The following is a 55,986-nucleotide window of genomic DNA, read 5'->3' as shown; positions in this document are numbered from 1 at the left end:
CGGGTCGCGCTCATGCACAAGGGACGCGTACGGGCCCTCGGCACCCCGGAGCGGCTCATCGCCGACCTGCGCGAGCGGCGAGGTGACGACGCGGTGCCGACGCTGGAGGACGTGTTCCGCGACGTCGCCGGAAGCGGCCTCGACGAAGGAGGAGGGGAGTTCCGCGATGTCCGCCGTACCCGCAACACCGCCTCCCGTGTCGGCTGACAGCGCCGGCGCGGGCGGCCTCGACCTGCTGCTCGTTCCGCCGCGCGCCCGTACGGGGTGGCGCGTGCTGCCCGCCAGGGTCGCCGCGATGTGCGTGGTGGAGCTGCAGAAGCTGCGCCACGATCGCACCGAGCTGTACACCCGCGCGATCCAGCCCGCCCTGTGGCTGCTGATCTTCGGTGAGACGTTCACCCGCATCAAGCTGATCCCCAGCGACGGCATCCCGTACCTCGACTATCTGGCCCCCGGGATCATCGCCCAGTCCACGATGTTCATCGCCATCTTCTACGGCATCCAGATCATCTGGGAGCGCGACTCGGGGGTCCTGACCAAGCTCCTGGTCACGCCGACCCCGCGAGCGGCGCTGGTCACCGGCAAGGCGTTCGCCGCCGGTGTGAAGGCGATGATCCAGGCGGTGGTCGTCATGCTCATCGCCGCGCTCCTGGGCGTGAGCATGACCTGGGACCCCGTGCGCCTGGCCGGCGTGATCGTGGCCGTGCTGCTCGGCTCGGCGTTCTTCTCCTGCCTGTCGGTGACGATCGCCGGAATCGTCCTGACTCGCGACCGGCTGATGGGCATCGGGCAGGCGATCACGATGCCGCTGTTCTTCGCGTCCAACGCGCTCTACCCGACCACGGCCATGCCGGACTGGCTGCAGTACGTCAGCGCGGTAAACCCGCTCAGCTACCAGGTCGACGCGCTGCGCGGACTGCTGCTCGGCGTGCCCGCGCATCTGCCGCTGGACTTCGCGGTGCTGTTCGCGGCCACGGCGATCGGCATCACGGCGGCGTCCGTACTGCTGGGGCGGCTGGCGCGGTGATCCGCGGGACGCCCGCCACGGGGGCGATCAGGAAGGCCAGGGCGAACAGCAGCTGCAGGACGCCGGCGATGGTGACGGTACGGAGACGGATTCGGGACTCGGTGTTCTCCATACGTCAGACGATCGCGCCGGCCGCTGACCAGGCACTCGCACGCCGCTGGGACGACCGCCGTACACCCCCGGCGGCCATGACAGCGGCCGGGAGGTCACACATCGGGCACGGCACGGTCACCGTGTGGCCCGGGCTCGAACGCCCGCGCCGATCCTTCCGTCGGAAAGGTCATGACACGTCACCGTGTACGTCTCGCCGTCCTGCCGTTGTCCGTCATCCTCCTGACCGCCTGCGGCGCAGCGGATACGACCGCCGCCGGTGCCCCCGAACCGAGGTCCGGAGCCCAGGGGCAATCGGGGTTACGCGCGGGCAGCGTCGACGACAACGCCGCCTTCACCGCTTACTTGGACTACCGGAAGAAGTTCGCCGACGGCGACCAGGAGGTGCGCGACGCCGATGTCCGCGGGCGCAGGATCGTGACCGTGACGGACAGGGGCGGCCGGCCGCTGTCCGGCGCCACGGTACAGGCTGGAGATCAGAAGGCGCGCACCTACGCCGACGGACGCGCGCTGATCTTCGGTGACGGCCGGATCACCGTCTCGTACGGCGGAGCCACCGCCGCGGCCACCGGCCAGACGCCCAAGGTCAAGCTGCCCGTCACCGGACCGGAAGGCCGGGCCAAGCTGCAGGTGCTGTTCCTGATCGACACCACCGGCTCGATGGGCGACGAGATCGGCCGCCTGACCGCCAGCGTCGACTCGGTCGCCGCACGCATCGCCAAGCTGACGGCGGGGCCTGAACTGGAGCTCGGCATGACGCTTTATCGCGACAAAGGCGATGAATACGTCACCAGGACCACCGACTTCACCGCCGAGGTGGGAACGTTCCGCGAGCAGCTCACCGCGGTGCGGGCCGAAGGCGGCGGTGACACCCCCGAGGACCTGAACGCGGCGCTCGCCGAGGCGCTGGCCAAGCCGGCCTGGCGCGAGGACGCCGTCAAGCTGGTCTTCCTCATCGCCGACGCCCCGCCGCACCTCGACTACGACGGGCCGGACTACCTGACCGAGGCCCGCCGGGCCGCCGAACGTGGCATCAAGATCGAGCCGATCGCCTCGTCGGGCCTCGACGCCCAGGGCGAGTACATCTACCGCCAGCTCGCCCAGCTCACCATGGGGCGCTTCACCTTCCTCACGTACGGGGCCGACGGTGTCTCGCCGGGCGACAAGACCGAGCATCACGTCTCGGAGTACGCCGTGCTGGCCCTGGACGACCTGGTGGTCAAGCTGGTCGCCGACGAGCTGAAGCCCCTGTCGCGATGAGGCGACGCGCGTTCTCCACCATCAGGGTGCCGTAACCGGCGATGAAGAGGGCGGCTCGAAGGCCGGGTCACGTGACCAGGCGCAGCCACGCCGCCGCGAGCGCGGCGTGGCCGGCCGGCGTCGGGTGCACGCCGTCCTCACACCGGCCTGGACGACGCCGCGGATCGGCAGGAGGAACGGCTCGACGAGGATCGACACCACATCCGGGTACGCGTCGGCCACGTCCGCCTGCCAGCGGGCTTCGAGGTCCATCACCTGATCGAATCGCCGGTGAACACCACGGTGCTGCCCGGTCGGAGAGTGATCGTCATGTGTGCTCCTTTGATGATGGTGCGGGCGTTGCGGCGGAGGGTGTCAGGCGTCCTGGGGGACGGCGTCGTCGAGGGGAGTGGCCGCCTGGCCGCCGGCGGCGTACCGGGTGCGGGCGATCCCCCAGCCGACGAGGGCCGCCGCGACGGTCGTGAGGGTGAGGCCCGCGATGGTGACGGCCTGGTGGAACTCGCCGGTCTGCTGCGGGCTCCAGTGAGAGGTGGCGATGTCGCCGGTGAACAGGGCGGCGAGGATGGTGCCGGTGACGGCGATGCCGGTGCCGGAGGTGACCTCGGTGGCGGTGTCGACGAGCGCGGTGCCGATCGTGGTCCGGTTGTCGGGGAGGCCGCGGACCACGTTGAGCCCGGCGACGACGCCGACCACGCGCATCCCGGCCGCCACGAGGACGAGCGCGATCGCGACCCACAGGTAGCCGACCCGGCCGAGCAGGCCGTAGACGGCGAGGCCGGACACGACCGCCGCGGCGCTGATCCAGGCGGCCCGGTCCAGGCCGACGCGCTGCACGAACGGGTTGACGAACGCGCTGCCCGCAATGAGGACGACGACCTGCGGCAGCATCCCGATGGCTGCCTGTGCGGGCGTCCAACCCCAGTCGAGCTGCAACTGCAGCGTCACCAGGTAACCGAGTCCGGCGGTCGCCAGCCCGGTGGCGGCCTTGTAGGCCAGGCCGCTGGAAACCAGGGGAAGGGCGAGGAGCTTCAGGTCGAGCAGCGGATGGCGGGCCAGGCGCTCGCGCAGGACGAAGCAGATCGCCGTCGCGGCGGCCGCGGCGGTGGCCGCCCAGGGTCCCCATGAGCCGGCGCCCTCGTCCACGAACAGCGTCGGCGTGAGGAGTGCGAGCACGATCGTCGCCGTGCCCAGCAGCATCCCGGGGACGTCGAGTGGGTCGCGGTGGAGGTCTGCCGGGTCGTCGGCGGCGATGCCGGAGCGCACGCCGAGGAAGGCGAGCACGGCGATCGGCACGTTCACCAGCAGCAGGGCCTGCCAGGGCACGATCGCCAGCACCAGGCCGCCCGCCGTCGGGCCGATCGCGAGCCCGACCAGGCCGACGGTCGAGATGAGGGTCACTGCGCGCACGCGCAGGCCGTCCTCGTCGAACAGCCGGAACGCCAGCGCCATCGATCCCGGGGTCGTCATCGCCGCGGCGACCCCCATCGTCGCCCGGACGGCGATCAGCTGCTCGGCGGTGGTGACCACGGCGGTCGCCAGGCTCGCCACGCCGAGCAGGACCAGCCCGATCAGCATGATCCGCCGTCGGCCGAACCGATCGGCGATCGCGCCGAACGCCAGCATCAACCCGCCGAACACGACCGCATAGGCGCCCGTCACCCACTGCAACGCGATCGTCGAGGCGTGCAGCTCGCGTCCGATCACGGGCAGCGCGACGTTCAGGATCGAGTTGTCCAGCATCTCGAAGAGGAACACCGCCGACAGCCCCGCCAACGCGACCCACGCCTCCCGCAGCGACCGGGGAGTACGAGCAGCCATCTCATTCATGGAGGACTCCCTTCACGTCGTGATCCCGACGGGGACCCTGATCAGGGCGATCCGGCCGCTCGCGCGGGCCGTGGTCGCGGTGGAGCGCGGCCCGCTGGGGGGTTGCTCCGGCGACAATGACAGTGGTCTGTTCGAAGGACATGCCACTAGATTATGCGACTAAGTTAAGTGACACAAGAAAGTGAGGTCGGGATGCCCAGGACCGGAGCGCGAGGCGGACCGCAGACGCGCGCGAAGATCTCGGAGGTCGCGACCCGACTGTTCCTCGAACGCGGATTCGACACGGTCACGGTCACCGAGGTCGCGCGGGAGGCCGGGGTCTCGGCCGTGACGGTCTTCAAGCACTTCCCGCGCAAGGAGGACCTCCTGCTGGACCGGGAGGTCGACGCTGTCGGGCTCCTGCGCTCAGCGGTACACGACCGCGCCCCGGATGCCGGAGTGCTCCAGTCCCTGCGCGACACGGCGTTCCGCCTCCTCGAGGAGCGACACGCCCTGTCCGGCCTCAAGGACGGGTCCGTCCCCTTCTTCCGGACCGTGGCGGCCTCGCCCACGCTGGTCGCCCGCGCCAGGGAGATCGCCTCCGACCTCCAACAGACTCTCGCCGGCGAGCTCGAACACGACCCGCTCTTCGACGGCGACGCCCCTTTGCTCGCCGCCTTCTTCATCGCCGGCTACACCGTCGTGCTGGTGGAGACCGCCCGGCGCCTGATCGCCGGCGACCCGGCCGACACCGTCGCAGACGACCACCGCGCCCGCCTGGAGCGCCTGTTCGACGCCCTCAGCAACGGAGTCGTGTCCCGGCCGTGAGGATCACCGCCGCACTGCCCGCATCCGCCAGGAACTCGTGAGAGGTTCGGCGAGGAGATCGCCTACGAGATCCGGCTGACCGGTGCGACCAGACACCGGATCGGCAGCCCGACCTGGGAGCCACTCCCGGCTTCGGCAGGCAAGGCGTAAGGGCGCGTGGTGTCCGGGGGAATCGGCGATCACGATGGGGTGCTTGCCGTCGCGGATGAGCTGGGAGGCGAAGGTGCGGCGCAAGTCGTACGGGCCGAAGGACTCGCCGAGATCGGGCACGTGCGCGAACGCGGCTCCCCCAGCTCCCGGCCCCAGCGATGTCGGTGGCACCTGATGGAATGCGCGGGACCAAATCGTGCGACGTCGTAGGAGCCCGCCGTGGACCGTCACGCATGGAAGCCGTTCCTTCAGCGCTGGAGCGAGGAGTGGCGCATCGCCCATCCCGACGAGGAGCCGGACGGAGAGCCCTGGCTCGGGTGCCCGCCCGCCACCGAGGACGAGGTACGGGCCCTGGAGTCGCGTCTTGGGCGCGTGCTGCCCCCATCATTCCGGGAGTTCTTACTGGTCACCAACGGCTGGCGGCAGGCGGGTAACTTCGTCTGGAGCCTACGCGGCACCGAGGAGATCGGCTGGTTGACCGATCTGGAGCCGCGGTGGGCCGAGGTCTATGCCAACTGGGATGAGGAGGACACAGAGCCTGCGGCGGCACGATCGTTGCTGATCTCTCTCGAGGCGGACGCCGGTGTTGTCTACCTCGACCCGGGTGACGTTGATGAGCGCGGTGAATGGGCGGCTTACGACGTGTTCTCGTGGACGGGCATGGGCCCCGAGCGGCACGGCTCGTTCCACGAGAAGATGCACCACTTCTATGCCGGATTCCACGCCCTCGACCGCCCCCAATGCGAAACCCAGCGTGAGTGGGACGTCCAGGTCGAGGACGCCCGGCTGGCGAGCCTCCGCGGCGAGGTGGAGCGCCCGCTGGCCGTCCTTGCGCAGGCCGCGCGTTTCGGCCGTGACCGTGCCTCGTTCCTGAACTTCCAGATGCGGATCTTGTTGAGGGAAGAGGACGACGACCCGTTCTACCGGCTGCTCACCCACGGCGACACCCGGTCGTGGACCCTCGACGAGGACCTGTTCGCCGCGCAGGCCCTGCCGCTGCTGTTCGCCGCGCACGAACGGGCTCGCCGCTTCGGCTCCGGCTCCACCGTCCAGTTCTTGCGGGACCGCGGTCCACAGCGGGTCAAGCACTTGCTCGGCCATTATCAGGCGCGGCAGAAAGAGCCGGGATTCCGGCTCTGCTTCGGCAACCCGGAGTTCGACGCGGCCGCGCACGCCGCGCTCGACGCCGGTGACAAGGCCTGGCCACGCCTGCGTGACGCCCTCGCCCACTGGCGGCCGCTGCATGAGGACCATCTCGCACCGATCGCCCTGCTGGCCGATCCCCGGGCCGCCCGCCTGATCACGCCAGAGCGCGGACGCGAACTTTTGGCCACGAGACGGGGCTGAACGCAGGTCAGTTCGCCGTCGTGAAAGTCAGTCGCGGCGGCGCGTGGCTCTTTCCGCCGGCGGTGGCCCGGGAGTCGGCCGGCGGGATCGACGCGAACAGCTTCTCCAGCAGCACACGCCGCTCGGACAGCGGACGGCGAGTCAGGTCCTGACCGTGCAGGCGCCGAACAGACTCACTGCGTTTCAGCCGGGCTCAAAAGCGTGACCGCGTCAGCTGCCGAATTCCTCGGCGATCTTCTGAGCGATGGCCTCCGACTTGGGGGTGTAGACCCGATAGAAGTCCTTGCCGCACTCCAGATCGTCCAGAGCGGCCTTGATCTCCTTGTCCAGGTACGGCTTGGCCTCGGCGGCGGTGAGCCTGGCTCCGAAGGTCCGCCCGATCTCGCCCTTCTTGGGGGGCGACGGCACGTCGGGAACATCCTCGCGCTGCCTGCGGCCGATCTCGTCCTCCTGATCGAGGAACGCGGTCCAGCCGCGGGTCGACAGTTGCGACGGCCTGGTGCCGGAGACCTTGTATCCCTTGCCCGTCAGGCACATGGCCATGCTCGATGCCAGCTCGACCAGTTCGGCGTCGCCGTCGATCTCGCGCTCAGTCGCCCTGTCCGAGGCGGCGGCGAGCTGGTCGAACAGGTCCGTGTCGGACGTCACCTTCTTGCCGAGGGCCTGCTTGGCCGCGACGACGGCGCAGGCGTTCACGGCCTTCCAGTAGCTCTTGCTCTGAGCAGGGGAGAGCTTCGTCCAGATGTCCCCGTTGGGGTCGGCCCCTGAGAGGTCGGGCATGTTGTCGGGGGCGTCTGGGCCCTTCGGGTAGACGTATAACGAGAAGACCCCGAAGCCGTACTTCGCCCGCTGGGCCTTCAAATGCTCTGTTCAATGAAGTATGGTAAATCGCGGCAGCCTCGACGACCCCCGCTCGAGTTGTGCGACCAGCTCTGAAACTCAGGTCCGCACTCGATGAGAGTCGAGAGTCTCAGAAGTCCCATGGGTGTCCTCGACCGCCGTGGCGCATCGGCGTCGCGGTGCCTCCGATGGCCGGTAGGCGGCGGGTAAGCGGGAAGTCCCTCCGGATGCCATGATCATGGACCATGGACCTCGACGGTTCCTGGGGAAAAAGCCGTCGACCGTCCCGATCGCATTCTCGAGCTGCTGGCCATTCAGCAGCTCGATGAGCTGTCGCATAATTACCGCCACGAGCGGACGAGCATGTCAAGGGACGGCCCAGGCGTGCGTACGAAGGGGCGACAGGCCTGGACTCGAGCGCCTTGGAGGATGCCGTCGCGGCGCGCGGGGTCGAGAGCAAATTCCCCTTCCTGAGCTTCATGGCCGGCCTGATGGCGAGGAATGGGATTTCGGCGATGAGGCCGCGGCTCCCGCGGCTCGCCCACCACTACGGCGTCAATGACGACTCGGATAAAAAGGTCTCCGCATGGTGGCCGCGATTTAGGAATCGAGGCGGAGAAAGAACCCGCATTTGGTCGTTCTCCCGCGGAGCGGATGGCACGGTGCAGGCCCAGATCGAGCCCTTCCTGAGCGAAGTCGATCGTCTCTTCCTGCGCTACGGGACGCTGCCGTCAGACGCCTGCCCCCTGCATGGATGAGTGTGTCCGCCAGGGAGGGTCCTCTTCATGACCGAAGCGCCTGCCGCCAGGTCGGGATCCGATCTCCGATCTGGCGCGCCACGGGGAGCCGGATGTGACTGCTACACCGTTCTCCCAGCACCGGGGCCGGAATTGCTCCTGCACGCGAGTGCAGGAGCGTGGACCTCGGGTCACCAGCCTGCCGCGGTGCAGAATTCGTCCCCTACGCCCGGAGCCGTTGGCCAAGGGTCGTAGCAGGCTTTCCATGGCCCTCCCTGGCGACCGACTGTGGCGGTGTCGTAATTGCCGTTCCGGGGGATGTTCACCACGGCGGTCTTGGTGCCGGCGGCGCTTCTGAGGAATAGCTGGTCGCCTTCGCAGGCGCCCACCGCTTGCCCGTGATAGCCGTTCCTTGTTCCACCGGTGCCGTCGCAGTACCAGAGCCGTAACGCCCCCCGTGTGTGTCGGCGACCACGTGGCAGGGAGCCAGGGCGGCGGCTCCGGCCGTCGCCGGGGTCGCGAACAGCGCGGCTCCTCCGATGATCACAGAGGTGGCCGCGATGACGAGTTTGCCGATCCGCGTCCGCACTCTCCTGTTTCGCGGGTTTCGGTTGGGACGGTGGGGGATGAGCCAGGCGTTCGTGACCGCGAAATGCCGGGTGCGATGCTCGCCTCGCATTCTTTCGCCGGCTTCGGCTGAAAGAGAGTCTGGCTGATGGCGATCAATGGCCGACAGGTCATGGACCGGACATTCACCGGACATTTTCCCGCACCCGGAATTATTCGGTTCCCATTTTCGCGGCCACGCCTATGCTCGGCTTCATGACGGACACGGAGAAAGAGGCGGTCTTAAGCCTGCAGCGGCAGTTCGACGAGGCCGAGCTGGCCGCGGACGCCGACCGCTTGCGCGAGTTGCTGGCCGGCGACTTCCAGTCGATCGGTCCCAAGGGGTACGTGCTCGACAAGGAGCAGTGGATCGGCCGTCACACCCAGTTCGAGTATCACGCCCTGGACACCAGCCGGATCGACATCCGGATGTATGGCGACGCCGCGATCGTCCGCAACGTGCAGAGCAACAAGGCGACCTCGCACGGCCGGCCGGTGGCGCTGCGGGTGCGGGTGTCCCAGGTGTGGGTGAAGCAGGAGGGCTCGTGGCGGTTGGCGGGCATCCAGTTCAGCCCGATGGCCGACGACGCGTAGCGATGACCGGATCCCGGCGGTGGGTCGCCCTCTCTGTCGTCTCCGTGGCTCAGCTGATGGTGGCCCTGGACGCGACGATCATGAATATCGCGTTGCCCTCGGCGCAGCAGGCCCTGCATCCGTCCGACGCCGACCGGCAGTGGGTGGTGACCGCGTACACGCTGGCCTTCGCGGGCCTGTTGCTGCTGGGCGGCCGGATCGCCGACTACCTCGGACGTAAGCGGGCCTTCCTGGCCGGGCTGGCCGGGTTCATGGCCGCTTCTGCCGTCGGGGGTGCGGCGGTGAACTTCCCCATGCTGGTCGCGGGCCGGGCGTTGCAGGGCGCCTTCGCCGCGGTCCTGACCCCTACCGCGCTGTCACTGCTGGCCGTGACGTTCACCGAGCCGAAGGAGCGGGCCAAAGCGTTCGCGGTCTACGGCGCGATCGCCAGCGGCGGGGGAGCGGTCGGGCTGCTGGCGGGCGGTCTGCTGACGGAGTTCGCGTCGTGGCGCTGGTGCCTGTACGTGAACATGATCATCGGGCTGGCGGCCGGTCTGGCCGGGCTGTGGGTGCTGGCCGATGGCGAGTCCCAGGGCAGGCAGCGCTTCGACGTGCCCGGCGTGCTGCTGGTGACGAGCGGGCTCGTCGCCATGGTGTACGCGTGCACGCAGGCGGTGGCGGCCGGATGGGGAGCGGCTCAGGTGATCGTCCCGCTCGGGGCGGCCGTGCTGTTGCTGGCGTCGTTCGTCCTGTGGGAGTCGCGGGCCGCTCAGCCGCTGCTGCCCCTGCGCCTGTTGTGGGAGCGCAACCGGGGTGGCGCCTGCGTGGCCTCGGGGCTGGCGATCGTCGGGCTGTTCGGTATGTCGCTGCTGCTCACGTACCATTTTCAGGCGGTATTGGGCTACTCGCCGTTCCAGGCAGGGCTGGCCTTTCTGCCCATGACGCTGGCGGTGGCGGCCAGCGCGTTCGGCATCGCCAGTCCGTTGCTGCCGCGGGTGCCCGCACGGCTGCTCATCGTACCCGGGCTGCTCGTCACGGCCACCGGCCTGCTGCTGCTCACCGGGCTCACTCCCGAGAGCGACTACCTCACCGTGATCGTGCCGGCCGAGGTGCTGCTGGGCGGGGGGATCGGCTGTGTCATCACCCCTGGGTTCAGCGTCGTGACCCAAGGCGTCGACCGCCGGGAGGCCGGCGTGGCCTCGGCCATGGTCAACACCGCCCAGCAGGTGGGCGGCTCGCTCGGCGCCGCGCTGCTCAACACGGTCGCCACCGCGGCCACCGCCGCCTCTCTGCGCGCGGGCCTTCCGCAGGCGCGGGCGCTGGTCCACGGGTACACGACCGCGACGGCGTGGGGAGCGGGGGTTCTGCTCCTGGCCGCCGCGCTGGCGGCCCTGCTGATCAACGCACCCGTCCCGGAGGCTCACGCCAGGCAGCGGTAGAGCGGCGCGGCGAGGTGGGTGACACGCTGGAACAGCCCCTGGCAGGTGGTGGTCGTCTAGCGAAGGGTTGCGATGCCGGCCAGGAAGATGTCGACGCCGGAGAGGAACTGTTCGCGGTCGTCGTGCTCGCGCAGCTGCGTCGCCGCTCTCACCACGAACGGGTACTTGCCGGGGTCCAGCTGCGACCATTGTGCGGCGACGGTGGCCAGGAGGGCCGAGCGGTCCGCCTCACTGCCGGCAAGGACCCGGGCGTTCGCGGCATTCTGCCCGGCGACTCCGAGCACGTAGTTCACGAGCGCGCCCGCAGCATCGAAAAGTGCATGTTCGGGAACGCCGAGCGCATCGAGCAGCCTGCCGATGCACTCGTAGATCTCCAGCAGCGCGGGACGCCACGGCTCCCGGGAGAGTTGAGCGCCGACCCAGGGGTGCGCGTCGATCGCGTCAAACAGGCCTGATGCGACAGTACGCAGAGCTTCCCGCGGCTCCGTATCGATGACCACGCCGGCCATCACGTCGGCCATGACGTCGCCGGTGGCCGCCGCGAGCAGGTCGCTCTTGTTCGCGACATGGTGGTAGATCGCCCCGTAGCCGGTGCTCAGGCGAGTGGTGAGCGCACGGAAGGTCAGCGCGGTCTCGCCGTCGGCGTCGAGGATCTCGGTCGCGGCCTTGACGATCAGCTCCTTGGACAGCCCGTCCGTGCGCCGCGGGGTCCGCTGAGTCTTGTTCGCCATGGTCGCATTATCGCATGTTTGGATCGTCGATCCAAAGTCGTGCTAGCTTGATTGGATCGTCGATCCAAACCCCTCTGGAGGGAACACCATGACGACCCCGGTCACGATCATCGGTGCCGGCCTCGGCGGTCTGGTGCTGGCCCGCGTCCTGCACGTACACGGCATCCCCGTCACGGTCTACGAGGCGGAGCCCTCACCGGCCGCGCGCCGTCAGGGCGGGATGCTCGACATCCACCCCTGGAACGGCCAACCGGCGCTCGAGGCGGCCGGCCTGATCGAGGGGTTTCGCGAGCTCGTCCTGGAGGGCCGCGAGTCCTACCGGGTCCTCGACCGAAAGGGGACCGTGCTGCTCGACCGGCCCGACGACGGCACGGGCGAGCGTCCCGAGGTGCAGCGCGGCGAGCTGCGGCAGCTGCTGCTCGACTCACTTCCGAACGGCATCGTCCGGTGGGGGTGCAAGGTGACCGGCGTGCAGACACTGGACGAGGGCCGCTACAAGGTGGGCCTGGCCGACGGCACCACCGTTGTCACGAGTCTGCTCGTTGGCGCGGACGGCGCGTGGTCGCGGGTTCGTCCGCTGCTCTCGGGCGCCACCCCCGAGTACGTCGGCGTCTCGGTCATCGAGACGTTCCTGTTCGACGGTGACACCCGCCATCCCGCCGCCGCGAAGGCGGTTGGCGCCGGATCGCTGTTCGCGCTCACGCCGGGTAAGGGAATCCTGGCCCATCGGGAGAGCGGCGGAACCCTGCACAGCTACGCGCAAATGGTGAAACCACAGGACTGGCTCGCCGGCATCGATCTCACCGATGCCGCAACCGTGACCGCGCGTGTCGTCGAGGAGTTCGACGGCTGGGCTCCCGAGCTCACCGCCCTGATCACCGACAGCGACACCCCGCCGGTCCTGCGCCGCCTCTTCACCCTGCCGACCGGACACCGCTGGAATCGAACATCGGGTGTGACCCTGCTCGGCGACGCCGCCCACCTCATGCCCCCGAACGGCGAAGGCGCCAACCTGGCCATGCAGGACGGCGCCGCACTCGGCCAGGCCCTCGCCGCCCGCCCCGACGACGTCGAGGCCGCAATCGCCGAGTACGAACAAGCCATGTTCACGCGCGCCGCCGCCGAAGCCGCAGACGACGACATCTACACGATCATGTTCGGCGACGACGCACCCCACAGCATGGTCGCCATGCTGACCGGAGCCGAGCAGGGTTCATGAACTGCGGCGCCCTGCTGTGTGGCCAAACCTCTTCGCCCGCGCCAGCCGGACGTGATCGACCGCAGGGCGCAGTTCGTGAGCCGCGGGTCGCAGTCACGGTCGTCGTCCCTTGGCGGGGATGGCGGTCACCCAGCATGCGCAGCGCCTCTTCCGGTGCGAGGCGTCGCGATGCATCCCCGAATCGGTGGTCGAGCGCATCATCGGAGCGTCGGTCCTAGGAAGACCGCTCCGTTCCTGGGCCATCGAGGGCGATGGCAGTGTGAAGGCCCGTCCGAACGAGGAAGAGCGGTGATCAGGCGATGAAGGCGGTGCGGTTCCACGAGTACGGCGGGATCGATGTCCTGCGGGTGGAGGAGGTGGAGCGTCCGGTGCCCGGCCCCGGGCAGGTGCTGGTCGAGGTCCGTGCGGCCGGGATCCAGCCCGGCGAGGTGATGATCCGGCAGGGTGCGCGGCACGAGCGCTGGCCGGCGACGTTCCCCTCCGGGCAGGGCAGCGATCTGGCCGGACTCGTGGTGGAGGTCGGTCCGGAGGTGCGTGGTGTCGCGGTGGGCGACGAGGTTCTCGGCTTCACCCACAAGAGGGCGAGCCACGCGGAGTTCGTCGTGGTGGACGATGTGCAGCTGACCCCGCGTCCGAAGGGGCTGTCCTGGGAGGTGGCCGGGTCGTTGTACGTGGCCGGCACGACGGCGTACGCCACCGTGTTCGCGGTCGACCCCGGGCCGGGCGACACGGTCGTCGTGTCCGGTGCGGCGGGTGGCGTCGGGTCCCTTGCGGTACAGCTCGCGCGGCGGCGCGGCGCCACGGTGATCGGGCTGGCGAGCGAGCCGAACCACGCTTGGTTGAAGGATCGCGGTGTCGTTCCGGTCGCGTACGGGGAGGGTGTGGCCGAGCGGATCCGGGAAGCCTGCGGCGGGAAAGTCGACGCTTTCATCGACACGTTCGGCGACGGCTACGTGGAGCTGGCAGTGGAGCTGGGCGTGCGGCCCGAGCGGATCAACACAATCTGCGACTGGCAGGCCGCGGCCAAGGTCGGTGCGCGTACCGACGGAGAAGGCGCCGCGGCGTGCGCGGTCGTGGTCGGCGAGCTGGCCCGGCTCGCCGCGCGTGGGGAGCTCGAAGTGCCGATCGCCCGCACCTACCCACTGGAGCAGGTACGGGACGCGTACCGCGAGCTGGAACAGCGGCACACTCACGGCAAGATCGTGCTCCGTCCCTAGCGGGGGAAGGCGAGCCGTTCGCCCCTCAGGGTTGACCTTGACCTTAGGTCAGCGTGCACGCTGAACGGGTGACCGACCTGAACTCCACCTGGACCGGCATGGTTCCGGTCGACGACACCGCGCTGGCCGTGACCGACACCGGTGGGCCCGGCCGGCCCGTGGTCTACCTCAATGGACAGTTCGCCACGCAGTCGTACTGGCGGCGCGTCATCGCCGAACTCGGCGGCGAATACCGGCACATCACCTACGACATGCGGGCTCGCGGCCGATCGAGGCGTTCGGCGGCGGCCGCCTCGTTCGAGGCGCACGTCCGTGACGTCGACGCCGTCCTCAAGGCGAGGGGCGTTGACCGGCCGCTGCTGGTCGGCTGGTCCTACGGCGCGCCGGTCGCGCTGCACTGGGCCGGCCGGAACCCGGACCGCGTCCTGGGAGTGGTGTCCGTGGACGGCGCGTACCCGCACGGCTGGACCGACACCGTCACCCCGGAACGGATCCGGGGGCTGTTCCGCCGGTGGGGCTGGCTGTTTCCGATGCTCCGCCCCCTGCACTTGTGCGCGAAGATGTCCGTCGAGGAGCATGCCCAGAGCAACATCGAGCTCGTCGAGGTCTGCGCTGCCCTCGGCCCGGTCCTGGACGGTGTGACCTGTCCGGTCCGGTACGTGGTCGCCACGGGTGCCAACCTCGGCGGCAGCCGGGAGGAGATGGAACAGATGCGCGCCACCCTCGACCCGGTGCTCGCCCGCAACCCGAACATCAAGATGAGCGCGAAGGTCGCCGGCAACCACGGCAACATGCTGCGCAGGGACTTCCGCGCCGTCGCCGACGCGGTTCGCGAACTCGCCGGCACCCCACGATCGGTCGGCTGAGCAGATGACCGGCGGCGTCACGATCGGCCAGGCGGCGGCATTCGCCGGCGTCACGGTGAAAACCATCCGGCACTACCACAAGCACGGCCTGATCGACGAACCCCGCCGCGACAGCTCCGGCTACCGCCGCTACGGATCGGCCGACCTGCTGCGGCTGGTCCAGATCCGGACGCTGGCCGCCGCCGGCGTACCGCTCGCCGAGATCGGGGCGATACTCGACGCCGACCCTGACCAGTTCGCCGCCGCGCTCGTCGACGTCGAACGGCGCCTCACCGACCGGATCGACGATCTGATCGCGCGGCGCGACACGCTGCGCCGGCTCGCCACCGGCGACCGGGCCCTGCTGCCCGACCGCGTTCTCACGAAGCTGGACAGGGTGGCCGCCGAGCTGGGCTTCACCCCGGACGACGTGACGATGGCCCGGGAGGGCCTGGTGCTGATCAGGGCCCTGGTGCCGGAAGGCTTCGACGACTATGTCACCAAGGTCGAGCGCGCCCTCGACGACCCTCGGTACGTCTCCTTGGTCAAACGCCTGTGGTGTGCCGCCGAGTGGGAGCCGGACGACCCCCGGATCGACGAACTCGCCACAGCCATGGCCGACCACTTCCTCGCCCATCCCTCGCTGCTGCCGATCCCGGCCGGACTCCGGGCCCGCGCCGACGGCGCGATTCGCTACAGCCTGCTCAGCCACCACGGACAAGAGCAGAAGCCGGCCTGGGCTCGGCTGGATGAGTTGTTCGAGGCAAGGATGCGCTCGGCCGGCATCGACCTCCCGTAGCGGACTCCCCGGCGCCTATGAAACCGACGAGCGTGGCGAGGGCCCCATCCCGGCGAAGAGAGCGTCGAGGATCCGGTCGACATACTCATAGGTCAGTTGTTCCTGAGTGATCAGGAGCTGGAAGTACAGCGGGCCGGACAGGATCGCCATCGCCAGGTCGAGGTCGAAGCCGGGTGACAGCTGGCCCTGGTCGCGGGCCGCTTTCAGCCGGGCGACGGTCTTGTCCGCCTGCGGGGTGATGAAGCGCTCGTTGAGTGCGGCGGCGACCTCGGCATTGTGCTGGGCCTCGCCGATCAGGGCCTTGTACAAGGGGCCGAAGGGTGGCGTGGCCAGCAGGTCGACGGCCGCGCGGATCTGCGCGCGCAGGTCGGCGACGATGTCGCCGGTGTCGGGATAGCCCAGGCCGGGCTCGTTCAGCGACAACAGCGAGTCGAGCAGCAGGGCGCCCTTGGACGACCATCGGCGGTAGATGGTCTGCTTGCTCGCGCCCGCACGGGCGGCGACCGCTTCAATGCTCAGTTTGGCGTAGCCGATCTCCTGGCCGAGCTCCAGCGTGGTCCGCATGATGGCCTCGGTCCGGTCGGCGCCGCGGCGATGGGGCGTGTCGGTCATGCCGACACCTTATCGGTACGGTACGTGCCGTACTTGACATCCGAAGTCCTACTTGGACATCATCCTATCGAGACGGTGCGTTCCGTACCGATAAGAGCCGCCAGGCACCTCTTCGGAAAGAAGAAGATCTTTGATGCCCATTCCTGCCGACCCGACCGTGGTGCATCCCATGCCCGAGCAGCCGCGGGTGGTGCTGCTGAGGCCTCTTGTCACCTCGCCGCTGATCGAGGTCGGAGAGTTCTCCTACTACGACGACCCGGATGATCCGACCGCCTTCGCGACCCGCAACGTGCTGTACCACTACGGGCCGGAAAAGCTGGTCATCGGGAAGTTCTGCGCGCTGGGCGAGGGCGTGCGATTCATCATGAACGGCGCCAACCACCGCATGGACGGGTCCTCGACGTTCCCTTTCCCGATCATGGGCGGCTCCTGGGCCGAGCACTTCGACCTCATCACCGGTCTGCCCGGACGGGGTGACACCGTAGTAGGAAATGACGTCTGGTTCGGCTACCGGTCCATGGTGATGCCGGGTGTCCGCATCGGCCACGGAGCGATCATCGCCTCCGGGGCCGTGGTCGTCGACGACGTGCCCGACTACGGCATCGTCGGCGGCAACCCGGCCCGGCTCATCCGCCGCCGCCACAGCGACGCCGACATCGACCGTCTCCTCGCTGTGGCCTGGTGGGACTGGCCGCTTCAGCACATCACCGAGCACATCCGCACGATCATGTCCGGCAGCATCGACGACCTGGAGAAGGTGGCCGCAACTTGGGAGTCGAGTCATCATGAGTGACCCGCAGGTGGAGCACACCGTGCAGGCGAAGTTCGAGATCGTCGAGTTCAACGAGAGCGTGTATGACGAGCACGCCGAGGGGCCCAAGCTGACCCGGGTAACGATCCGCAAGCGCCACCAGGGCGTGATCGAGGGAACGGGTGTCGCCGAGGTGCTGACGGCCCAAGGCGGCGCCGGCGGTGGCTACGTCGCCTCGGAGCGAATCGAAGGCACGCTCGACGGCCGCCAGGGCACCTTTGTCATCCAGCACTGGGGGCTGGCCGATGGAGCCGAACAGGGCAGCGAAGGGAGCATCGTCCCGAGCTCCGGGACGGGAGAGCTCGCCGGGATCGCCGGTCGGGCGATGGAGCGCGAGTTCCAGGTGCTCACGCTGGTCTACACGTTGTGAGATCACTCGAGCCGGATCTTGGCTCGCGGTTGCGACATCTGACCTCCGTTGGAATCGAGCTATCGGCATGCCTGCTTCGTCCCGTCCAAACCCGTTCGCCGGCTGGCTTCGCCGCCAGGCCGTCCCGCTCACCCACCTCGACCCTGAGGCGCCGCTCGACGATCTGAAGCCGGTACGCGACATCATCGGCGACGCCCGCGTCGTCGCGATCGGTGAGAACTCCCACTTCATCAACGAGTTCTCACTCATGCGCCGGCGCATCCTGCGGTTCCTGGTCGAACACTGCGGTTTCACCGTCCTGGCCTTCGAGTACGGCTTCAGCGAAGGCTTCCCCCTTGACGCCTGGGCCCAGGGGGAGGGGACGGATGATGATCTGTCGGCCCATCTCGCCGAGGCGATCCCCGTGGGAGTCGATGAGCCGCTGCGCTGGATGCGCCGGCACAACGCCACAGCCGGGGTGCCGGTGCGTTTCGCCGGGATCGACATCCCGGCGGCCGGTGGATCCCTGCTTCCCGCGCTGGCCCCGGTCGCCGACTACCTCCGCGAGATCGATCCCGAAACCCTCCCGGCGGTCCAGGCGGCGATGCGGATGGCCGAGTCGTTCGCCGGTGCCTCCGCGGCCTCGGCCGCGCCGGCCTGGACGCGCCTGGCCACCGCCGAGCAGGACGCTCTCAGCGCTGTCCTGATGCGCCTGCTCATCCGGTTCCGCGCCGTCGAAGCGCTGTACGTCTCCCGTGGCGATCAGCACAGCTATGACATCGCCCTGCGTCGCATCGAGGCCGCCTGCCACGCCGACTACGGCTTCCGTGCCATGGCCGGCCTGTACGCCGGGAACGGGCTGACCGCCGACACCTCGGCCCGCGACGTCTACATGGCCGGGTCGGTCCTGTGGCACCTGGAGCGCCTCGAACCCGGGGCCCGCATCGTGCTGGCGGCTCACAACGCCCACCTCCAGAAGGTGCCGATCTCCTTCAACGGTCACCTCACGGGGCTCCCGATGGGACAGCACCTGCAGCGCGTACTCGGCGATGAGTACTTCGCCCTCGGCCTGACGAGCACCACCGGGCACACAGCCGATATGCGCCCCGACGAGAACGCGCGCTTCGGTTTCGCCATCGACAACACGGCGTTGGAGGCGCCCGAGCCGGGAAGCGTCGAAGCCGCCTTCGCGGATGCCGGCCTGGGGCTCAGCATCGCCGACCTCCGCCGGGCACGGCGAGAGGCCGTTGCCCCGGGTCCCGATCGCATCCGGATACAAAGCGCCTACTTGCACACCCCCGTCCTCGACGCGTTCGACGGCATCCTCAGCACCCCGACCTCCACCGTCGCCGACGACGTCGAAAGCTGAATCGTCCAGACTGTCCAGGAGATCGTCAGCCGAGGCCAGAACCTGCAGAACAGGGAGTTACGAGATGCGTGTGTCACTGACAACGACGGATTGTGAGGGAGTTACCCGATGATGAACACCGATGTGATCATTGTGGGCGCCGGTCCGACCGGCCTGATGCTAGCCGCCGAGCTGCGCTTGGCCGGGGTGCGGCCGCTGGTGCTGGAGCGGCATCCGCAGCGCCGGGACACTCCGAAGGCAGGTGGTCTCGGTGGGCAGATCCTGGAGCTGCTGCGCTACCGGGGCTTGCTGGAACGGTTCGAAGCGGCCTGCACCGGCCCTGTTCCGGCTCCCCGCTTCCCCTTCGGCGGTGTGCACCTGGACTTCACCCAGCTGGCAGATCCCCCGCTGCACGCCCTGCCGCTCCCGCAACAACTGCTTGAGCGGCTGCTCGACGAACGCGTCGGCGAGCTCGGCGTCGACGTCCGCCGCGGGCACGAGGTGGCCGGGGTGAGCCAGGACGAGGCCGCGGTGAGCGTGGACGTGCACGGCCCGGACGGGCCGTACCGGGTGATCGCCCGCTACCTGGTGGGGTGTGACGGCGCGCGCAGCCGGGTCCGCGACTGGGCCGGCATCGGCTTTCCCGGCACCATCTATCCGGAGGTCAACCGGCTGGCCCAGGTCACCTTGCCCGAGAAGGTGACCGTGCTCGGCAACGGCGATCTCGACGTGCCCGGCTTCGGCACTGTCCGCGCGGGTTTCACCCGGACCGACCGTGGTCTGTTCGGCGTCGGCTCCTCGCCCGGCTCCCAGGCCGTCTCGCTCTACACCATCGAGGACGAGAGCACCGAGTACGACGACGACGTCCCGATGACGGTCGCCGAACTGCAGGACAGCGTCCGTCGCGTGCTCGGCGTGGAACTGCCCGTGGGAGAGGCGCTCCGGCTGTCGCGCTTCACCTTCAAGGCCCGGCAGGCCGAGCGCTACCGTGAGGGGCGGATCCTGCTGGCCGGCGATGCGGCGCACCTGTTCCCCGCCACCGGGGTGGCGCTCAATGCCGGCATGCTGGACGCCGTCAACCTGGCCTGGAAACTGGCCGCCGACCTCCACGGCTGGGCGCCGACCGGCCTGCTGGACACCTACCACAGCGAACGCCACCTCGCCGGCGCCCGTACCATGCTGCACACCCGAGCCCAGGTGGCACTACGGCGCGGGCACGACGCGGCCGCCGAAGCACTGCGGGAGGTCTTCCAGGAACTCCTCGCCGACGAGCAGCCGTTGCGCCGCATGGGAGCGCTGGTCGCCGGCACCGACATCCGCTACCCGATGCCCGGCTCCGACCACCACCCCCTCGCCGGCGCCTTCGCCCCCGACCTCACCCTCCACACCGGCCAGGGCAAGACCAGCGTCGCCGAACTCCTGCACCCCGCCCGGCCGATCCTGCTCGACCTCGCCGACCGCCCGGACCTGCGCGAAACCGCCCAAGACTGGCGGCATCGCGTCGACATCCACACCGCCAAGACCGACGCTCGGCCGGCGGACGCCCTGCTGATCCGCCCGGACGCCCACATCGCCTGGGCCGCGACCATCGACGAACCCACCGGCACCGCCGCGCCCGCCCTGCGCGAAGCACTCTCCGGCTGGTTCGGCGCACCCTGATCATGCCCTGCGAGGTCGACGCCTCCCGGCCGTGAGGCGAGCGCCCGGTAGGCGGCGGCACGGACCTGGGGCGAGACCGGCGCCTCACCGATCAGCGAGAGCAGCGCCTCCATGGCGGGGCCGTCCTGTTCGGCGGCCGTGATCGATTTTCCGCTGGTACGGACACCGGCTGCGGAGACGGCCGACCGGAGCCGGGTCAGTGTTTCGCGCTCGGGCGGAGCCGGTCGGCGATGGAGGCGATCAGCTCGTAGGACCGGCGGCGATCCGCGTGGTGGTAGAGGGGAGTGGTGATCATGAGCTCGTCGGTGCCGGTGGCGTCGAGCACCGATTGCAGGTGCTCGATCACCGCGGACGGGCCTCCGACCAGGACGCCATCCGAGCGGGCGGCGATTTCGGCGCGATCGTCGTCGGTGTAGGGATATGCTGCCGCGTCCTCGGGGCTCGGCAGCAGGATGCGGTTCCCCCGGACCCGGCTGAGCACCTTCAAGCGGGTGGACCCGGCGAGCCATTCGGCGCGTTCGTCGTCCTCGGCGGCGATGACGGACACGCTGACCAGCGTCGTCGGTGTCGCGGCATGGTCCGAGGGGCGGAACCGTTCCCGGTAGGTGCGCATGGCGTCCACCGCCATCTGCGCGTTGAGGTGGTGGGCGAAGGCATAGGGCAGGCCGAGTTCGGCGGCGAGGTCGGCGCTGCTGGTCGTGGAGCCGAGCAGCCACAGCGACGGTACGTTGCCGCCGAGGACGGGAATCGCCTTGACCTGTGCGTCCTGGGGTGGATCTAGGTAGGCCTGGAGCTCGTCGAGTTGCTGGCGGAAGGTTTTCGCGGTCCGGTCCCGCTCGGGACGGACCGCTTCCACGGCCGGTCGAGGGCCGCCCGGGGCACGGCCCAGGCCGAGGTCGATCCGTCCCGGGTGGAGGGCGGCCAGCGTGCCGAACTGCTCGGCCACCACGATCGGAGCGTGGTTGGGCAGCAGCACCCCGCCCGCGCCGACGCGCAGGTGCCGCGTGGTATCGGCGAGGTGGCCGATGAGGACGGCGGGGGCGGAGCTGGCGACGCCGCGCATGCCGTGATGCTCGGGGACCCAGTAGCGGTGAAAGCCCAGCGCGTCGGCCAGCTTCGCGAGATCCACCGTGTTGTGCAGCGCCTGCCTCGGTGTGGACCCCTGAACGATCGGTGAGGTGTCCAGCACCGAAACGCGTACGTCAGCCTGCCGGCACCCGCGCATGCTCGTCCTCTCCGGTCCTGCCACAGCCATTCGTCTCCAGCGCAGTATGGCGCGGGGGAGGGCGGGAGAAGTGCCCCCGAAGGCAGTGCTGGTGGGCTGGATTCCGGGACAGCGTCCGAGCCCGGCCGGGCGGCCCTGGACCTCACCGGCTGAGATCGAGCCGGGGTCGGCGGCCTCTGACCTCACCGGCCGCGATCGACGCCGTCGCCGTCGCCGTCGCGTCGCACCTGCCGGTCCCGCGCTGACGGCGGCGGCGGTAGCCCAGGATGCGGGAATCAGCCGGTGGACGCCGCGTAACCGGGCGGAACGGCTCGCGGTGCGCCAGTCGATGGGCGCCATCGGCCCATACTGAGCGCCACCATCGGCTCCAACCGAGCGCTGCCGTTGGGCCGAGCCGCCCGGATCACCGAGCCGCCCGGACTACCGGGCTGTCCTGATCACCGAGCTGCCCGGATTACCGGGCTGTCCGAAACGTTGGGCAGCGCTCACCCCGGCTACCTCCCGGTGCCCGGTGGTCCCGCAGGCTGGTCGGCGTCGGTGGCGACGCATCGGATCGCCATGTACTGGCGCGCCGGCAAAGGGACCCGGAAGCTGCCCGAGTACGTGCCGGGCAGTGTTTCGACGGTCATGTTCCACGTGTCGATCACATCCACCGTCCAGACCGTGCCTGGCTCCATCGTGACATCGCGATACGACGGCCGGTTGAAGCCGAAGTACGCGATCAGGTAACGCGACGCCACCCCGCCCCAAGGGGTGTCCCAGTCGCTCGGCAGCGGGTCGAGCACCCCGGTCGGCGACTCCTCGATGATCCGTCTGAGAAAGGCGATCCGATCCGGACTCGAGCCGACGAGCTCGCCGCCCTTCGACCACCACAGCTCTTCGCGGTCGTTGAGGTAGGTCTCCCCGTGCCCGACATAGCCGCCGCGCACCGCGCCCTCCCAGAACCGCCGGGTCATCTCCTCACCGGTGATGTTGCCCCACCCCTGGTCGATGTCGCCTTCGTAGGCGCATTCATCAATGACGACGGGTTTGTCCCACTGTTCACGCCACTGGTCGGTGTTCTCGGCGGTGCGGTACACGTCGATGCGCTGCGCACTCGCGTGAGTGATCCACGGCCGGCCGTAGTCGTAGAAGCGGAAGCAGTTGTGGATCGAGAGCAGGTGCCCGACCGGGTCCTCTTCGACGACGATCGCGGCCAGCCGCTCCCAGTCGTCGACGGACTTCGAGAACAGCAGGTCGTACTCGTTCGCGAGCGACCACCAGACGTTCGGCAATGCCGACAATCGCCGAACCACGTACCGGACATAGCGGTCGTCCGCGGCGGTGCCCATGTCCGAGAAGCCCCAGCGGTCGTAGGCGTGGAACAGGATGACATCGGCTTCGACGCCGATCGCGGCGAGATCCGCGATCCGGCGCTCGAAAGCGCGGAAGTAGGCGGGGTTGAGGCGGGTGTGGTCCCACCCGCCGTCGCCGTCCGGCTCGAACGGGTAGAGCGGCGGCTCGTTGGCGTTGAAGAGGTAGGACTTGGGAAAGACCCCCATCCGGATCTTGGTGAACGGCGACTCGGCGAGCGTGCGCAGGGTCTGTTCCTGCAGCGCTTCGCTCTGGTGGGTCCAGGCGTACGCGGTCGTCCCGAGCGGCAGGTGACGCGTGCCGTCCGCGTACGAGAAGTGATAGCGGTCCGCCACCCGGACGGGCCCGCGACCAGCGCCGGCCACCGCGGTGAGCTCGACGGTGACCCCGTCGAGGGAGGGCGTGGTCGCCTCCGTCGTGACGACCCAGCGTCCGGCCTGGTCGGGCAGCAGCCGGACGCGCCAGATCCCGTCGCCGTCGTAGAAGCCGCCGAGCCGGCGCGTCGACCCGTCGGGGGCGGTCGCGCGTGCGCGCAGGTCGACGTCGACGAACGGGTTGCCGTGGTCCGGTCCTGCGAGGGCGAGCTCCCAGGTCGCCCACACTTCGCCCGTGGCGGGTGCGGAGAGCACGCCGGCCGAGCCGCGCGGCGTGCCGACCTGCTCGTGGTGGGGGTTCGGCGCGATCGCAGGCGGGTCGGAGCGCACGCCCGGGTCGCCGGCGTCGAGCGCGGCGAGCTCGCGCCACAGGTCGTCGAGCTGTGCGGGGGAGAGCCGGGCGTACGGACCGGCGGCCGTGATCTTGCCGAGGGTGCGGCGGCGCAGCTGTATGAGCAGGGGAGAGTTCACGACGCCGGGCAGAGTGCGCTGGATGACGCCGCGGGCCTCGGCGTGGTCCAGGATGTCGGCGAGCAGGCTGTCCGGCCCGAATCCCCGGCCGCTCATGCCATGCCGCCCGAAGTGCCGCCCGAAGTGCCGCCCGGGGTCCGGCACTTCGCCGAGCGGGCGCCCGGGGTGGGGAGGCCGACGTCGGGCATCCGGGTGTCCGCCTGCTCCGGCAAGGTGTCCGCGGTCTCCACCAGCCAGCGCAGCAGCACGCCGGAGAGCCGGGCCTCGACGTCGGCCAGGTCGGGGCGCCCGGCGAGGTTGCGCGCCTCGTGCGGGTCGGCCGACCGGTCGTAGAGCTCGGCGGGCTCGTACAGGCGCCACACGTACGTCCAGCGTTCGTCGCGGACGGCGGCGGCCTTGCCCACGGTCATCGGCCGCTCGTGCTGCAGCGCCGTCTTGCGGTCGTACGGAAAGCCGCTGCGCTCGAACTTCGGCTCCTCCTCGACGAGGAAGCCGCCCTCGCTGAACGCGTACTCGCGGTGCCCCACGGCGGGATCGCGCAGCACCGGAAGCAGGCTGCGGCCGAAGTGATGATGTCCAGGCTCGACCCCGGCGAGATCGAGCACGGTCGGGAAGACGTCGATCAGCTCCACCATGGCGTCGACCGCGCCGTGCGCCGGCAGCCCGCCGCCACTGATGATCACCGGGTCGCGGGTGATGCAGCTGTGCAGCGCCGACGGCCACTTCTCGACCACGCCGAAGTCGCCGAGGTACTCGCCGTGGTCGGAGAAGAACACCGTCACGGTACGTTCGGCCGCACCCGTACGGTCCACGCCGTCGAGCAGGCGGCCGACATGTGAGTCGAGCCGCGAGACCATGCCCTGGTAGGTGGCCCGGAGCTCCCGCCACACCTCAGACGTCGCGCGGTCCGTACCGTAGTAGTCGCGGATCCCCTGCAGGTAGGCGGGTTCGGGGCCGCTGCCCGACACCGGGTCGCCCACGGAGTCGCGATCGTGCAGGGAGAACCACGGTTCGGGGGCGCGGAACGGGCAGTGCGGCGCGACCAGCGGCGCGAACAGCACCCACGGCCCGTCCGGCGGGTCGGCGAGCCACTCCTCGGCGGTGCGCACGGCCGCCTCGTCGAAGTCGATGTCGCTGTCGTCGACCACGCGGCCGTGGTAGTAGAGGCGGTCCCACAGGTCGGGATCGACCTCGGACGCCATCCGCGGGAGCTCCATGGCCGCTTTGGCGCCACCCGCCCATCGGCCGCTGGTCGGCCGCGTGCCGAAGCCGTGCTCGTGGACGCTGAGCTCGGTCGCGCCGGGGCCGAACGTGTCGCCGCGGTCCCCGGCCCAGGCCACGTGGTAGCCGTTCTCCTTGAGCGTGCGCAGGAAGTTCGGCTCGTCGGTGCGCAGCGGCGTCCCGAACGACCGGTGCCCCGCCGTGTGCGGATACCAGCCGGACAGGAACGACGCGCGGCTCGGCGAGCACACCGGATGCTGCGCGTAGGCGTTGGTGAAGGCGGTGCCTGTCGCGGCGAGGCGGTCGAGGTTCGGAGTGCGCGCGGACGGGTTTCCGAAGGCGCCCACCGCGTCGGCCCTCAGCTGGTCCGCGACCACCACCAGGAAATTCGGGCGATACGTCATGGTCATCCTCCCGTTACTGAATTGGGGGGTAGCGTACCTTACCGAGTACTCGGTAAGGTCTGCCGAAACCGCGAGAACGCAAGGAGAATCTCTTGTCAGGAGTGGCACCGTCGGTGCGTAACCGCAGGCCGCCAGGGGTGCGGCGGGAGGAGATCCTCAGGGTCGCCACCGAGATGTTCGGCGACAGCGGTTACCGGGGTGTTTCGCTCGCCGACATCGCGGCCCGGGTCGGCATCTCCCAGCCCGGCCTGATCCACCACTTCAAGAACAAGGAAGAGTTGCTGCTCGCGGCCCTCGAACGTCGTGACGAGGACAGCCGCGACCACATGGACGCGATGTTCCAGGAGATGTCCGTCGCGGACGCGCTGATCTCGCTGTGCCGCCACAACGTCGAGGATCCGACGGCGATGCGTCTGTACGCCGTGGAGTCCGCGGAGAGCATCGAGCCGGGCCACCCCGCCCGCGAGTTCTTCCTGCGCCGCTACGCCCGCGTCCGTGAGCGCGTGGCCGAGCGCATCCGCCGCGACCAGGAGCTGGGCCGGCTCCCCGCCACGCTCGACCCGGTCGTCCTGGCCGGCGAGATGATCGCCGTGATGGACGGCCTCCAGATCCAGTGGTTGCTCGACCCCACCATGGACCTCCCCGGACGCATGGCCGCCTACCTCGAGCGACTCATCATCAAGGAGGACCGGTGAACGACGGACTCGAGGAGCACCTTGACGCCCTGGTCGGCAAGCTCGACCTCCCGCGGAAGGTACGGCTGCTGACGGGGGAGTCCCACTGGCGCACGTACGCGGAGCCGGCCATCGGGCTGCGCGAGATCAACGTGTCGGACGGGCCCGCCGGAGTGCGCGGCCCGGAATGGGACAACGGCTCCCCGTCGGCGTGCCTGCCGTGCCCGACCGCGATCGCGGCGAGCTGGGACGTCGACCGCGCCGCCGCGACCGGGCGCGTGCTCGCCGCGGAGGCCACCCGCAAGGATGTCGACGTGGTGCTGGGTCCCACGGCGAACCTCCAGCGCAGCCCGCTCGCCGGCCGCCATTTCGAGTGGTGGTCGGAGGATCCGGTCCTGACCGCCCGGCTCGCCGGCGCGCTGGTCGGAACGCTCCAGCGGCACGGCGTGGCGGCGACCGTGAAGCACTACGTCGCCAACGACTCGGAGACCGAACGCGCCACCGTCGACGTCCGCCTCGACGAGCGCACGCTGCGCGAGGTGTATCTCGCCCCGTTCGAGCACATCGTCCGTGATGAACGGCCGTGGCTGGTCATGGCGTCGTACAACGCCGTCAACGGGACCGCGATGACCGAGCACGAGCTGCTCGACAGCCCGCTGCGCACGGACTGGGGCTTCGACGGGCTCGTCATGTCCGACTGGCACGCCGCCCGCTCGGTGGCGCCCGCCGCCTCGGCGGGCCTCGACCTCACCATGCCGGGCCCCGGCGGACCGTGGGGCGCCGCGCTGGTGCAGGCCGTCACCGACGGCCTGGTCAGCGAGGCCGCGGTGGACGCGAAGGTGAAGAACCTGCTGCGGCTCGCCGCCCGGCTCGGCGCCCTCGACTCGGTGCCGGTGACCCGTACGCCGGTCACCGTCGACGTACGCGGCGAGCTGCGCGCCGCCGGCGCGGACGCGACCGTGCTGCTGCACAACTCCGGTGACCTGCTGCCGCTCGCGCCGGAGCGCCTGCGCCGCGTCGCCGTGTTCGGCGAGCTGGCCGGCAGCCCGCGCATCCAGGGCGGCGGCAGCGCCGAAGTGCGGCCCACCCACGTCGTGTCCCCGCTGGACGGGCTCGAAGCCGCCCTGCCCCCCGGCGTCCAGGTGACCTACACCGCCGGCAGCTACCTCGAAGGCGACCCCGCCCCGGTGCCGCCCGGGATGCTCGGCGCGCCCGTGCTGATCCGCTGGCTCGACGACACGGGCGCCGAGGTGACGCGCGAGGATCGCCGGAGCGCCGCTCTCGTACGGCTCGGCGCCGACGTGCCCGTTGGCGCCACCACCGTCGAGCTGACCACCCGGATCGTCCCGGACGTCTCGGGCACGTGGCAGCTCGGCCTCAGCGGGGCGGGCCGGATCGTGTTCGCCGTCGACGGCCGGACCCTGCTCGACGACGACGTACGGCCGACGCACGACGGCCCGGGCGCGGAGATCCTCACGCCGCCCGTGCGCACGTTCGACGTGCCGCTCGAAGCGGGCAGGCCGGTCGAGGTGCTGCTGCGGCAGCGGATGCCGAAGTCCGGCTCGGCCGTCGCGATCCGCTCCCGGGCGCCGCGGCGGTCCCCGGCCGAGGAGCTCGCCGTCGCCCGCGAGCAGGCCAGGGCCGCGGACGTCGCGATCGTCGTGGTCGGCACCAGCTCGCAGACCGAGAGCGAAGGCTTCGACCGAGCGGACCTGTCGCTGCCCGACGGGCAGGACGACCTGGTGCGGGCGGTCGCCGCGGAGAACCCGAACACCGTCGTCGTGGTCAACGCGGGTGCCCCCGTGCTGCTGCCGTGGCGCCATGACGTCGCGGCGGTGCTCGTGACGTGGTTCGGCGGGCAGGAGTCCGGCGCCGCGCTGGCGGACGTGCTCCTCGGTCACGCCGAGCCCGGCGGCAGGCTGCCGATGACGTGGCCGGACCGCGGCGAGGACGTTCCGGTGCTGGACACGGCGCCCGTGGACGGCCGGCTGGAGTACGGCGAAGGGGTCCATGTCGGCTACCGCGCGTGGCTGCGCGCCGGGGTCGAGCCCGCGTACCCGTTCGGGCACGGCGTCGGCTACACGTCCTGGGAGCTCGTCGACGTCGACAGCGGACCGGACGCGGCCGTACGGGTCTCCGTGCGCAACACCGGTTCGCGGCCGGGCAAGCAGGTGCTGCAGGTCTACCTGGCGCGGCCCGGTTCGAGCGTCGACCGCCCCGCCCGCTGGCTGGCCGGGTTCGCCGTCGTGCGCGGCGAACCCGGCGAAACGCTCACCGCCGAGATCCCGCTGCCTCCCCAGGCCTTCCAGCACTGGGACGTGGCACGGCACGACTGGGCGGTCGAGCCTGGAACGTTCGAAGTCTCCATCGGATTCTCCTGTGCGGACATCCGTGGCACGACGTCGATCAAGGTTCACGAGGAGTGATCAACCGGGTCTTCCCCCCGGCCCGAGAGAAAGTAAGTGAGGTGGTGCAGCGATGTACCCCAGTAATCGCCACGTCGATTCCATCCCTGGTGCTTCGGCCCTGTCGCGCCGGACGCTCCTCAGCGGGCTGGCCGTCCTCGGTGCGGCCGGCCTGGCCGGATGCCGCTCCGCGGTGAACGAGAGCAAGACGGCCGGCGCGGTGAGCGGCCCGACCCGCGGCGGGACCCTGGTCGCCACCGTCGCCGCGCCGCCGGACCCGGCGGCCTATTTCACCGGCCGCCCCGGCAACATCTTCTGGAACCGCAACGTCCTGGAGACGCTGGTCATGGTCGACCAGGACAACAAGCCGCAGCCCCTGCTGGCGACGAAGTGGGAGCTGCGGGACGACAACCGGACGCTGGTGCTGTCGCTGCGCGAGGGTGTCAAGTTCCACGGCGGCCGTGCCTTCGGCGCGGAAGACGTCGTGTTCACCCTCGAACGCGAGATGGCGGGCGACGGCCTGGCCACGCTCGGCGGCGCGATGAAGGGCTGGAAGGCGAGCGCCACCGGCCAGCACGAGGTCACGATCACCTCGCCGCGGCCGCTCCAGGAAGTGGTGCTGGACATCCTCGACTCGACACCGATCATCGACCGCGAGAGCTACAAGGGGCTCGCGGACGGGTCGAAGGTCATCGGTACGGGACCGTTCCTCTGGTCCGGCTACAAGGCCGGCACGGAGATCAAGATGACGCGCAACGACGCGTACTGGGAGCAGGGGCTGCCCTACCTCGACGGCATCGAGCTCACGGTCATCGGCGACTCCACCGCCCAGCTGGCGGCGCTGCGCTCAGGCCGCGCGCACCTGGCGAACGGGCTCAACATCCAGGACGCCAAGACGGTCGTCGACGACAAGAAGTTCCACCTCGACCTCAACCACGGGCTCGTGTACGCGCTGGGCTTCGACGTCACCAAGGCGCCCTTCGACAAGCCCGAGGTGCGCCGGGCCATCGGCTACGCGATCGATCGCCAGCGCATCAACCAGCAGGTCTTCGGCGGGGTGGGCACGACGACCAGCCTGCCATGGAGCGAGGACGCGACCGGCTACCCCGCGGAGCTCGCCGCCACCTACGCCTACCAGCCGGACCGCGCGAAGAAGATGATCGAGGACGCCGGGGCGGCCGGGGCCCGCGTCGAGATCGCCGTCCACGCGCTGCCGGTGCCGCGCAACGTGATCGAGATCGTGTCGCGCAACCTGACGGACGTCGGCCTCCGTCCGTCGGCGCTCGAACTGCCCCCCGCGGAGTTCGAGCCGCGCAGGATCGCCGGCAAGCTGGGGCCCGCGTTCCTGACTTGGACCGCGGTGGCCAAGCTGCCGCCGGCGCTCTCGCTGTACGGATATCCGGACCTGCGGCCGGCCAAGAACACCTCGAACTACGCCGACGCCGGTTACCGCGAGCGGGCGCAGGCGCTGATCGACAGCGTCGACGAGAGCGAGACGGCGCAGCGGCTGAAGGACCTCTCGCAGTACCTGCTCGACGCCGCCTTCCTCCAGACCATCGCCATCGTGCCGGCCACGGTCGTGCGCGCGGACGCCGCGAGGGACATCCTGGTCAGCCGCTACGGCCGCTCCATGCGCGCCGCCTACCTCACCCGGTGAACGAGGCCGAGCATGATCCACTTCCTGATCCGGCGCCTGCCGTCGGTCCTGCTCGTCCTGGTGGCGACGACCGCCATCGCCTTCCTCCTGCCCCGCCTGGCGCCCGGTGATCCGGCCGCCATCGCGGCGGGGCCGGAGGCCACCGCGGAGCAGGTCGCGGCGATCCGCGTCGAAATGGGGCTGGACCGCCCCCTGGCCGAGCAGTACGTCCACTGGATGGGCGGGCTGCTCACCGGCGACCTGGGCCAGTCGCTGCAGTTCAAGCGCCCGGTCGCCGAGCTGATCGGCAGCAGGGTGGAGAGCACGTTCGAGCTGACCGTCGCGGCCACGATCCTCCTGGTCGCGGTCTCGCTCGGGCTCGGGATCTTCGCCGGGTCGGCGCGTTCGCGGCTGTCCCGGTTCACCGCCGACGCGAGCAACACCGTGCTCCTGGCGATGCCGCCCTTCCTCTTCGGCCTGCTGCTGATCATCCTGTTCGGGGTGGTCTTCCGCCTGCTGCCGATCAGCGGGGAGGTCGCGGTGCTGGACGACCCGGTGATCGGCATGCAGTACCTGATCCTGCCCGCGGTGGCGATGGCGGTGCCGATGGGCGGTCACGTCGCCATGCTCGTCCAGTCCTCGATGGACAACGCGTGGCGGCAGGACTACGTCGACCTCGCCGTGGCCAAGGGCGTGCCACGAAGGTGGATCACCCTGCGCCACGTCGTCCGCAACAGCCTCGGGCCCGCCGCCGTCACGATCGGCATGCGGTTCGGCGACATGCTGGCCGGCGCCGTCGTCATCGAGATGATCTTCGCGAGGAACGGGATCGGGCAGCTCGGGGTCTCGGGCGTGCTCAGCGCGGACTACAACCTCGTACAGGTGATCATCGTCGGCACGGTGCTGATCGCGGTGGTCGTGCAGCTGCTCACAGAGATCGCCATGGCGGTCCTGGACCCCCGCGTCAGGTTGGGAGCGTGAAACCATGACCACCACCGTCACCGCACCCGGCACCCCCGCGCCGGCGGTGCCGCGCCGGCCCGGCGCCGGGGCGCTGATGCAGTACCTCACCGCGCTGCGCACCCCGCGCGGCGCGTTCGGTGCCGGGCTGCTGCTGGCCCTCGTCGCGGTCGCCCTCCTGGCGCCGGTGCTGTTCCCCGGCGGGTACGACGACCAGAGCGGCGACTCGCTGGCCGGTGCCTCGGCCGCGCACTGGATGGGCACCGACGAGCTGGGCCGCGACATCCTCGCCCGTACGATCTACGGCCTTCGTACGGATCTGAGCCTGATCCTGGCAGCGGTGCCGGTGAGCGCCGTCATCGGGACGCTCATGGGGCTCACCGGCGTGGTCTCGCGCTTGCTCGGCGCCGCGATGCAGCGCGCGCTCGACATCATCCTCGGCTTCCCGGGGCTGGTGCTCGGCATGAGCGTCGTCCTCGTGCTCGGCACGGGCTGGCTCTCGCTGTTCGTGGCCGTGCTGATCAGCGGCCTGCCCGGGTTCGGGCGGCTGTCGCGGGCCGGGCTCCAGGTCGAGCAGGAGCGCGAGTACGTGCTGGCCGCCAAGGTGCTCGGCGTGCGCAAGCGCACCGTGCTGGTGCGGCACGTGCTGCCGAACATCATGGACCCGATCGTCGTCGGCGCCGCCGTCTACATGGTGGTCGCGATCTTCATCGTATCCGGCCTGAGCATCGTGGGTCTCGGCATCAAGCCGCCCGTCCCGTCGCTGGGCGCGATGCTCAACGTCGGCGCCCGCTACATCGAGGTGCACCCCGCGTACGTGCTCGGGCCCGGCCTGGTGCTGCTGCTCCTCGCGTTGGCGTTCACCCTGCTGTCCAACGCGCTCAACAAGGCGGTGCTGCGGAAATGACCACTCACTCCCACGGCGTTGCGCCGGCGGCCCCGGCGCGTCCCGACGCGGACGTCCTGCTCGAGGTCCGCGGGCTGCGCACCGAGTTCGCGACCGGCGCGGGGATCGTCCACGCCGTCAACGACGTCGACCTCACCCTGCGACCGGGCCAGATCCTCGGCGTGGTCGGCGAGTCCGGCTCGGGCAAGTCGGTGACCGCCCGCTCGATCCTGCGGATGGTGCCCCGACCGGGCCGGATCGCCGCCGGCGAGATCCGCTTCGGCGGCCGCGACCTGCTCGGGCTGTCCGAGGAGGAGATGCGCCGCATCCGCGGGGCCGAGATCGCGATGGTGTTCCAGGACCCGCAGTCCGCGCTCAACCCGGTCCTCACGGTGGGCGCGCAGGTCGTCGAAGCCCTCACCGTGCACGGCACGGGCAAGCGCGCGGCCCGCGTACGGGCACTCGAACTGCTCCGGCAGGTCGGGATCCCGGACGCCGAACGCAAGATCGACGACTACCCGCACCAGTTCTCCGGCGGCATGCGCCAGCGCGCCGTGATCGCCATCGCGCTGGCGGGCTCGCCGTCTCTGCTGATCGCCGACGAGCCGACCACGGCCCTGGACGTCACCATCCAGGCGCAGATCCTGCGCCTGCTCAAGCAGTTGCGCGACGAGCTGGGCATCGCCGTACTCATGATCACCCATGACATGGGCGTGGTGGCCGAGATGTGCGACGACGTCGTCGTCATGTACGGCGGCCGGGTCGTGGAGCGGGGACCCGTCGAGACGATCTTCGCGCGGCAGGAGCATCCGTACACCGCCGACCTGCTCAAGGCCATGCCGCGGATGGACACCGCGGGCGGCAACCGGCTGCCGGCGATCCCCGGCGCCCCGCCGGACCCCGCCGCGCTGCCGCCCGGGTGTGCCTTCCACCCGCGCTGCCGGCTGGCCGAGGACCGCTGCCGCGCCGAGGTTCCCGAGCTGCTGCCCCTGGCCACGCCAGGGCACGCCGCCGCCTGCTGGGTGACCCATCAGGGCACGCCCATACCGCCGCTCACGCTCGTCACCGCCGACCCGGCCGCGCGGGCCGAACAGGCCCGAACCCCGCTGCTGAGCGTGGAGAACCTCCGGGTCGACGTCGCCTCCGGCCGCAGGAGCCTGCTCGGCCGCTCACAGCCCGTGTACGCCGTGGACGGGGTGAGCCTGACGGTCGCCGGCGGGGAGACGCTGGGCCTGGTCGGCGAGTCCGGATGCGGCAAGTCGACCCTCGCCAGGACGGTCGTCGGGATCAACCGGCCGGCCGCGGGCACGGTCCGCGTCGGTTCCGACGGCGTCGACGCATTCTCCCCGGCCGGCGCGCGGGCGTTGCGCTCCACGGTGCAGTACGTGTTCCAGGACCCGTACGCGTCGCTCAACCCGCGCCGCACGATCAGGCAGTCGCTCGACGAGGCGCTCGACATGCGTGGCGTGCCGGTCGCCGAACGGGCAGCGGAGGCGGACGCGCTCATCCGGCGGGTCGGCCTGAACGAGTCGCACCTGGACCGCTACCCGCACGCCTTCTCCGGCGGGCAGCGCCAGCGCATCGGCATCGCCCGCGCGCTGGCCGTCCAACCCAAGGTGCTGATCTGCGACGAGCCGGTGTCGGCACTGGACGTGTCGATCCAGGCGCAGATCATCAACCTGCTGGAGTCGCTGCGCGACGAGCTCGGCCTCGGGTACCTGTTCATCGCGCACGACCTCTCGGTCGTGCGGCACCTGTCCGACCGGGTCGCCGTCATGTATCTCGGCAAGATCGTCGAAACCGGCCCGGTCGAGGCGGTCTACGCGGCTCCGCAGCATCCGTACACGGTCGCGCTCATGTCGTCCTCGCCGGTGCCCGACACCACGGCGCGCGGCCGCGAGCGCATCGTGCTCACCGGCGACCTGCCCAGCCCGAAGAGCCCGCCGTCGGGCTGCCGGTTCCGTACACGCTGCCCGATCGGCCCGCTGGCCCATCCCGAGCGGACGATCTGCGCCGAGCAGGAGCCGCAGCTCGCCGAGACCCCGGGCGGGCAACTGGCCGCGTGCCACTTCGCCGGGGAGCTGGTGGCGACCGGCGGACAGCGGTGAACCCACCGGGCTTCAGAGATCGGCGAGGAGGTCGTCGAGGGCCTTGTTGAGGGCTTCGGCGTTGGCCGGGGTGAACCAGGTGGTGCGGATGCGTTCGTTGTTCCCGTTCGGGGTCTCGTGGTCGGCCGCGAGCTGGTGCAGCGAACGGGTCTCGTCGCTCAGGGAACCGCCGACGCCCTGGAAGAGGCCGCGGACGTAGCGGTCCGCCTCGTCGGGGTCGATGCCGTGACCGACGGTCCACGACGTGAGCGTGGCGAGATACGAGTAGTGGGTGGTCAGCGTTCCCGTCAGCGCGGACAAGACGTTGAAGGCCGCCTCGTCCGCGACCGGGAGCACCCCGCCCAGGTGCTCGAAGAGGGAGTTCACCACCGGGTGCGACGGGTACGTCACCGTGACGGAGCGGCGTTCGCGTACGGCGGGCAGGGGGATGGCCCGCACCAGCGGGGCGTCGGTGACGAGCGTCCGGCGCAGGTCGTCGTTGCCGACCCCGGCCATCACGTTGACCACCACCTTGTCGTCGTCCACCCTCAAACCGGCCAGCGCTTCGTGCCGGTCCTGGCGGCGTACGGCGATGATCACCACCTCGGAGCCGTCCACCACTTCCTGGTTGCCGGCGCACACCCGCACGCTCTCGTAGCGCTCGGACAGCGCCGCGACCGTGCCGGCTCCCCGGGGGGAGAGGAACACCTCGGGGGACCGGCCGGCTCCCTCACACAGGCCCGCCACGATGGCTCGGCCGATCTCGCCCACCCCGATGATGCCGATGCGCTTCACTGTGTCTTCCTCCATCGTCTTACCTGTCGCGATCTTCTCCATAGGAGCATGACCGTCGGGAGGCCGGCCGCGCAGGGGCGTTTCCGCTGCGTCCGATGTGCGCTATGTCTCATCCGCAGGCCGTTACGCCGGATGCGTGGCTGGTGTCTCCATGCCGAGTCCATAACACGAGGGAGGCATCATGAACGGGAACGTCGAGGTGGTCGTGGTCGGCGGCGGGTACGGGGGAGTGATGGCGGCCAATCGCCTGGCCCGGCACGATGGCGTGTCGGTGACCCTGGTCAATCGACGTCCCGACTTCGTCGAGCGGATCCGCCTGCACCAGCTCGTGACCGGTTCCGATGACGCGGTCGAGGGCTTCGGTGAGGTTCTGGGCGGGAACGTCCGGCTGGTGGTCGACACCGCGACCCGGATCGACGCCGCTGAGCGCCGGGTGTCGCTGGCGGGCGGTGGCACGGTCTCCTACGACTACCTCGTCTACGCGGTGGGCAGCGGCGCCGCTGATCCCGGCGTGCCCGGAGCAGCAGAGTTCGCTCACTCGGTGTCGGACCTCGAGAGGGCGGAACGACTGCGGTCGGCGCTGGCCGCGACGCCCGCCACGGCTCCGGTGACCGTGGTCGGAGCCGGCCCGACCGGAATGGAGACCGCCGCCGAGCTGGCCGAACTGGGCCGCAAGGTCACCCTGGTCTGCGGCAACGTGCTCGGCCCCTACCTGCATGCCCGGGGCCGCCGCCCGGTCGCCCGCCGGCTCGCCGAGCTGGGTGTGACCGTCCTCGAAGGTCCCCGCGCGCGGGTGACGGAAGTGACACGCGACGCCGTACAGCTCGACGACGGCCGCCGGCTGCCCAGCGCGGTGACGATCTGGACCGCGGGATTCCGTGTCCCGGACCTGGCCGCCCGCAGCGGGCTGCGCACCGACACCGAAGGCCGCCTGCTCACCGACGCGACGCTGACCAGCGTGGACGACGTGCGCATCGTCGCTGCCGGGGACGCGGCGGCGATGACGGACCGGCCCTTCCGGATGAGCTGCCAGGCCGCCGTGCAACTGGGTGCGGGGGCCGCCGCCACCGTCCTGCGCCGGATCGCGGGGAAAGCACCCGCTCCCGTCCGGTTGATGTTCGCCGGACAGTGCATCAGCCTCGGTCGGAACGCGGGCGTCACCCAGTTCTCCTACCTGGATGACAAGGTGAACCGGCTCCACATCAGCGGGCGAATCGGTGCCAAGGTCAAGGAGTTCGCCTGCCGGTTCCCTCTCGATCTGTTGGTGTCCGGGGCACGCAAGGCCAGTTCCCGCGCATCCCACGGCGACAGCACCGACCGCCTCGAAACGCCCAGGCCGGAACGAGGCGCGGTCTAGCCGCCTTCGGACCGGGTACATTTCGACGACCTGCTTCCGGCACGTGGGGCCGACCGCGAGAGAGTGAAGCGCACGACATGAACGACCCCGCGACCGAGGCTTTCGTCGCCCACCGCGACCTGCTGTTCACCGTCGCCTACGAGATGCTCGGATCGGCGGCGGACACCGAGGACGTCCTCCAGGAGACCTGGCTGCGGTGGGTCAAGGTCGACCTGGCGCAGGTGCAGGACCAGCGCGCCTACCTGGTGCGGATCACGGCCCGGCAGGCACTCAACCGGCTACGCACCCTCAAACGGCGCAAGGAGGCCTACGTCGGCCCCTGGCTGCCCGAGCCCCTGCTCACCGCGCCGGACGTGGCCGAGGACGTCGAACTGTCCGAGAACCTGTCGCTGGCACTCATGTTCATCCTGGAAACCCTCTCACCGACCGAACGCGCCGTCTTCGTGCTGCACGAGGTTTTCGACATCGGCTACGACGACATCGCGGCCGCGATCGGCAAGAGCCCCGCCGCCGCACGCCAGATCGCCTATCGCGCCCGCCGGCACGTCGACGCCCGCCGGCCGCGCACGCAGGCTTCCCCGGAAGAAGCCCGGGCAGCGTTGGATTCGTTCCGGACCGCGCTCGCGACCGGGGATCTGCAGGGGCTGCTCAACGTGCTCGCCCCGGACGTCGTCTTCGTCAGCGACGGCGGCGGCCTCAAGCTGGCGGCCCTGCGGCCGGTCGTCGGCGCCGACAAGGTGCTCAGTTACATGGCCGGCAGTGTCGCCAAGGCCGGCGGCATCTTCACCAGTGAGCCCACGACGGTCAACGGCAACCCCGGGCTCATCCTGCGCCTGGACGGCGTGATCGACGGCGTGCTGGCCTTCCGCGTGGAGAACGCCCGCGTCACCGGCCTCTACTACGTCCGCAACCCCGAGAAGCTCACCCGCGTCGAGTCCGAAACCCCTCTGACCTCCCGCTGACCGTGCATTAATTTCATGCGATACCGTATCGAATGAGAATACATCTGGTAGCATGGGTTGATGGCTGCCGACGTTCCCCCCAGAGCGACCGACCGCTCTGGGGATGCATCACCTTTCGCTCTCGGTCTGCTGCTGCGCCAGGCGCATTGGCGCGCGGCCACGGTGATGACGGAGGCGCTTCGACCGCTCGGCATAGAGTTGCGGCATTTTGCCGTGCTGATCGTACTGATCGAGCGCGGGCCCACGGTGCAGCGGGACCTGGCGACGGCGACCGGGTCGGACAAGGCCGGAATCATGCGGGTCGTGGACGACCTGGAGCGTAAGGGGCTGGCCGTACGCAAGAACGTTCCGGGGGACCGACGGGTTCGGGCAGTGGAGATCACGCCTCAAGGCGTCGAGCTCTTCGATGCGGCCCATGTGGCGGCGGAGCCGGTGGATGCGCGTCTGGTTGCCGCGTTGGGGCCAGGCGAGGCCGAACTCCTGAGGGATCTGCTGACCCGGTTCGCCTATCCAGCGGACGGCGAGGCGTAAGCGCGTCCGTGTGCCGGTTGCCTGGCGGGCTCGGCCTTGAGAGCCGCCACTGTCGCCTCCCTGCCCCGGCGGCGGCGTTGCGCACCTCGTCGGCTAGCGTTGAATTCATTCCCTCCGCGATGTACGGGGCTCGTACGGTCGCCAGATAGTATTGAATGATACCATCGCTGGTGATACAGTCTCGAATGTAGTGAAATCAATGCATTGAGGAGGTAGGTGATCTTGGACGTCTACGAGGCAGTCACGAGCCGACGGGCGGTGCGCGGATTCACCGACCGGCCTGTCCCGAGGGAGGTGCTGGAGCGCGTGCTGTCCGCCGCGGCTTGGGCGCCGTCCGGATCGAATCTCCAGCCATGGCACGCGTACGTGCTGACCGGCGAGCCGCTGGCCGAGCTGAAGAAGCGCGCCGGTAAGCGCCTGGCCGCAGGCGACCCCTGGGACGATCGCGAGTACGAGATGTACCCGCCCACGCTGAAGACCCCGTACCACGAGCGCCGATCCGCCTTCGGCCAGGAGCGCTACAGCGCACTCGGCATCGTGCGTGAGGACTGGGAGGCGCGCCAGAGGGCCGCTGCCGAGAACTGGCAGTGTTTCGGCGCGCCCGCCGCCCTGTTCTGCTACATCGACCGCGACATGGGCCTGCCCCAATGGGCCGACGTCGGCATGTACCTGCAGACCGTCATGCTGCTGCTGCGCGCCGAAGGGCTGCACAGTTGCCCGCAGATGGCGTGGTCGGTGTATCGCAGGACCGTAGCGGAGATCCTGTCACCCCCGGACGGCCTCATCCTCTTCTGTGGCATGTCGATCGGGTTCGAGGACGACACGGTGGAGTACGTCCGTACGGGCCGGGCGCCCCTCGACGAGACGATCGCGTTCGTCGAGGGCTAGCCCCGCGCGTCCTCGAGATCAACCTCACCGGCACGTACCCCCTCCTCGATTGATGGGCACGTGTCGTCAAATCCGGCTCCGGACCCCCTACGTCGCGGCCGGCTCGCCCATGGACTGGGCGGCTACGGCATCTCCGCCGACGTGATCCCTCCGGGTCTCGCCGTCACCGAACAGGCGCAAGACGTTCCCCGGCACTGCTGTGAGCGCGACGCGGCCGGCAGCCCGAAGACCTCGTCGGCACGGCCTCCTTCCCACCTCTTTTTCTTGAAAGGAAACGCAATGACTTACATCGTTGGTTACATCGTCGGGAGTCTGTCCCAGAAGTCGATCAACCGGACTCTCGCTCTGGCTCTGAGCCGCCTCGCGCCGCCGGAACTCCGCCTCACGGAGATCCCCATCGGCGAGCTTCCCCTGTACAGCTACGACTACGACCCGGACTATCCCGCCGTGGCCCAGGAGTTCAAGGACGCGATCAAAGCCTCCGACGCCCTCCTGTTCGTCACCCCCGAGTACAACCGGTCCGTACCGGGCGCGCTGAAGAACGCCATCGACTGGGCGACCCGGCCCTACGGATCCAACGTGCTGAACGGCAAGCCGTCCGCGATCATCGGAGCCTCACCCGGCCAGATCTCCACCGCGGTCGCACAGCAGCACCTCAAGACCATCCTGTCCTTCACCAACTCCCCGGTACTGGGTCAGCCCGAGGCCTACATCCAGTTCACCAAGGGCCTGATCAACGACGAGGGCGACATCCAGGTGCCGTCCGTCGCCGAGTTCCTGACCGGATACATGCGGGCCTTCACGGCGCACATCCGGCGCCACCACCACGACATCCCGGACCTGTAGGCCGCCCTGAGAGCGAGCCTTCATCATCACCGCCGGGAGGAGAACCATGTCCTTGATCGTCAGCCAGATCCTGTTCACCACGGCCATCGCCGCGGCGTTGGCCATGGTGTCGCTGTACAGGCGGACACCGGCCCCGTGCCAGGACTGCTCGCCGCAGGAACGGCAGCTGCTCGTCCTGTTCATCCGCGATGAAATCGACGAGGAGGAATACCGCCGCCGGCGAGCCTTGAACGGCCGAGTGCCCGGCAGGTTGGCGCACGCGTGCGGCGCGCCGGGCGATCTGCGAAGCGGTGAGATGACGTCATGAGTCCGGGCTCATCGCCGCGGCGGCCGCGCCTGCGCTCGACCCCGGCCCGACTCACCGTCCTGGCCTTGGCCACGGCGATCGCCGTACTGGTCCCGATGGGCATGGTCGGAGCGTCAGCCGCCGGGCAGGCCTCAGCCGACCCCGGCTGGTCGGGTGCCCGCGAGCAAGCCGGGATCACCGCCGCCGCGGCCGGGCGCCGGAATCTGACCGGCACGATCGAGACGCAAACACCCGGCATCGACCTGATCCAGGTAGTGGGAGCCGATCACCGCGTCATCGCCGCTTCTCCCGCGGCCCGCGGTCGGGACCCGCTGAGCCAGGTACGACCCTCCCCGGACCACCCTCAGGCCGACGTCGAGGTGTGCGACAAGAACAGCGGCAGACAGTGCCTGCGTCTGGCCGCCGTCCGCCTCTCACCCGCCCCCACCTCCCCGGTGGTCTACGCCGGCCGGATGGTCTCGCCCGTGGCGCCGTCCCGGACGTTCCAACTGCTCTGGATCGCCCAGATCGCGCTGCTGATCCTCCTGGCCACCGCGGCGACATGGAAGATCACCAGCCGCACGTTGCGCCCGATCCAGCTCATCCGCGCACAGCTGGCCGCGATCAACGTCAGCGACCTGAGCATCCGCATCCCGCAACCGCACGGCCACGGCGAGATCGCCCAACTGGCGCGCACCGTCAACCACACGCTCGGACGTCTGGAGCAGGCCAAAGCCTCGACCCATCAGGCGCTGCAGCGGCAACGCCAGTTCGCCTCCGACGCCTCCCACGAGCTGCGCACCCCGCTGGCCGGCCTGCGCGTGCGCCTGGAGGAGGCCCAGATGCATCCCCGCGACACCGACCTGCCCGACCTGATCGGGCACACGCTGGAGGACCTGGATCGGATTCAGGACATCATGACCGACCTGCTCCTGCTCGCCCGGCTGGACGCCACCGCTCCCCAGGCCACTCAGCACGTCGATCTGACCGACCTGATCCGCACCGAGACCGGCCGGCGTACCGATCGCCACCCGGCAGCCCTGAACCTGGCCGAACGGGTCGTCGTCGACGCCGTACCAGGACAGATCGCAAGGGTGCTGACCAACCTGCTGGACAACGCACAGCGGCACGCCACCAGCAAGGTGCGGGTACGGCTTCGCAGCTCGGCAACGCATGCCGAGCTGGTGGTGAGCGACGACGGCGACGGGGTGCCCCCGGCCGACCGAGAACGGATCTTCCAGCGGTTCGTCCGCCTCGACGCCGCCCGCAGCCGCGACCGCGGAGGCACCGGCCTGGGCCTGGCCATCGCCCGGGACATCGCCACCGCCCACCACGGCACCCTGCACGTCGAGCAGGCCGCGATCGGCGGGGCCGGCTTCGTCCTGCGCCTGCCGCTGAGCACCCCCGCCGAGCAGGCCGCCCCGCCGAACCCTGGAGCCTGACCACACGCCGCAGCGCTTGCACGACCTACAGCCGGCAAGGCAAACCCGCTGCCCTGACCGCCAACAGGCGAAGAAGTCGCAGGTCGTTACCGCTGATTTCGGCACTCAGCCTCCTCGAAGGCCGGTCGTCCAGAGCCAGGCGATGACGGACGAGAGGACCAGGTGAGTGGCGACGGCCAAGCCGGGTCACGCGGACCGGGAGCCCACGGCCGAGCAGCGCCACCTCCTGCCGGCCGATCGCGGCGCCTGGATCCGGATCCCCGGTGATCGCCCGCGCCGCGCTGGACACCCGAATGCGGTTCTCCGACCCGCGGTAAGCGACCAGCTCCTCGACCGGCACCACCGACCAGTCCGGCACCACCGACCAGCCCGTCGCCGCCGACCGATCCGGCTCCGGCTGCCGCTCCGTGACAGTGACCTCACCCATGTCTCCTCCTCAGCCCGGCAATTGCGCCACCGCAAGTATCGATACCGCTGGTAGCGCAATGGTTTATCGTGTGGGCATGACCTCGACCGCATCCGCCAGACCACCCGGTCGCCCGCGCGCCGGCGTCAACGACGTGGTCTTCGCCGCCACGCTGAGCACGGTCCAGGAGCTCGGATACGCGCGTGCCACCGTCGACCGCATCGCCGCCGCAGCCGGGGTCGCCAAGACGACGATCTACCGGCGCTGGCCGTCCAAGGGCGCGCTGATCGTGGACTGCCTCCTGGACGTGTTCGGCCCGGTGCCGCTGGAGGGCACCGGTCGAGCCGAGCTCATGTCCTCGGCCATCCGCTGGATCGCGGGGAAGATCAGCGAGCCCGGAGTCGGCGACGCGTTCGCCGGCGTGTTCAGCGACGCCGTCAGCGACCCGGCCCTGCGCGAGATCCTGTCCGCCCGGTTGCAGGACCCCTACCGGCTCGCGCTCCAGGATGCGCTCGGCGAGCCGGAAAACCGGGTCCTGTTCTTCATCGACGTCGTCGTCGGAACCCTGCTCCACCGGATGGGCATGACCGGCGAGCCGATGGTGGATGCCGACGTCGCCGCGTTGGTCGAGATGGTTCTGTCGCACTTCACCGACGACGCGTCCTGACTGCCGATCGTTTCGACCTCGATGTCGCCCGGCCGCGGAAGGGCAACGGGCCGATGCTCGTCACGTCGTGTCACGTCTCGGCGATCCCCGGCGCCCGGAGAGCATGACGAAACACCCAGCAGGGGGCGGGAACCGAATACGCAAGAAAGGGGCTGCGGTCGCGGGCGAGGGCAGCGATCGAGCGGCCCTCCAGGTACGCGGTGCGGACGTCGTCGGTCTTCTCGGCCGCCACGGCGGGTCGCCCGGCCGCGTCGCTCGCCTGTCGTCAGACGATCGTTTGACGACAGGCGAGCAGGCTTCGATCCTCGGTCGCAGGGTTGAACCCTGGTGAGGGTGTCCAGCCTGCCCGTTTCCCGCCACCCCGTTCGGCCCTACGCCCTCGCGGCCGCCAGAGGCCGGCGACGGCGCCCGCTCTTCGCCCCGAGGCAGTGCCGTCCGTGAGCGTGAACAACGGCGGCCATGGCCAGGCCTCGGCTCTGCCAGTCGTTGCGGACCATGTACGGGAATTGAGACCACGAGCAGCCCATGGCAGGCTCATGCCGCATGATCGATGAATTCGCGAAAGACAACCTGCACGGGAGACTGCGGCGGGACCGGACGGCGCTGCTCTGGAAGCTCGACGGCTTGTCCGAATACGACGCCCGCCGACCTTTGACAGCGACCGGGACCAACCTCCTCGGCCTGGTCAAACACGTGGCCACCGTCGAGGCCAGGTACTTCGGCGAGGTCTTCGACCGCCCTTCCCCGGAACCGCTGCCCCGGTGGCAGGACTCCGACGGCAGCGATCTGTGGGCGACCGAGGACGAGACCTGCGATCAGATCATCGGGTTCTACCGGCGCACGTGGGAACACTCGGACGCGACGATCAACGAGCTTCCCCTCGACGCCCCCGGCCACGTGCCGTGGTGGCCGGAGCCTTATCCCAACACGAACCTGTTCGCCGTCATGGTCCATGTCCTCGGCGAGTCCAACCGGCATGCCGGGCACGCCGATATCCTGCGCGAGGGCCTCGACGGCCGGACCGGGGTGCGCCCCGAACACGAGAAGCAGATCGACGAGGAAGCCCGTGCAGCCTACTGCGCGAAGATCGAGCAGGCCGCCAGGACGGCCGCACCAATCAAGGCTTAGGTCGACATACCAGGCAGCCTGACATCAGCCCCCCTGCCGGCGCTTGCGATTTCCGAGCACCCCGGCCACCTGATATGCCCGCGTCACCCGATGCGGGCGTTCAGTCCACGCCTTCGTCGTCCTCGTCCAGCTCGGTCGCGTCCGGGTCGCGCAGCGGGCGCAGGGCGCCGGCGGCGTCGATGTAACGGGTCGTCCAGAGCACGATGGCGTTGAGGACCAGGCTGAGCGAGCCGAGCTGGTCCTCCATGCCGTCCCGGTACGCCTGGTGGATGGTGCCGCGCTTGCCGTGGCACACGTCCCAGGCCGGCTTGCGGCGGGATTCCTGGACGGTGAGCTGCCGGTCCATCTGCCTCCGGTACGTGCCGTCGACCGGGTCGACCACGCGCAGCAGGTGCTCGGTCTTGGCGATCCGCCCGTACTCCGCGAACGCCGCACCCAGCGGAGTCGGGCGCCCCTCGCGTCCGAACATGCGCAGCAGGTCGTAGGCACGGACCTGGTTGGTGACCAGGGAACCGGCGACCTTCAGCATGTCCGGCCAGTGCGTGATCACCTTGTTCAGGTTCACGCGGTTGCGCGCCAGGTCCTCCACCGCGCCGTACGTGCCCGTCTCGACGCCGGGCATCGTGGCCCGCCAGAACCGCTGGTCGTCCAGGTCGCGGAACCGCGGGCTGAAGTTGGAGCCGAGGATCTTGAACAGGCCGAACACCATGTCGGAGTACGAGGCGTTGTCGGTCGCCACCATCTCCGGCTTGACGCCCTCCGTCACCACCCTCGGTCACCATCGTGAAGTCGGAGACCGCCAGCTCCAGGTCGGCGAAGCTCATCTGCGTGCTCGTGCGGGCGCCGAACCGGCGCAGCACCTCGGCCGGGTCGAGCCCCCGCAGCAAGGTCACGCAGTAGATCTCGCCGAGCAGGTTGCCCCGACCGCCGTACGGCGGTTGCAGCCAGCGGAACGGCGTCAGCGCATCGATCGTCATGTCGCGATCTTGACGGGCCCTACCGACATAGTCAGGCCCACTTCGCCCTTCCGCGCGCACCTGCTGTCCGAGAGCCCCGCCGACATCACGGAAAGTCACTACCACAGCCCTCGGCATCGAGAACTCGCGATAGTCGAATAGGTGACTTCACCAGTACCCCCGCCGCCCAGGCGGGTGTGCCGCTCAGCCGTATGTCGTCTCGGAATGTCCGAACGGGCTCAAGCGGCCGGTCAGGAAGACGATGATCTCGTCCCTGGCCTTCAGCGTGGGGTGTCCGTCCTCGTCGACGAGGTGGGCGGTGACCACGCTGTGGGGGGACCCGACCACGTCGCCGAAGAACGGTGGCGGGCTGGTGTTCGCGGAACTGCCCGGAAGAACACGGCCGTCGAAGGCGTCGCCGAGGAGCGCCTGGTAGGCGGCGAAGCGCTGGCCGGTGCACCAGCGGTCGTCGTCGAAGCGGTAGGCAAGGACCTTCAGTCCCTCGCGCGCGATGCGGTCTCGGACTGCGCGCGCGTCCTCGTCGCTGATCTCGAGTCCGGCAGGATCGTCCAGCGGCAGCGACGGGTGGTTGACCACTGGCGCGATGACAGCCGGCTCAAGCGCCATGGTGAGAGCGAAGTTGCCGGTGAAGCACAATCCGATCGCGCCGACTCCCGGACCGCCGCATTCGGCATGGGCTTGGCGCGCCAGCCCACGTAGCCATGCCGTGACCGGGCTGGTGCCGCCCCCGGCGAACGCGCGGAACTCGGCACTGACACACGCGCGGCGGACGATTTCCGTACCACCCTCGACCGTGGGGTAGGCACCGTCGATCCCGAAGAGTGAGGGGACATAGACGGTGAAGCCCGCATCTCGCACCCACCGCGCCAGTCGAAGGACATCAGGACTGATGCCGGGCATCTCCGGCATCAACACGACGGCCGGCCCGGAACCCGCGGCGTACACCGTCTTCACCACCCCCTCCACATCCACGAGTCGGCGGGAGAAGTCCGTGATCATGTCGTCAAGTCGTCCGCTGGCAGCGCTCATGGTGACAGCGTGGACCGATGCCTCCGCGAGGGCGAGAGGCGACATCGCCATGTAGGCGGGTAATCTCGCCATAGGCTGATGGTGAGGAGGCGAGCGTGAGCGCGCTGCGGGTTGGTGTCCTGGCCTATCCAGGCTGCTTCGCGTCCGAGGTATTCGGCGTACCCGATCTCTTGACGATGGCCACGCACGTTGCCGGTCCGGACGGCTCTGGATACGAGGTGTCGATCGTTTCGCCTCGTCGTCGTGTCGCGGCATCGGGTGGTGCGGTGTTGGACGTCTCTCCGCTGCGCGAGGTAGATGTCCTTGTTGTGCCAGGGTTCGAGCTCGTGCCGGGCCTCGACGTGGACGCGAAGCTCGCACCCCTCGCCCCTGAAATTGCGGCGATCCGGTCACACGCTGCTGCGGGCACTGTCGTCGTCTCGATCTGTGTCGGTGCGTTCCTGCTCGCCGAGGCTGGACTCCTCAACCGACGCCGTGCCACGACAGCCTGGCTCCTCGCGGACGAACTGACTCGACGCTATCCGGACGCTGACGTCCGGCCGGAGCGTCTGGTCGTCACCGACACCGGGGTGACGACAACGGCGGCCTTCAGCGCCATGTACGACTTCGCGCTGGATCTGATCCGTCAACACAGTGGTGCCGGCGTGGCACGGACAACCGCGCGGGTGGCGCTCGTCGACGATGCGCGATCGTCCCAGACCCCATACGTTGACGCGCAATGTCTTCCGCAGCCCGGAAACGCGTTCTCCCACAAGGTCATGCGATGGCTCGACCAAAACCTTGCCACCCGATACGACCTCGCCGCGTTGTCGGACACGTTCAAGGTCAGCACTCGGACGCTGCTGCGGCGCTTCGCGGACGAGACCGGCCAGAGCCCGCTGGAGTACCTGCAATCGTCGCGTGTCCGTCGCGCCCGCCACCTCCTTGAGGCCACGAACCGAACCGTCGGCAGCATCTCCGCCGCGGTCGGATACAGGGACCCCAGCACGTTCGCCGCCCTCTTCGCCAAGCACACTGGACGACGCCCGAGGGACTACCGCGCGGCCTTCCGCCGTGTTGACTGATTTAGGAGCATGAAGCCGTTTTGCCGCTGGAGATCACGGTCAGTTACTGCCGCGCCCCCCTGCATCGAGAACCCGCGACAGTTGAATACGCGACCTCACCAGCACCGAGGCCGGGTGAGCGGGATGCTGGTGGTGGCCAGCGCGGTGAGCACGGTCAGCGCGTCGGTATCGAGGTCGGGCTGCGTGGTGTCGGCTGCCGTGGTGGCCGCGGTAGTGCGCCGCGCGGGTGTGGGCGGATCGAGCGCCTCGATGTATTCGGCGCTCGATCGCCGCAGCTCACGCCGCTGCTGCGCCCGCCACGCAGGCGAGCAGTACCGCCGCGACGACCGCGAGCCCTCCGGCAGAGGGAGGCCGCAGTTCGCGCACGTCAACCCACCCCACCGATTGTCGCAGGCCGGCACCAAAGCCCTCATCGCTACGACAGGGGAGATCGGGGTCGAGGAACCCAGGAACAGTCGTTGGCGGCTACAGCACCTCTGCGGCGTTCCTCAGCATGTTGTCGAGGCGCTGGCCATGCCTTTCGAGCTGGGAGCGATTCTCCGCGATCAGCTGCCGCTGCGCGGCGAGATCGGCGGTCAGCCAACTGCGTACAAAGCCCGACTCGTTTTTGCACATGATGTCGTCGAGCGCGGCCCGGCGTTCGGCTTCGGTGGGAGGGATCCCGTGTTTCCGCTGCTCTTTCGTCGGATTCGGATGCGCGGCCATCCGTTGGGAGGTCCAGTAGGAGTAGGGGGCTTCGACGGGGTCCTCGTAGTCGTGTCCCCTCAGGGTCATGCAGCGTTTCCACTCGGCGGCTGCACTCTGAACGGCCGGGTCCTTCCGCGAGATCTTCCATGCTCTGGATTCGAGTTCTGGCACCGGATTCCTCGCCTTGCCCGTGGCGGAGGCGGTCTCATCCCGCTCGAGCCGGCGGTTTGCCGCACCGCGGCAGCCGCCCTGGGGCAGGCCGGCGATCCGGGCCGGGTGCCCTTGCTCGTCCACGCCGCTGACGATCCGGAACAGCCGGGACTTCCTGTCAATCTGGTCTTCCCACAGGGGGGCAGTGACCGGCGGTGCGTCGAGGGAGTACGCCCAGGTACGGGCGGTACGTACGTCATACATGCCGTACCGGTCGTTCTGCGGTACCCGATGGCGACCGGACTGCCGCGCAGGCAGTTTGACGTGGAACCTGTCGGCACACTGCTGAGTCAGCAGATACCTCGCCCGAAGGGTGGTTTCGAGCTCCGCATCGGTCAACTCGAAGGCGGCCAAGGGGTAGTCGACCTGGTCAAGATCAATGGTCTTCCCGAGGAGCTTCTCTCCCGCCTCCGGAGGGCCGCCTCCGCAGCCGACGAGCACCCCCAAGACGGACAGCATCAGGGCGCCGAGCAGGCGACCATCGGCCACGGTGACGACCTCCTGAGAGCCGGGACCAAGGACGGGGACGGTCCGCACGCCGCCGGGACCAGTGGGACTGACCCCGGACGACGCTTTGCGCTACATTCCGGACGGGCCGGCCTCAGCAGTTGAGCCAAGCCGCATAGCTTCGGTCGTTCTCGCCCTTGGCCACGTTGCGGACGCCGGTCCCCGGCCAGGTGCGGAAGGCGGGGTGCCCGTAGTCGTCGGTCACATCGGCGTAGACGTAGGCGGCGCCGTACTGGTTGTCCCAGTACGAGCTCGCCTGCATCTTCATGGGGCCGGTGAAGTAGTGCCGACCGCAGGTCGTCCAGCCCTGGTAGGCGCCCTGGCAGTCGGAGTGCTGGTAGAAAAGGACCCACCCTCGGTCGGGTACCGCGGAACAGGCCGCGGCGTTCTTCGCCCCGGTGTCCGCTTTCGCGGCGGTGGGAGCCTGCTGCGCTGCCGAGGCAGCGGTCGGTGCCATGGCGAAGCCGATGCCGAGGGCCGCCGCAGCAATAGCCACACGGATTTTCCCGTTCACGTGTTGCCCCTTTCGTCTCCGGTACGCCGCAGAAGCCGTCTGCAGGTACCAACGCCGGTCGTCAGTCGGGCGGAGTTGAGCGGGCGGAAAGAGCAGTACTCGTCGGAGGTCCTGGAGAATGCTCAGGTCCTTGCAGGTCAACGTCACGCCCCTTGGGCGATACTTGCCTTTCTGCCTGCGAAACTATCGCCGTGGCCTTTCGCCCCTCTGCCTTCTCACTGTCACGTCACTGTCGCGGTCCGGACCAGGACACCCACAGCAAGGGAACGAGCGGACATGAAGGCCGCCAACCAGGCCATCCGTGCGGCCTTTCGCACCTCGGACATCGACGCGGCGTGGAACACGAAGATCGCCTGGTTCGGCCATCTGGGCGACAACTGGGAACCCCAGCTCAAGCGCGGAGTGGCGGGGGGCTGGGCATGCGCCGGCCTGGGGCTATCTGACGGCCGCCAGGGCTGGACGTCAGCGGCTGACTCACCCGTACCTGGCCGCATATCGATGCGGCGCTGTCGATTCAGCCCTCCAGTTTCTCGGGCGGCAGGTCCTCTGCCAGGTGGGGCGGGGTGGCCAGCGACCACCGTCGTAGATGAATCTGGCGACCGGGTTGCCGAGCGCCCACTTGCCGTTGAGCCGGTCGACGGTACGCCGGTAGGCGTCCTCTTCGGCCGGGGTGAGCACGACGTCGGCGGCGGGGCCGGCGGTGGCCAGGCGATCGCGCAGCAGTTCGGTGTCGGCGGTGTCGTCGAGGTCCGGCAGCCCGGCCGGCCGGGCTGCGGCCATCACGAGCTCGGGGCCGGACATGTTCACGCCGCCGCCCTCCAGGCCATCGCGCACGAGCTCGTGCGCGTGCGGGGCGCCGAGCACCCGGGCCGCGGCGGACAGGACCTGAACGTCGGCCTGGTCGATGTCGACCAGGCGCAGCGGCGCGAGCTCGTAGCGGCCGCCCGGGGCGAGCAGGCGGCCGGTGGTGCCGGCCTCTTGATGGCGCGCTCGCCCTGCGTGGGCGCCAAGCGCGGTCTGAAGTCGTCGCAGTGCCTCCAGCGCGGCGCCGTCGGCGCGCGGGGCGGGTAGCTCGCCGGGCTCGACCTGGTCGGTGTTCTCCCACACGGCGTAGGTGAGCAGCAGGCAGTCGGCGGCGCTCGGCAACTCCAGCTGCGTGGCGTGGTCCGGGGCGCGGGTGGAGACCCGGGCGTAGCCGACAGGGATCGCGTTCGACGGCTTGGCGGGCTCAGTCACGGGTGCTACGCCTCTCGGCTCGCTCCTGGCGGGCCTGCTGACGCCTACGCCGGTCTTTCTCTTCCATCTCGGCGTCGGCGTCGGTGATCATTGCCTGCTGGTTGGCCTTGAGGCTTGTCCAAGCGTCGCTCTCGAAGAACGGCGCTGCGACATCGGGCGGCGTCATCCTGAGCAGCGCGGCGGTCAGGCGTGCGTGCCCGCGGTCCATATTCGGCTCGGCCGATCTTCTGATCGGTCCGTTCGGCTGGGCGACTCTCCCCGCCGTCCCGAAACTCAACATCTCGACCAAGATTTTCGGGACGGGTGTCGGTTTCTCAAGTCGTCTGCACGCTGCGGCACACGCCTGGACGCGGTCAGGGCCCGCGCGGCCCGACATCAGCGAGGGGGCGCTGCCGACTCAGGTCGGGATCATGATCCACCTACACTCTTCGCCCGCACTGGCGGCGCTGATCGCCGCTTCCGGCTGGCCGTCTGCAGCCGACTAAGGCAACGGGGCACGAGCCGTACCCCCGGACCAGCCAGTGCAGAGAACAGCGGCAGGGCAGCGAATTCTTTATCCGGAGCTCCGCGGACTCTCCGTCGCCGGGCGCCGGGCCGTGCGAACCTGAAAGCCGTGGGACTTCTCCGGCTCGCCGTGCTCGTGGGGCTGACGGTGCGGCACCTGTGCCAGGGCGCCCCTCGGCCGCCTCAGAAGGATCTCCCGGTGCCCGGGCCGACGGCGAGGCGCCCGCGCAGTCACCGGCTGATCATCGGGATGTTCGCGCTGTCCGCGCTGCTTGGCGCGGCTGCCTGGAACTTGTACCAGACCGCCGCGCCCGTGCCCCTGTACACCCGCTTCGACGGGAGCATCGGCGTGTACGTGACCGTGCCGGAGGGCGAACGCGCCCTCGACCTCCTCACGCTGGCCGTCAAGGCGAATCCCTGCGGCGAACTCCAGGCGGAGGGGATCGCGCTCGACGAGAAAGATCTGGCGCAGTGCGGGCCGGACACGTACGAGTTCGTGATGACCGGCCTTGCGACGAAGGGAGCTCCGCCGTGCTATGGCTATCGCATCACCCTCGACGGCGATGCGCGGTTGTCGGAGATGGAGCTCAACGACCGGACTCGGCGGGTCACATCGGTGATCGACGGGCAACTCTGCCGCTCTGGCGCGGATTCCCTGCTCCTGGAGCCCGTCCACATCAGCGGGCGGGCGAGGAAGCCACTTGTGATCTCCCGCGGATACACGACCGTGCTCGCCGCTCCATCGGTCATGTACGGGGGCGCCACGAACGCCGACGAGACGCACATCTCCTGGCAGCTCGGCCGCATGCCGCTCGACAGCGTGGTGGAGTCCGGCACCGAGTACGGCCGCGACAGGTCCGACCCGCTGCGGCTGGCCTGGTACCACCCCAGCCCGGAGACCGTCCCCGAGCCCACGACGCGCCTCGAGTGGCGGGCTGACCCCGATGAGCCGGCCGGGGACTCCGACCAGGGGGGATATCTCGCCGGGCCGCACGCCCGGCTCATCTCCATCCCCGGCAAGCAGGCCGCCGAACAGGCTCTGTTCTGGGCCGGACTCCTGGCGGGCGCCGCCGTGTCGACGCTCACGTGGGCGGGGGAACTGCTGCTGGAAAACCGGCGATCAAGGCGATGAGGCAGGGCATGGCTTCTGCCCGCTCGATGGCTGCCGACGCCAGAGCAACGGCCTGTCATTGGGGGTCTGGCTGCGCTGGGAGCACGGCCTGCGCGAGCTGACCGGCCTGGCGCCCTGCCCCGCCGCGGGCGACCCTGCTGACGACCCGGAAGAATGCCTGCTGTTCGGCGGCCACCCGGGCGAGCATTCCTTCGACCGGGCCGTGCTGATCGCGGGAATCCGCAGTGAGGCATCCCCGAGATGCCGGCCAGGATGGACGCTCTGCTGGCGGACCACGCCGAAACTCCATGACCACCGCGTGCACGACCCGAACCCCCGGCTCGCGCGAGCCGGCCTTCGAGGAGGCTGAGTGCGGAAATTGGCGCTCTGAACTTGATCTTCGTTTCAGTTCGATGACGAGAGCTGTTTGCCCTGGATGGGTCTACGGCCGCCCAGCTCGGCGCGCCGTCGCCGAGGAACTGGGGTTCGGAGACAACGTCACCCTGCTCGACGTGGCGACCGGCCCCAAGTCACCACTCGCCGTGACCCAAAGGGTGAGTGGTGACTGGTCCGGCAGCACGGCTCGCTGAAACTATGGCATGCCGTGGAGGAAGTGATTTCGACCTGGCTGCGCGCGAGTTTCCCACACCAATCGGACTTCGGGCTCACCGTGACACGAGGAACAACGGTGATGGCTCAGTGCCCCGGACGGACCTTTCTGGAATCTGCCTGCCCGGCGATGGGCATGCGGTCGGGAGTACTGACCACTCAGGACGCTGCCCAGAAGTACCAGCCCTGGTCATCAAAGCAGGGATGGGTCTGTGTCCCACCTGCCTGCACACCGTTCCTCCAGTATTCGCAAATTCCCTTAGTGGAGTAGGGGCCATACCAGTGACCTGCCGTCTCCTTGGCCTGTGCGGGACTGACGGAGAGCAGTAGAGCCGCGAGGCCGCCGATCGCGGTAATGGCAATTCTTCCGGTGACGTTTCGCTTCATTTCTCCGCTTCCTTTCGTCGTTTCTTCGTCATACGGCCGGCCATGTCAAGCGCGGAACCGGAATAGGCGACCACTACTTGCCCAGCAGAGAAGCGGCAGCGAATTCGGTTCCGCACGATTGAAGACAGACGTATGTCTGGAGGTGCCGATAATTTCCTCACCCGTGTGTCATTTACGCTAATGTCCAAGAAGGCTTGTTGCCAGGTAACCAGCAGGACATTCATAGGACATTTCGCCGCTGACAGGAGCAGTTCGTGAGAGTCAGACGCACCTGCTCCCCGCAGACGTTGGCCGCCAAGCCTCTGGCGGGCATGGTGTCGGCCTCGCTGTAGTCCTGGGGAAATTTCCGACGGATTTGCCTGACCTGCACAGATGCGGCCTGTTCCGATTGTTGATCACTTCCGCTACGGTTCGTACGGTCCCGACCGGTGCGGTGTGGGGGTGGTCGATGTCGACCCGGATGTTCTCCGACGATCAGCCGGAGCGGTTGCGCTCGTTCCCGGACATCAGCCGGGACGATCTGATCAGGTACTTCACCCTGACGCCCGCCGACGTCGCCTTCAATCGATGTCGTGGCCGGGGCTCGCCTCGGGCTGGCCGTCCAGCTCGCCACTTTGCCCTGGCTGGGGTTCGTACCGGATGAGGTGAGCTCGGCGCCACCGGTGGCGGTGGCGCGGCTGGCCGAGCGCCTGGGCGTGGTTCCGACCGCTCTCGCCGAGTACGGCCAGCGGGAGCAGACACGCAGCGATCATCTGCGGTTGGTGTCCGGCCATCTGGGGTGGAAGAGCGCCCCGGCCGAGAGCACGGCGATGAAGGAGCTGGAGCAGTTTTTGTTGGACCGGGCGATGGAACACGACTCGCCGACGCTGCTGTTCAACCTGGCCACTGAGTATCTGATGGCGGCCAAGACGATCCGGCCGAGCGTGACCACGCTGGCCAAGATGGTGGCCACCGCCCGGACCAGCGCCACCGCGCTGACCTAGGAGAAGCTGGCGCACCTGCAGACCGGCCAACTGCGCGCGGATCTGGACCGGTTGCTCGTGTATGACGCCGGGCTGAAGATGACCCAGCTGGCCTGGCTGATCAAGGCGGCCACCGACGCCAGCGCGACCTCGGTGAAGACCGCCATCGACAAACTCACCTACCTGCGCAACATGGACGCCCACACCCTGGACGTGTCGGTCCTGGCCGCCGAACGTCGCCGCTTCCTGGCCTCGGTCGGCCGCCGCTCGACCAACCAGGCGCTGGAACGCCGCGATGAGCGCCGGCGCTATCCGATCTTGCTGGCGGTGGTCACGCAGTCCGCGATCGACCAGGTCGACGAGGTGGTGACGCTGTTCGACCAAGCGGTCTCAGCCCGGGAGTCGCGGGCCAAGTCCAAGACGGATGAGGCCTTGATCGAGCGGGCCAAGGCAGGTGAGGCCCGCCAGCTGCTCCTGGACGTGATCTTGCCGGTGCTCGCCGATTCGTCCATCCCGGACGAGCAGATCGGCGGCCTGCTGCGCAACACGATCGGGATGAGCAAGCTGCGTGAGGTCGTCTCGGAGGGCTGGAAGAAGCTGCCCCGCGATCATGGCCGGCTGTCGGTGCTGCACGCCTCCTACACCTACCTGCGCCAGTTCACCCCGCTGGTGCTGGTGGCGATCGACTTCAAGGACGGGACCGGCACCGCGGAGCTGATGGAGGCGGTGGCCATCGTGAGGCGGCTGAACGAGAGCGGCGCCCGCAAGGTGCCCGAGGGCGCCCTGACCTCGTTCCTGCCGGCCCGGTACGCCGAATACCTGGCCAAGGCGCGCAAGGACGGCGACGAGACCGCCTTCCGCCACTATTGGGAGCTCTGTATCGTGCTGGCGCTGCGGGATGGGCTGCGCTCGGGGGACGTGTTCGTGCCGGGCTCACGCCGCTACGCCGACCCGGCCACCTACCTGTACACGCCCGTGACCCGCAAACAGGCGTCCACGACCTGGATCGAAGTCTCAACACCTGGGCGGCTGACACAGACCGTAAACACAAGACTGCAATCTTGTGACGATGCCCCCTAGATTCCTCGGCATGGCAAACGAGGAAGGGGCGCAATGTCGGAAATATGGGAGATGTCCGCGTGGGAGCTGGCGGGGCAGATCCAGGCTCGCACGGTGTCGAGCCGCGAGGTGGTCGAGGCGCATCTGCGGCGGATCGCCGAGGTCAACCCCCGGGTGAACGCGGTCACCGCCGTCCTGGCCGAGCAGGCGCTGCAGGCGGCGGACGCGACCGACCATGCCCTGAGCTCGGGCACGCCGGTCGGCCCGCTGTGCGGGGTCCCGGTGACCGTGAAGGAGAACATCGACGTCGCGGGATCGGCCACGACGCTGGGCATTGTCCCGCTGCGCGACGCGGTCGCCGCCGCGGACGCGCCGCACATCGGCGAGCTACGCGCGGCCGGGGCCATCCCGATCGGGCGGACCAACATGCCGGAGTTCGGCATGCGCTGGCATACCGACAACGATCTGCACGGCGCCACCCGTAACCCGTGGTCGGCCGCGCACACGCCCGGCGGCTCCAGCGGCGGCGACGCCGTGGCCGTGGCGACCGGTATGGCGGCGCTGGGGCTGGGCAACGACGGGGGCGGCTCGCTGCGCTGGCCCGCCCAGTGCTGCGGCGTCGCCGCGTTGAAGCCGTCGCTGGGGCGCGTGGCCCAGGTCGGCCTGCCGGCCGGCACGGGCGGCCCGCCGCAGCCGACGCCGTTCGGGTTCCAGCTGCTGGCCGTGCACGGGCCGATCGCCCGCAGCGTACGGGACCTGCGCCTGGCCTTCACCCACATGTGCGCGGACCACGGCGGGGACCCCTGGCACGCGCCGGTGCCCCTGCAGGGTCCCCCGGTTCCCGCACCCGTGCGGGTCTGGCTCGCCACCGACCCGGACGGCCCCGCTCTGGACCCCGGCGTCGCGGCCGCCCTGCACCAGGCCGCGGAGCGGCTCTGCGACGCGGGGTACGTCGTGACGGAGGGCCGGGCCCCGGCCCTGGTGCGGGCCGGAGAGATCTACACGCAGCTCCTGTCCGCCTACGGCCGGGTGCACGAAGTACAGCCACCGGTCGAGTCGGTGGCCTCCGAGGGGTTCGTCCGTTTCTGGGCGGAGTACGAGCCGCACTGGAACCGGGCGGCCGGCCAGGCGGCCTTCGATCCCATGATGGAACGCGCCGCGATCGCGCGTGCCTGGATGGCGTGGATGAGCCAGGCTCCGCTCGTCCTCGCACCGATCTGCACCGGCCCGGCCTTCGCCGTGGGATCCGACCTCGACGCCGACCGGCTCGCTCGGTGGCCGGCGTCCCTGCGCATGGCGTGGACCGTAAACCTCCTGGGGCTTCCGGCGGTGGCCGTCCCCACGGGCGTGGCCGACGGGCTGCCTCAGGGCGTCCAGATCATCGGGCCGCGCTTCCGCGAGGACCTGTGCCTGGACGCCGCCCAAGCGATCGAGGCCCGCACTCCTTCGCTGACCCCGATCACCCCGCGCTAACCGCCGGGAGGGCTCATCGGGCGCGGCGCAGACCGCGCAGGAAGCTCCACAATCCAGCTCATACCGAGATCGCCACATTGGAGCCTACGACCAAGCAACCGCATGGTCACACCGCCAGCACGACCTCGCGGCTTGACGTTCAGCCTCCAGGGATGTCTGACCCGCCCGGGCCTCGCCGCCCGTCGGCGGGGACGGCGGGCGGCGGGGACGGCGGGCGGCGGGGACGGCGGGCGGCGGGGACGGGTCAGACATCCCTGGATCCGGAATGTCAAGCGGCGAGGTCGTGTCGCCGGTGTGACCATGCGGTTGCTTGGTTGTAGGTGGTGTGGGTTTTCAGGC

General features: G+C 69.6%; 55 protein-coding genes and 1 pseudogene (1 of these 56 only partly in view). 37 read left to right on the top strand and 19 right to left on the bottom strand.

Going from position 1 to position 55,986, the window contains the following annotated elements; all coding sequences use genetic code 11:
- Positions 1-207, top strand: partial view of an ABC transporter ATP-binding protein gene (locus tag ACWDRB_RS49820; RefSeq protein ID WP_449906792.1) — the end only. Its footprint begins 633 nt before the window's first position; the window shows 207 of its 840 coding nt (coding positions 634-840); its start codon lies beyond the left edge, outside the window; its stop codon occupies positions 205-207.
- Positions 197-1,027, top strand: coding sequence for an ABC transporter permease (locus tag ACWDRB_RS49815; RefSeq protein ID WP_449906789.1), 831 nt, complete (start codon positions 197-199; stop codon positions 1,025-1,027). The genes ACWDRB_RS49820 and ACWDRB_RS49815 overlap by 11 nt, the downstream gene beginning before the upstream one ends.
- On the opposite strand, the gene ACWDRB_RS49810 is transcribed toward ACWDRB_RS49815, so the two are convergent.
- Positions 987-1,139 carry a hypothetical protein gene (locus tag ACWDRB_RS49810; protein ID WP_449906787.1) on the bottom strand — a complete coding sequence of 51 codons (153 nt, stop codon included), beginning with the start codon at positions 1,137-1,139 and terminating at the stop codon, positions 987-989. The genes ACWDRB_RS49815 and ACWDRB_RS49810 overlap by 41 nt on opposite strands.
- A 170-nt stretch (positions 1,140-1,309) precedes the next feature.
- On the opposite strand from ACWDRB_RS49810, the gene ACWDRB_RS49805 reads away from it, so the two are divergent.
- Entirely contained in the window at positions 1,310-2,398 is a 1,089-nt protein-coding gene (locus ACWDRB_RS49805; protein ID WP_449906783.1) for a VWA domain-containing protein, read from the top strand.
- Positions 2,399-2,419: 21 nt separating this feature from the next.
- Here the strand turns inward: ACWDRB_RS49805 and ACWDRB_RS49800 are convergent, their stop codons facing one another.
- Both ACWDRB_RS49800 and ACWDRB_RS49795 read right to left on the bottom strand, forming a co-directional pair.
- Complete coding sequence (locus tag ACWDRB_RS49800; protein ID WP_449906780.1) at positions 2,420-2,650, bottom strand: hypothetical protein; 231 nt, start codon at positions 2,648-2,650, stop codon at positions 2,420-2,422.
- A 102-nt stretch (positions 2,651-2,752) separates the two neighbouring features.
- A complete protein-coding gene (locus ACWDRB_RS49795; RefSeq protein ID WP_449906777.1) occupies positions 2,753-4,225 on the bottom strand; it encodes an MFS transporter in 1,473 nt (490 codons plus the stop codon).
- Positions 4,226-4,417: 192 nt separating this feature from the next.
- Here ACWDRB_RS49795 and ACWDRB_RS49790 point away from each other — a divergent pair, with 192 nt between their 5' ends.
- Entirely contained in the window at positions 4,418-5,032 is a 615-nt protein-coding gene (locus ACWDRB_RS49790) for a TetR/AcrR family transcriptional regulator (protein ID WP_449906774.1), read from the top strand.
- Between the two features lie 369 nt (positions 5,033-5,401).
- Positions 5,402-6,529 (top strand): SMI1/KNR4 family protein, encoded by a 1,128-nt coding sequence (locus ACWDRB_RS49785; RefSeq protein WP_449906771.1) that lies wholly within the window; start codon positions 5,402-5,404, stop codon positions 6,527-6,529.
- Positions 6,530-6,739: 210 nt separating this feature from the next.
- On the opposite strand, the gene ACWDRB_RS49780 is transcribed toward ACWDRB_RS49785, so the two are convergent.
- A complete protein-coding gene (locus ACWDRB_RS49780; RefSeq protein WP_449906768.1) occupies positions 6,740-7,390 on the bottom strand; it encodes a hypothetical protein in 651 nt (216 codons plus the stop codon).
- A gap of 401 nt (positions 7,391-7,791) precedes the next feature.
- Between ACWDRB_RS49780 and ACWDRB_RS49775 the strand changes: the two genes are divergently transcribed.
- From ACWDRB_RS49775 to ACWDRB_RS49765, 3 genes are all read left to right on the top strand, one after another.
- A complete protein-coding gene (locus ACWDRB_RS49775) occupies positions 7,792-8,127 on the top strand; it encodes a hypothetical protein (RefSeq protein WP_449906765.1) in 336 nt (111 codons plus the stop codon).
- 801 nt (positions 8,128-8,928) lie between these two features.
- Positions 8,929-9,306: a DUF4440 domain-containing protein gene (locus ACWDRB_RS49770; protein ID WP_449906762.1), complete on the top strand. Its 378-nt coding sequence runs from the start codon at positions 8,929-8,931 to the stop codon at positions 9,304-9,306.
- 2 nt (positions 9,307-9,308) lie between these two features.
- A complete protein-coding gene (locus ACWDRB_RS49765) occupies positions 9,309-10,724 on the top strand; it encodes an MFS transporter (RefSeq protein WP_449906759.1) in 1,416 nt (471 codons plus the stop codon).
- 56 nt (positions 10,725-10,780) lie between these two features.
- Here ACWDRB_RS49765 and ACWDRB_RS49760 read toward each other — a convergent pair whose 3' ends face one another.
- Positions 10,781-11,455 carry a TetR/AcrR family transcriptional regulator gene (locus ACWDRB_RS49760; RefSeq protein ID WP_449906756.1) on the bottom strand — a complete coding sequence of 225 codons (675 nt, stop codon included), beginning with the start codon at positions 11,453-11,455 and terminating at the stop codon, positions 10,781-10,783.
- A gap of 88 nt (positions 11,456-11,543) precedes the next feature.
- On the opposite strand from ACWDRB_RS49760, the gene ACWDRB_RS49755 reads away from it, so the two are divergent.
- The 4 genes from ACWDRB_RS49755 (at position 11,544) to ACWDRB_RS49740 (ending at position 15,535) form a co-directional block, all read left to right on the top strand.
- Positions 11,544-12,674 carry an FAD-dependent oxidoreductase gene (locus ACWDRB_RS49755; RefSeq protein WP_449906753.1) on the top strand — a complete coding sequence of 377 codons (1,131 nt, stop codon included), beginning with the start codon at positions 11,544-11,546 and terminating at the stop codon, positions 12,672-12,674.
- 299 nt (positions 12,675-12,973) lie between these two features.
- Positions 12,974-13,891, top strand: coding sequence for an NADP-dependent oxidoreductase (locus ACWDRB_RS49750; protein WP_449906750.1), 918 nt, complete (start codon positions 12,974-12,976; stop codon positions 13,889-13,891).
- 68 nt (positions 13,892-13,959) lie between these two features.
- A complete protein-coding gene (locus ACWDRB_RS49745; RefSeq protein ID WP_449906747.1) occupies positions 13,960-14,757 on the top strand; it encodes an alpha/beta fold hydrolase in 798 nt (265 codons plus the stop codon).
- Positions 14,758-14,761: 4 nt separating this feature from the next.
- Positions 14,762-15,535, top strand: a complete 774-nt coding sequence (locus tag ACWDRB_RS49740; RefSeq protein ID WP_449906744.1) for a MerR family transcriptional regulator — start codon at positions 14,762-14,764, stop codon at positions 15,533-15,535.
- Between the two features lie 15 nt (positions 15,536-15,550).
- Here the strand turns inward: ACWDRB_RS49740 and ACWDRB_RS49735 are convergent, their stop codons facing one another.
- Complete coding sequence (locus ACWDRB_RS49735; protein WP_449906741.1) at positions 15,551-16,147, bottom strand: TetR/AcrR family transcriptional regulator; 597 nt, start codon at positions 16,145-16,147, stop codon at positions 15,551-15,553.
- A gap of 133 nt (positions 16,148-16,280) precedes the next feature.
- Here ACWDRB_RS49735 and ACWDRB_RS49730 point away from each other — a divergent pair, with 133 nt between their 5' ends.
- From ACWDRB_RS49730 to ACWDRB_RS49715, 4 genes are all read left to right on the top strand, one after another.
- Complete coding sequence (locus tag ACWDRB_RS49730) at positions 16,281-16,940, top strand: CatB-related O-acetyltransferase (RefSeq protein ID WP_449906738.1); 660 nt, start codon at positions 16,281-16,283, stop codon at positions 16,938-16,940.
- Positions 16,933-17,328: a DUF3224 domain-containing protein gene (locus ACWDRB_RS49725; RefSeq protein WP_449906735.1), complete on the top strand. Its 396-nt coding sequence runs from the start codon at positions 16,933-16,935 to the stop codon at positions 17,326-17,328. The genes ACWDRB_RS49730 and ACWDRB_RS49725 overlap by 8 nt, the downstream gene beginning before the upstream one ends.
- A gap of 67 nt (positions 17,329-17,395) precedes the next feature.
- Positions 17,396-18,676, top strand: a complete 1,281-nt coding sequence (locus ACWDRB_RS49720) for an erythromycin esterase family protein (RefSeq protein ID WP_449906733.1) — start codon at positions 17,396-17,398, stop codon at positions 18,674-18,676.
- Between the two features lie 108 nt (positions 18,677-18,784).
- Positions 18,785-20,314 (top strand): FAD-dependent monooxygenase, encoded by a 1,530-nt coding sequence (locus ACWDRB_RS49715; RefSeq protein ID WP_449906730.1) that lies wholly within the window; start codon positions 18,785-18,787, stop codon positions 20,312-20,314.
- A gap of 196 nt (positions 20,315-20,510) precedes the next feature.
- Here ACWDRB_RS49715 and ACWDRB_RS49710 read toward each other — a convergent pair whose 3' ends face one another.
- From ACWDRB_RS49710 to ACWDRB_RS49700, 3 genes are all read right to left on the bottom strand, one after another.
- On the bottom strand, positions 20,511-21,569 hold the full coding sequence (locus tag ACWDRB_RS49710; protein ID WP_449906727.1) for an LLM class flavin-dependent oxidoreductase: 1,059 nt from the start codon (positions 21,567-21,569) through the stop codon (positions 20,511-20,513).
- A 464-nt stretch (positions 21,570-22,033) separates the two neighbouring features.
- Complete coding sequence (locus ACWDRB_RS49705; RefSeq protein ID WP_449906724.1) at positions 22,034-23,833, bottom strand: DUF5605 domain-containing protein; 1,800 nt, start codon at positions 23,831-23,833, stop codon at positions 22,034-22,036.
- Positions 23,830-25,362, bottom strand: a complete 1,533-nt coding sequence (locus ACWDRB_RS49700) for a sulfatase-like hydrolase/transferase (RefSeq protein ID WP_449906722.1) — start codon at positions 25,360-25,362, stop codon at positions 23,830-23,832. The genes ACWDRB_RS49705 and ACWDRB_RS49700 overlap by 4 nt, the downstream gene beginning before the upstream one ends.
- Positions 25,363-25,463: 101 nt before the next feature.
- Here ACWDRB_RS49700 and ACWDRB_RS49695 point away from each other — a divergent pair, with 101 nt between their 5' ends.
- Genes ACWDRB_RS49695 through ACWDRB_RS49670 form a run of 6 tightly spaced genes read left to right on the top strand, consistent with a single transcriptional unit; the run spans position 25,464 to position 34,031 of the window.
- On the top strand, positions 25,464-26,057 hold the full coding sequence (locus ACWDRB_RS49695; protein ID WP_449907115.1) for a TetR/AcrR family transcriptional regulator: 594 nt from the start codon (positions 25,464-25,466) through the stop codon (positions 26,055-26,057).
- Positions 26,054-28,462, top strand: a complete 2,409-nt coding sequence (locus tag ACWDRB_RS49690) for a beta-glucosidase (protein WP_449906719.1) — start codon at positions 26,054-26,056, stop codon at positions 28,460-28,462. Before ACWDRB_RS49695 ends, ACWDRB_RS49690 begins: the two co-directional genes overlap by 4 nt.
- A gap of 52 nt (positions 28,463-28,514) precedes the next feature.
- Positions 28,515-30,098 carry an ABC transporter substrate-binding protein gene (locus ACWDRB_RS49685; RefSeq protein ID WP_449906716.1) on the top strand — a complete coding sequence of 528 codons (1,584 nt, stop codon included), beginning with the start codon at positions 28,515-28,517 and terminating at the stop codon, positions 30,096-30,098.
- A gap of 12 nt (positions 30,099-30,110) precedes the next feature.
- Entirely contained in the window at positions 30,111-31,058 is a 948-nt protein-coding gene (locus ACWDRB_RS49680; RefSeq protein WP_449906713.1) for an ABC transporter permease, read from the top strand.
- Positions 31,059-31,062: 4 nt separating this feature from the next.
- Positions 31,063-31,944 carry an ABC transporter permease gene (locus ACWDRB_RS49675; protein WP_449906711.1) on the top strand — a complete coding sequence of 294 codons (882 nt, stop codon included), beginning with the start codon at positions 31,063-31,065 and terminating at the stop codon, positions 31,942-31,944.
- Positions 31,941-34,031 carry an ABC transporter ATP-binding protein gene (locus ACWDRB_RS49670; RefSeq protein ID WP_449906708.1) on the top strand — a complete coding sequence of 697 codons (2,091 nt, stop codon included), beginning with the start codon at positions 31,941-31,943 and terminating at the stop codon, positions 34,029-34,031. Before ACWDRB_RS49675 ends, ACWDRB_RS49670 begins: the two co-directional genes overlap by 4 nt.
- 12 nt (positions 34,032-34,043) lie before the next feature.
- On the opposite strand, the gene ACWDRB_RS49665 is transcribed toward ACWDRB_RS49670, so the two are convergent.
- On the bottom strand, positions 34,044-34,820 hold the full coding sequence (locus ACWDRB_RS49665) for an NAD(P)-binding domain-containing protein (protein ID WP_449906705.1): 777 nt from the start codon (positions 34,818-34,820) through the stop codon (positions 34,044-34,046).
- A 166-nt stretch (positions 34,821-34,986) separates the two neighbouring features.
- Between ACWDRB_RS49665 and ACWDRB_RS49660 the strand changes: the two genes are divergently transcribed.
- From ACWDRB_RS49660 to ACWDRB_RS49630, 7 genes are all read left to right on the top strand, one after another.
- Complete coding sequence (locus tag ACWDRB_RS49660) at positions 34,987-36,162, top strand: NAD(P)/FAD-dependent oxidoreductase (RefSeq protein ID WP_449906702.1); 1,176 nt, start codon at positions 34,987-34,989, stop codon at positions 36,160-36,162.
- A 77-nt stretch (positions 36,163-36,239) separates the two neighbouring features.
- Entirely contained in the window at positions 36,240-37,124 is an 885-nt protein-coding gene (locus ACWDRB_RS49655; protein ID WP_449906699.1) for an RNA polymerase sigma-70 factor, read from the top strand.
- A 60-nt stretch (positions 37,125-37,184) separates the two neighbouring features.
- Positions 37,185-37,655 (top strand): MarR family winged helix-turn-helix transcriptional regulator, encoded by a 471-nt coding sequence (locus ACWDRB_RS49650; RefSeq protein ID WP_449906696.1) that lies wholly within the window; start codon positions 37,185-37,187, stop codon positions 37,653-37,655.
- Between the two features lie 216 nt (positions 37,656-37,871).
- On the top strand, positions 37,872-38,543 hold the full coding sequence (locus tag ACWDRB_RS49645) for a nitroreductase (protein ID WP_449906693.1): 672 nt from the start codon (positions 37,872-37,874) through the stop codon (positions 38,541-38,543).
- 279 nt (positions 38,544-38,822) lie between these two features.
- Positions 38,823-39,389 carry an NADPH-dependent FMN reductase gene (locus tag ACWDRB_RS49640; RefSeq protein ID WP_355196270.1) on the top strand — a complete coding sequence of 189 codons (567 nt, stop codon included), beginning with the start codon at positions 38,823-38,825 and terminating at the stop codon, positions 39,387-39,389.
- Between the two features lie 46 nt (positions 39,390-39,435).
- The gene (locus ACWDRB_RS49635; RefSeq protein WP_449906690.1) at positions 39,436-39,696 is read left to right on the top strand and encodes a hypothetical protein; all 261 of its coding nucleotides are present in this window, start codon (positions 39,436-39,438) and stop codon (positions 39,694-39,696) included.
- Positions 39,693-41,117: a sensor histidine kinase gene (locus ACWDRB_RS49630; RefSeq protein WP_449906687.1), complete on the top strand. Its 1,425-nt coding sequence runs from the start codon at positions 39,693-39,695 to the stop codon at positions 41,115-41,117. Before ACWDRB_RS49635 ends, ACWDRB_RS49630 begins: the two co-directional genes overlap by 4 nt.
- Before the next feature lie 25 nt (positions 41,118-41,142).
- Here the strand turns inward: ACWDRB_RS49630 and ACWDRB_RS49625 are convergent, their stop codons facing one another.
- Positions 41,143-41,544: a hypothetical protein gene (locus tag ACWDRB_RS49625; RefSeq protein ID WP_449906684.1), complete on the bottom strand. Its 402-nt coding sequence runs from the start codon at positions 41,542-41,544 to the stop codon at positions 41,143-41,145.
- Positions 41,545-41,620: 76 nt separating this feature from the next.
- Between ACWDRB_RS49625 and ACWDRB_RS49620 the strand changes: the two genes are divergently transcribed.
- Together ACWDRB_RS49620 and ACWDRB_RS49615 are read left to right on the top strand one after the other, a co-directional pair.
- Entirely contained in the window at positions 41,621-42,190 is a 570-nt protein-coding gene (locus ACWDRB_RS49620; protein WP_449906681.1) for a TetR/AcrR family transcriptional regulator, read from the top strand.
- Positions 42,191-42,733: 543 nt separating this feature from the next.
- A complete protein-coding gene (locus ACWDRB_RS49615) occupies positions 42,734-43,318 on the top strand; it encodes a DinB family protein (RefSeq protein WP_449906678.1) in 585 nt (194 codons plus the stop codon).
- A 169-nt stretch (positions 43,319-43,487) separates the two neighbouring features.
- Here ACWDRB_RS49615 and ACWDRB_RS49610 read toward each other — a convergent pair.
- Positions 43,488-44,075: pseudogene (locus ACWDRB_RS49610) on the bottom strand (Tn3 family transposase); the annotation flags it as partial.
- Between the two features lie 403 nt (positions 44,076-44,478).
- Entirely contained in the window at positions 44,479-45,396 is a 918-nt protein-coding gene (locus tag ACWDRB_RS49605; RefSeq protein WP_449906675.1) for a dienelactone hydrolase family protein, read from the bottom strand.
- A gap of 23 nt (positions 45,397-45,419) precedes the next feature.
- Between ACWDRB_RS49605 and ACWDRB_RS49600 the strand changes: the two genes are divergently transcribed.
- Positions 45,420-46,388 carry a GlxA family transcriptional regulator gene (locus ACWDRB_RS49600; RefSeq protein ID WP_449906672.1) on the top strand — a complete coding sequence of 323 codons (969 nt, stop codon included), beginning with the start codon at positions 45,420-45,422 and terminating at the stop codon, positions 46,386-46,388.
- 95 nt (positions 46,389-46,483) lie between these two features.
- Here the strand turns inward: ACWDRB_RS49600 and ACWDRB_RS49595 are convergent, their stop codons facing one another.
- The 5 genes from ACWDRB_RS49595 to ACWDRB_RS49575 all read right to left on the bottom strand — a co-directional run bounded on the left by ACWDRB_RS49595 (position 46,484) and on the right by ACWDRB_RS49575 (position 49,831).
- Positions 46,484-46,759, bottom strand: a complete 276-nt coding sequence (locus ACWDRB_RS49595) for a hypothetical protein (protein ID WP_449906669.1) — start codon at positions 46,757-46,759, stop codon at positions 46,484-46,486.
- A gap of 94 nt (positions 46,760-46,853) precedes the next feature.
- The gene (locus ACWDRB_RS49590; RefSeq protein WP_449906666.1) at positions 46,854-47,774 is read right to left on the bottom strand and encodes a hypothetical protein; all 921 of its coding nucleotides are present in this window, start codon (positions 47,772-47,774) and stop codon (positions 46,854-46,856) included.
- A 112-nt stretch (positions 47,775-47,886) separates the two neighbouring features.
- Positions 47,887-48,288: a hypothetical protein gene (locus tag ACWDRB_RS49585; protein WP_449906663.1), complete on the bottom strand. Its 402-nt coding sequence runs from the start codon at positions 48,286-48,288 to the stop codon at positions 47,887-47,889.
- 492 nt (positions 48,289-48,780) lie between these two features.
- Entirely contained in the window at positions 48,781-49,542 is a 762-nt protein-coding gene (locus tag ACWDRB_RS49580; protein ID WP_449906660.1) for a hypothetical protein, read from the bottom strand.
- Positions 49,535-49,831 (bottom strand): hypothetical protein, encoded by a 297-nt coding sequence (locus ACWDRB_RS49575; protein ID WP_449906657.1) that lies wholly within the window; start codon positions 49,829-49,831, stop codon positions 49,535-49,537. Before ACWDRB_RS49575 ends, ACWDRB_RS49580 begins: the two co-directional genes overlap by 8 nt.
- A gap of 324 nt (positions 49,832-50,155) precedes the next feature.
- Between ACWDRB_RS49575 and ACWDRB_RS49570 the strand changes: the two genes are divergently transcribed.
- Together ACWDRB_RS49570 and ACWDRB_RS49565 are read left to right on the top strand one after the other, a co-directional pair.
- Positions 50,156-51,178, top strand: coding sequence for a hypothetical protein (locus ACWDRB_RS49570; RefSeq protein WP_449906654.1), 1,023 nt, complete (start codon positions 50,156-50,158; stop codon positions 51,176-51,178).
- A gap of 58 nt (positions 51,179-51,236) precedes the next feature.
- A complete protein-coding gene (locus ACWDRB_RS49565) occupies positions 51,237-51,527 on the top strand; it encodes a hypothetical protein (protein WP_449906651.1) in 291 nt (96 codons plus the stop codon).
- Positions 51,528-51,925: 398 nt separating this feature from the next.
- Here the strand turns inward: ACWDRB_RS49565 and ACWDRB_RS49560 are convergent, their stop codons facing one another.
- Entirely contained in the window at positions 51,926-52,153 is a 228-nt protein-coding gene (locus tag ACWDRB_RS49560; RefSeq protein ID WP_363980548.1) for a hypothetical protein, read from the bottom strand.
- A 572-nt stretch (positions 52,154-52,725) separates the two neighbouring features.
- On the opposite strand from ACWDRB_RS49560, the gene ACWDRB_RS49555 reads away from it, so the two are divergent.
- From ACWDRB_RS49555 to ACWDRB_RS49545, 3 genes are read left to right on the top strand one after another with little or no spacing between them, the layout of a single operon-like run.
- Positions 52,726-53,136, top strand: a complete 411-nt coding sequence (locus tag ACWDRB_RS49555) for a DUF4158 domain-containing protein (RefSeq protein WP_449906647.1) — start codon at positions 52,726-52,728, stop codon at positions 53,134-53,136.
- 51 nt (positions 53,137-53,187) lie between these two features.
- Positions 53,188-54,195: a hypothetical protein gene (locus ACWDRB_RS49550; protein WP_449906644.1), complete on the top strand. Its 1,008-nt coding sequence runs from the start codon at positions 53,188-53,190 to the stop codon at positions 54,193-54,195.
- A 33-nt stretch (positions 54,196-54,228) separates the two neighbouring features.
- A complete protein-coding gene (locus ACWDRB_RS49545; RefSeq protein ID WP_449906641.1) occupies positions 54,229-55,647 on the top strand; it encodes an amidase in 1,419 nt (472 codons plus the stop codon).
- Positions 55,648-55,986 lie beyond the last annotated feature (339 nt).

The sequence above is a fragment of the Nonomuraea sp. NPDC003707 genome, from assembly GCF_053587055.1.
The sequence above is the reverse complement of the archived record's forward strand: the minus strand, read 5'-3'. Positions and strand labels throughout refer to the sequence as shown.

Coding starts and splice junctions, on each gene's coding strand:
- ACWDRB_RS49810 (WP_449906787.1), bottom strand. CDS start 1,139: ATGGAGAACACCGAGTCCCGAATCCGTCTCCGTACCGTCACCATCGCC.
- ACWDRB_RS49805 (WP_449906783.1), top strand. CDS start 1,310: ATGACACGTCACCGTGTACGTCTCGCCGTCCTGCCGTTGTCCGTCATC.
- ACWDRB_RS49800 (WP_449906780.1), bottom strand. CDS start 2,650: ATGGACCTCGAAGCCCGCTGGCAGGCGGACGTGGCCGACGCGTACCCG.
- ACWDRB_RS49795 (WP_449906777.1), bottom strand. CDS start 4,225: ATGAATGAGATGGCTGCTCGTACTCCCCGGTCGCTGCGGGAGGCGTGG.
- ACWDRB_RS49790 (WP_449906774.1), top strand. CDS start 4,418: ATGCCCAGGACCGGAGCGCGAGGCGGACCGCAGACGCGCGCGAAGATC.
- ACWDRB_RS49770 (WP_449906762.1), top strand. CDS start 8,929: ATGACGGACACGGAGAAAGAGGCGGTCTTAAGCCTGCAGCGGCAGTTC.
- ACWDRB_RS49765 (WP_449906759.1), top strand. CDS start 9,309: ATGACCGGATCCCGGCGGTGGGTCGCCCTCTCTGTCGTCTCCGTGGCT.
- ACWDRB_RS49760 (WP_449906756.1), bottom strand. CDS start 11,455: ATGGCGAACAAGACTCAGCGGACCCCGCGGCGCACGGACGGGCTGTCC.
- ACWDRB_RS49755 (WP_449906753.1), top strand. CDS start 11,544: ATGACGACCCCGGTCACGATCATCGGTGCCGGCCTCGGCGGTCTGGTG.
- ACWDRB_RS49750 (WP_449906750.1), top strand. CDS start 12,974: ATGAAGGCGGTGCGGTTCCACGAGTACGGCGGGATCGATGTCCTGCGG.
- ACWDRB_RS49740 (WP_449906744.1), top strand. CDS start 14,762: ATGACCGGCGGCGTCACGATCGGCCAGGCGGCGGCATTCGCCGGCGTC.
- ACWDRB_RS49735 (WP_449906741.1), bottom strand. CDS start 16,147: ATGACCGACACGCCCCATCGCCGCGGCGCCGACCGGACCGAGGCCATC.
- ACWDRB_RS49730 (WP_449906738.1), top strand. CDS start 16,281: ATGCCCATTCCTGCCGACCCGACCGTGGTGCATCCCATGCCCGAGCAG.
- ACWDRB_RS49725 (WP_449906735.1), top strand. CDS start 16,933: ATGAGTGACCCGCAGGTGGAGCACACCGTGCAGGCGAAGTTCGAGATC.
- ACWDRB_RS49720 (WP_449906733.1), top strand. CDS start 17,396: ATGCCTGCTTCGTCCCGTCCAAACCCGTTCGCCGGCTGGCTTCGCCGC.
- ACWDRB_RS49715 (WP_449906730.1), top strand. CDS start 18,785: ATGATGAACACCGATGTGATCATTGTGGGCGCCGGTCCGACCGGCCTG.
- ACWDRB_RS49710 (WP_449906727.1), bottom strand. CDS start 21,569: ATGGCTGTGGCAGGACCGGAGAGGACGAGCATGCGCGGGTGCCGGCAG.
- ACWDRB_RS49705 (WP_449906724.1), bottom strand. CDS start 23,833: ATGAGCGGCCGGGGATTCGGGCCGGACAGCCTGCTCGCCGACATCCTG.
- ACWDRB_RS49700 (WP_449906722.1), bottom strand. CDS start 25,362: ATGACGTATCGCCCGAATTTCCTGGTGGTGGTCGCGGACCAGCTGAGG.
- ACWDRB_RS49685 (WP_449906716.1), top strand. CDS start 28,515: ATGTACCCCAGTAATCGCCACGTCGATTCCATCCCTGGTGCTTCGGCC.
- ACWDRB_RS49680 (WP_449906713.1), top strand. CDS start 30,111: ATGATCCACTTCCTGATCCGGCGCCTGCCGTCGGTCCTGCTCGTCCTG.
- ACWDRB_RS49675 (WP_449906711.1), top strand. CDS start 31,063: ATGACCACCACCGTCACCGCACCCGGCACCCCCGCGCCGGCGGTGCCG.
- ACWDRB_RS49670 (WP_449906708.1), top strand. CDS start 31,941: ATGACCACTCACTCCCACGGCGTTGCGCCGGCGGCCCCGGCGCGTCCC.
- ACWDRB_RS49665 (WP_449906705.1), bottom strand. CDS start 34,820: ATGGAGGAAGACACAGTGAAGCGCATCGGCATCATCGGGGTGGGCGAG.
- ACWDRB_RS49660 (WP_449906702.1), top strand. CDS start 34,987: ATGAACGGGAACGTCGAGGTGGTCGTGGTCGGCGGCGGGTACGGGGGA.
- ACWDRB_RS49655 (WP_449906699.1), top strand. CDS start 36,240: ATGAACGACCCCGCGACCGAGGCTTTCGTCGCCCACCGCGACCTGCTG.
- ACWDRB_RS49650 (WP_449906696.1), top strand. CDS start 37,185: ATGGCTGCCGACGTTCCCCCCAGAGCGACCGACCGCTCTGGGGATGCA.
- ACWDRB_RS49640 (WP_355196270.1), top strand. CDS start 38,823: ATGACTTACATCGTTGGTTACATCGTCGGGAGTCTGTCCCAGAAGTCG.
- ACWDRB_RS49635 (WP_449906690.1), top strand. CDS start 39,436: ATGTCCTTGATCGTCAGCCAGATCCTGTTCACCACGGCCATCGCCGCG.
- ACWDRB_RS49630 (WP_449906687.1), top strand. CDS start 39,693: ATGAGTCCGGGCTCATCGCCGCGGCGGCCGCGCCTGCGCTCGACCCCG.
- ACWDRB_RS49625 (WP_449906684.1), bottom strand. CDS start 41,544: ATGGGTGAGGTCACTGTCACGGAGCGGCAGCCGGAGCCGGATCGGTCG.
- ACWDRB_RS49620 (WP_449906681.1), top strand. CDS start 41,621: ATGACCTCGACCGCATCCGCCAGACCACCCGGTCGCCCGCGCGCCGGC.
- ACWDRB_RS49615 (WP_449906678.1), top strand. CDS start 42,734: ATGATCGATGAATTCGCGAAAGACAACCTGCACGGGAGACTGCGGCGG.
- ACWDRB_RS49605 (WP_449906675.1), bottom strand. CDS start 45,396: ATGGCGAGATTACCCGCCTACATGGCGATGTCGCCTCTCGCCCTCGCG.
- ACWDRB_RS49560 (WP_363980548.1), bottom strand. CDS start 52,153: ATGAAGCGAAACGTCACCGGAAGAATTGCCATTACCGCGATCGGCGGC.
- ACWDRB_RS49545 (WP_449906641.1), top strand. CDS start 54,229: ATGTCGGAAATATGGGAGATGTCCGCGTGGGAGCTGGCGGGGCAGATC.